The sequence below is a fragment of the Mycolicibacterium madagascariense genome, from assembly GCF_010729665.1.
GTDB lineage: Bacteria > Actinomycetota > Actinomycetes > Mycobacteriales > Mycobacteriaceae > Mycobacterium > Mycobacterium madagascariense.
In genome coordinates this window covers 3997529-4055199 of the sequence record NZ_AP022610.1, presented here as the reverse complement: position 1 = coordinate 4055199, position 57671 = coordinate 3997529, and the positions used below count along the sequence as shown (strand labels likewise).

Annotated in this window: 51 protein-coding genes, 3 tRNA genes and 2 pseudogenes (2 of these 56 running past the window's edge); 26 read left to right on the top strand and 30 right to left on the bottom strand. The window is 68.9% G+C overall.

The window, feature by feature from the left end; genetic code table 11:
- On the bottom strand, window positions 1–99 hold the 5' portion of the coding sequence (locus tag G6N60_RS19120; protein ID WP_163740201.1) for a hypothetical protein. 1029 nt of this gene lie to the left of the window's left edge; the window shows 99 of its 1128 coding nt (coding positions 1–99); the start codon lies at window positions 97–99; the stop codon falls past the left edge of the window.
- Between the two features lie 248 nt (window positions 100–347).
- Here G6N60_RS19120 and G6N60_RS28975 point away from each other — a divergent pair, with 248 nt between their 5' ends.
- From G6N60_RS28975 to G6N60_RS19100, 4 genes are all read left to right on the top strand, one after another.
- Window positions 348–1097, top strand: a complete 750-nt coding sequence (locus G6N60_RS28975) for an HIT family protein (RefSeq protein WP_308206211.1) — start codon at window positions 348–350, stop codon at window positions 1095–1097.
- Window positions 1094–1702 (top strand): hypothetical protein, encoded by a 609-nt coding sequence (locus tag G6N60_RS19110; protein WP_163740197.1) that lies wholly within the window; start codon window positions 1094–1096, stop codon window positions 1700–1702. The genes G6N60_RS28975 and G6N60_RS19110 overlap by 4 nt, the downstream gene beginning before the upstream one ends.
- Before the next feature lie 93 nt (window positions 1703–1795).
- A complete protein-coding gene (locus G6N60_RS29050) occupies window positions 1796–2233 on the top strand; it encodes a TIR domain-containing protein (RefSeq protein ID WP_163740195.1) in 438 nt (145 codons plus the stop codon).
- A 36-nt stretch (window positions 2234–2269) separates the two neighbouring features.
- A complete protein-coding gene (locus G6N60_RS19100; RefSeq protein WP_163740193.1) occupies window positions 2270–2851 on the top strand; it encodes a toll/interleukin-1 receptor domain-containing protein in 582 nt (193 codons plus the stop codon).
- 188 nt (window positions 2852–3039) lie between these two features.
- Here G6N60_RS19100 and G6N60_RS19095 read toward each other — a convergent pair.
- From G6N60_RS19095 to orn, 4 genes are all read right to left on the bottom strand, one after another.
- A tRNA-Lys gene (locus G6N60_RS19095) sits at window positions 3040–3115 on the bottom strand.
- 105 nt (window positions 3116–3220) lie between these two features.
- Window positions 3221–4432, bottom strand: a complete 1212-nt coding sequence (locus G6N60_RS19090) for an FAD-dependent monooxygenase (protein ID WP_163740191.1) — start codon at window positions 4430–4432, stop codon at window positions 3221–3223.
- 156 nt (window positions 4433–4588) lie between these two features.
- A tRNA-His gene (locus G6N60_RS19085) sits at window positions 4589–4661 on the bottom strand.
- Between the two features lie 27 nt (window positions 4662–4688).
- Window positions 4689–5336, bottom strand: coding sequence for an oligoribonuclease (gene orn, locus G6N60_RS19080; protein ID WP_163740188.1), 648 nt, complete (start codon window positions 5334–5336; stop codon window positions 4689–4691).
- Between the two features lie 68 nt (window positions 5337–5404).
- Here orn and G6N60_RS19075 point away from each other — a divergent pair, with 68 nt between their 5' ends.
- The gene (locus G6N60_RS19075) at window positions 5405–6982 is read left to right on the top strand and encodes a helicase HerA-like domain-containing protein (protein WP_163740187.1); all 1578 of its coding nucleotides are present in this window, start codon (window positions 5405–5407) and stop codon (window positions 6980–6982) included.
- Here the strand turns inward: G6N60_RS19075 and cmrA are convergent.
- Window positions 6979–7785, bottom strand: coding sequence for a mycolate reductase (gene cmrA / locus G6N60_RS19070; protein ID WP_163740184.1), 807 nt, complete (start codon window positions 7783–7785; stop codon window positions 6979–6981). The two genes, G6N60_RS19075 and cmrA, sit on opposite strands and share 4 nt — an antisense overlap.
- Window positions 7786–7818: 33 nt before the next feature.
- Here cmrA and G6N60_RS19065 point away from each other — a divergent pair, with 33 nt between their 5' ends.
- Window positions 7819–9138 carry an MFS transporter gene (locus tag G6N60_RS19065; protein WP_163740182.1) on the top strand — a complete coding sequence of 440 codons (1320 nt, stop codon included), beginning with the start codon at window positions 7819–7821 and terminating at the stop codon, window positions 9136–9138.
- Here the strand turns inward: G6N60_RS19065 and G6N60_RS19060 are convergent.
- Entirely contained in the window at window positions 9121–9903 is a 783-nt protein-coding gene (locus G6N60_RS19060) for an MmpS family transport accessory protein (protein ID WP_163740180.1), read from the bottom strand. The two genes, G6N60_RS19065 and G6N60_RS19060, sit on opposite strands and share 18 nt — an antisense overlap.
- A gap of 134 nt (window positions 9904–10037) precedes the next feature.
- Between G6N60_RS19060 and G6N60_RS19055 the strand changes: the two genes are divergently transcribed.
- Window positions 10038–10253 carry a hypothetical protein gene (locus G6N60_RS19055; protein WP_163740179.1) on the top strand — a complete coding sequence of 72 codons (216 nt, stop codon included), beginning with the start codon at window positions 10038–10040 and terminating at the stop codon, window positions 10251–10253.
- 36 nt (window positions 10254–10289) lie between these two features.
- Entirely contained in the window at window positions 10290–10445 is a 156-nt protein-coding gene (locus G6N60_RS28155; protein ID WP_170312571.1) for a DUF6131 family protein, read from the top strand.
- Here the strand turns inward: G6N60_RS28155 and G6N60_RS19050 are convergent.
- The gene (locus G6N60_RS19050; protein WP_163740177.1) at window positions 10442–11056 is read right to left on the bottom strand and encodes an SACE_7040 family transcriptional regulator; all 615 of its coding nucleotides are present in this window, start codon (window positions 11054–11056) and stop codon (window positions 10442–10444) included. The genes G6N60_RS28155 and G6N60_RS19050 overlap by 4 nt on opposite strands.
- Before the next feature lie 86 nt (window positions 11057–11142).
- Here G6N60_RS19050 and G6N60_RS19045 point away from each other — a divergent pair, with 86 nt between their 5' ends.
- The 5 genes from G6N60_RS19045 to G6N60_RS19025 are packed head-to-tail and all read left to right on the top strand — an operon-like array spanning window position 11143 to window position 17171.
- Window positions 11143–12693: a carboxyl transferase domain-containing protein gene (locus G6N60_RS19045; protein WP_163740174.1), complete on the top strand. Its 1551-nt coding sequence runs from the start codon at window positions 11143–11145 to the stop codon at window positions 12691–12693.
- Window positions 12694–12698: 5 nt separating this feature from the next.
- Window positions 12699–14711 (top strand): acetyl-CoA carboxylase biotin carboxylase subunit, encoded by a 2013-nt coding sequence (locus G6N60_RS19040; protein ID WP_163740172.1) that lies wholly within the window; start codon window positions 12699–12701, stop codon window positions 14709–14711.
- On the top strand, window positions 14708–15871 hold the full coding sequence (locus tag G6N60_RS19035; protein ID WP_163740170.1) for an acyl-CoA dehydrogenase family protein: 1164 nt from the start codon (window positions 14708–14710) through the stop codon (window positions 15869–15871). Before G6N60_RS19040 ends, G6N60_RS19035 begins: the two co-directional genes overlap by 4 nt.
- Window positions 15872–15888: 17 nt before the next feature.
- Window positions 15889–16362, top strand: coding sequence for a MaoC family dehydratase (locus G6N60_RS19030; protein WP_246240850.1), 474 nt, complete (start codon window positions 15889–15891; stop codon window positions 16360–16362).
- Window positions 16359–17171 carry an HpcH/HpaI aldolase/citrate lyase family protein gene (locus G6N60_RS19025; protein WP_163740166.1) on the top strand — a complete coding sequence of 271 codons (813 nt, stop codon included), beginning with the start codon at window positions 16359–16361 and terminating at the stop codon, window positions 17169–17171. Before G6N60_RS19030 ends, G6N60_RS19025 begins: the two co-directional genes overlap by 4 nt.
- Here G6N60_RS19025 and G6N60_RS19020 read toward each other — a convergent pair.
- The gene (locus G6N60_RS19020) at window positions 17168–17920 is read right to left on the bottom strand and encodes an enoyl-CoA hydratase (protein ID WP_163740163.1); all 753 of its coding nucleotides are present in this window, start codon (window positions 17918–17920) and stop codon (window positions 17168–17170) included. The two genes, G6N60_RS19025 and G6N60_RS19020, sit on opposite strands and share 4 nt — an antisense overlap.
- Window positions 17921–18126: 206 nt before the next feature.
- Here G6N60_RS19020 and G6N60_RS19015 point away from each other — a divergent pair, with 206 nt between their 5' ends.
- From G6N60_RS19015 to G6N60_RS19005, 3 genes and pseudogenes are all read left to right on the top strand, one after another.
- Window positions 18127–18609 carry a DUF5994 family protein gene (locus G6N60_RS19015; RefSeq protein ID WP_163740161.1) on the top strand — a complete coding sequence of 161 codons (483 nt, stop codon included), beginning with the start codon at window positions 18127–18129 and terminating at the stop codon, window positions 18607–18609.
- A 129-nt stretch (window positions 18610–18738) separates the two neighbouring features.
- Window positions 18739–19737, top strand: a complete 999-nt coding sequence (locus G6N60_RS19010; RefSeq protein ID WP_163740159.1) for a DUF222 domain-containing protein — start codon at window positions 18739–18741, stop codon at window positions 19735–19737.
- A 385-nt stretch (window positions 19738–20122) separates the two neighbouring features.
- A pseudogene (locus tag G6N60_RS19005) lies at window positions 20123–20566 on the top strand (DUF222 domain-containing protein); the annotation flags it as partial.
- On the opposite strand, the gene G6N60_RS19000 reads toward G6N60_RS19005, so the two are convergent.
- Window positions 20559–22193 carry a fatty acyl-AMP ligase gene (locus tag G6N60_RS19000; RefSeq protein WP_163740155.1) on the bottom strand — a complete coding sequence of 545 codons (1635 nt, stop codon included), beginning with the start codon at window positions 22191–22193 and terminating at the stop codon, window positions 20559–20561. The pseudogene G6N60_RS19005 and the gene G6N60_RS19000 sit on opposite strands and share 8 nt — an antisense overlap.
- A 403-nt stretch (window positions 22194–22596) precedes the next feature.
- Between G6N60_RS19000 and G6N60_RS18995 the strand changes: the two genes are divergently transcribed.
- From G6N60_RS18995 to G6N60_RS18980, 4 genes are all read left to right on the top strand, one after another.
- On the top strand, window positions 22597–23466 hold the full coding sequence (locus G6N60_RS18995) for an alpha/beta fold hydrolase (protein ID WP_163740153.1): 870 nt from the start codon (window positions 22597–22599) through the stop codon (window positions 23464–23466).
- Between the two features lie 36 nt (window positions 23467–23502).
- Window positions 23503–24204 (top strand): SDR family oxidoreductase, encoded by a 702-nt coding sequence (locus G6N60_RS18990; RefSeq protein WP_163740151.1) that lies wholly within the window; start codon window positions 23503–23505, stop codon window positions 24202–24204.
- Between the two features lie 175 nt (window positions 24205–24379).
- Window positions 24380–25333 (top strand): haloalkane dehalogenase, encoded by a 954-nt coding sequence (locus G6N60_RS18985; RefSeq protein ID WP_246240847.1) that lies wholly within the window; start codon window positions 24380–24382, stop codon window positions 25331–25333.
- A gap of 82 nt (window positions 25334–25415) precedes the next feature.
- Window positions 25416–26561 carry a hypothetical protein gene (locus tag G6N60_RS18980; protein WP_163740147.1) on the top strand — a complete coding sequence of 382 codons (1146 nt, stop codon included), beginning with the start codon at window positions 25416–25418 and terminating at the stop codon, window positions 26559–26561.
- 3 nt (window positions 26562–26564) lie between these two features.
- On the opposite strand, the gene G6N60_RS18975 is transcribed toward G6N60_RS18980, so the two are convergent.
- From G6N60_RS18975 to G6N60_RS18905, 15 genes and pseudogenes are all read right to left on the bottom strand, one after another.
- Window positions 26565–29063, bottom strand: a complete 2499-nt coding sequence (locus tag G6N60_RS18975) for an ABC transporter permease (RefSeq protein ID WP_246240845.1) — start codon at window positions 29061–29063, stop codon at window positions 26565–26567.
- A gap of 163 nt (window positions 29064–29226) precedes the next feature.
- A pseudogene (locus G6N60_RS18970) lies at window positions 29227–29907 on the bottom strand (ABC transporter ATP-binding protein); the annotation flags it as partial.
- A gap of 7 nt (window positions 29908–29914) precedes the next feature.
- A complete protein-coding gene (locus tag G6N60_RS18965; protein WP_163740145.1) occupies window positions 29915–30691 on the bottom strand; it encodes a hypothetical protein in 777 nt (258 codons plus the stop codon).
- Window positions 30692–30859: 168 nt separating this feature from the next.
- Window positions 30860–31567, bottom strand: coding sequence for a hypothetical protein (locus G6N60_RS18960; RefSeq protein ID WP_163740143.1), 708 nt, complete (start codon window positions 31565–31567; stop codon window positions 30860–30862).
- Window positions 31564–32529: a VWA domain-containing protein gene (locus G6N60_RS18955; protein ID WP_163740141.1), complete on the bottom strand. Its 966-nt coding sequence runs from the start codon at window positions 32527–32529 to the stop codon at window positions 31564–31566. Before G6N60_RS18955 ends, G6N60_RS18960 begins: the two co-directional genes overlap by 4 nt.
- Entirely contained in the window at window positions 32526–33503 is a 978-nt protein-coding gene (locus tag G6N60_RS18950; protein WP_163740139.1) for a hypothetical protein, read from the bottom strand. The genes G6N60_RS18955 and G6N60_RS18950 overlap by 4 nt, the downstream gene beginning before the upstream one ends.
- Entirely contained in the window at window positions 33494–33967 is a 474-nt protein-coding gene (locus G6N60_RS18945; RefSeq protein WP_163740137.1) for a hypothetical protein, read from the bottom strand. Before G6N60_RS18945 ends, G6N60_RS18950 begins: the two co-directional genes overlap by 10 nt.
- A complete protein-coding gene (locus G6N60_RS18940) occupies window positions 33957–34826 on the bottom strand; it encodes a DUF58 domain-containing protein (RefSeq protein ID WP_163740135.1) in 870 nt (289 codons plus the stop codon). The genes G6N60_RS18945 and G6N60_RS18940 overlap by 11 nt, the downstream gene beginning before the upstream one ends.
- A 20-nt stretch (window positions 34827–34846) precedes the next feature.
- Window positions 34847–35848: an AAA family ATPase gene (locus tag G6N60_RS18935; RefSeq protein WP_163740132.1), complete on the bottom strand. Its 1002-nt coding sequence runs from the start codon at window positions 35846–35848 to the stop codon at window positions 34847–34849.
- 62 nt (window positions 35849–35910) lie between these two features.
- Window positions 35911–38370, bottom strand: coding sequence for a GcvT family protein (locus tag G6N60_RS18930; protein WP_163740130.1), 2460 nt, complete (start codon window positions 38368–38370; stop codon window positions 35911–35913).
- Window positions 38371–38394: 24 nt separating this feature from the next.
- Entirely contained in the window at window positions 38395–39321 is a 927-nt protein-coding gene (locus G6N60_RS18925) for a choline kinase family protein (RefSeq protein WP_163740128.1), read from the bottom strand.
- Window positions 39322–39389: 68 nt separating this feature from the next.
- Window positions 39390–39806 carry a pyridoxamine 5'-phosphate oxidase family protein gene (locus tag G6N60_RS18920; protein WP_163740125.1) on the bottom strand — a complete coding sequence of 139 codons (417 nt, stop codon included), beginning with the start codon at window positions 39804–39806 and terminating at the stop codon, window positions 39390–39392.
- 63 nt (window positions 39807–39869) lie between these two features.
- Window positions 39870–41174 (bottom strand): alpha/beta hydrolase, encoded by a 1305-nt coding sequence (locus tag G6N60_RS18915; RefSeq protein ID WP_246240843.1) that lies wholly within the window; start codon window positions 41172–41174, stop codon window positions 39870–39872.
- A gap of 12 nt (window positions 41175–41186) precedes the next feature.
- A complete protein-coding gene (locus G6N60_RS18910) occupies window positions 41187–42098 on the bottom strand; it encodes an SDR family NAD(P)-dependent oxidoreductase (RefSeq protein ID WP_163740123.1) in 912 nt (303 codons plus the stop codon).
- 43 nt (window positions 42099–42141) lie between these two features.
- Window positions 42142–43503, bottom strand: a complete 1362-nt coding sequence (locus G6N60_RS18905) for an NAD-dependent epimerase/dehydratase family protein (RefSeq protein ID WP_163740120.1) — start codon at window positions 43501–43503, stop codon at window positions 42142–42144.
- A gap of 195 nt (window positions 43504–43698) precedes the next feature.
- Between G6N60_RS18905 and G6N60_RS18900 the strand changes: the two genes are divergently transcribed.
- Both G6N60_RS18900 and G6N60_RS18895 read left to right on the top strand, forming a co-directional pair.
- Entirely contained in the window at window positions 43699–45024 is a 1326-nt protein-coding gene (locus G6N60_RS18900) for a glycosyltransferase (protein ID WP_163740118.1), read from the top strand.
- Window positions 45025–45043: 19 nt separating this feature from the next.
- Window positions 45044–45451: a DUF3887 domain-containing protein gene (locus tag G6N60_RS18895; RefSeq protein WP_163740116.1), complete on the top strand. Its 408-nt coding sequence runs from the start codon at window positions 45044–45046 to the stop codon at window positions 45449–45451.
- Window positions 45452–45461: 10 nt separating this feature from the next.
- Here G6N60_RS18895 and G6N60_RS18890 read toward each other — a convergent pair whose 3' ends face one another.
- The 4 genes from G6N60_RS18890 to G6N60_RS18875 all read right to left on the bottom strand — a co-directional run bounded on the left by G6N60_RS18890 (window position 45462) and on the right by G6N60_RS18875 (window position 49345).
- Window positions 45462–46241 carry a sulfite exporter TauE/SafE family protein gene (locus tag G6N60_RS18890; RefSeq protein WP_163740113.1) on the bottom strand — a complete coding sequence of 260 codons (780 nt, stop codon included), beginning with the start codon at window positions 46239–46241 and terminating at the stop codon, window positions 45462–45464.
- A gap of 109 nt (window positions 46242–46350) precedes the next feature.
- Entirely contained in the window at window positions 46351–47037 is a 687-nt protein-coding gene (locus tag G6N60_RS18885) for a GNAT family N-acetyltransferase (protein ID WP_163740111.1), read from the bottom strand.
- Between the two features lie 27 nt (window positions 47038–47064).
- On the bottom strand, window positions 47065–48162 hold the full coding sequence (locus tag G6N60_RS18880; RefSeq protein WP_197746954.1) for a spore photoproduct lyase family protein: 1098 nt from the start codon (window positions 48160–48162) through the stop codon (window positions 47065–47067).
- Window position 48163: 1 nt separating this feature from the next.
- Window positions 48164–49345: an NAD(P)/FAD-dependent oxidoreductase gene (locus tag G6N60_RS18875; protein ID WP_163740109.1), complete on the bottom strand. Its 1182-nt coding sequence runs from the start codon at window positions 49343–49345 to the stop codon at window positions 48164–48166.
- A gap of 646 nt (window positions 49346–49991) precedes the next feature.
- On the opposite strand from G6N60_RS18875, the gene G6N60_RS18870 reads away from it, so the two are divergent.
- The gene (locus G6N60_RS18870) at window positions 49992–54209 is read left to right on the top strand and encodes a hypothetical protein (RefSeq protein WP_163740107.1); all 4218 of its coding nucleotides are present in this window, start codon (window positions 49992–49994) and stop codon (window positions 54207–54209) included.
- 181 nt (window positions 54210–54390) lie between these two features.
- Window positions 54391–54972, top strand: a complete 582-nt coding sequence (locus tag G6N60_RS18865; RefSeq protein WP_163740105.1) for a cadmium resistance transporter — start codon at window positions 54391–54393, stop codon at window positions 54970–54972.
- Between the two features lie 70 nt (window positions 54973–55042).
- On the opposite strand, the gene G6N60_RS18860 is transcribed toward G6N60_RS18865, so the two are convergent.
- Window positions 55043–55119, bottom strand: a tRNA-Arg gene (locus tag G6N60_RS18860).
- 131 nt (window positions 55120–55250) lie between these two features.
- On the opposite strand from G6N60_RS18860, the gene G6N60_RS18855 reads away from it, so the two are divergent.
- Both G6N60_RS18855 and G6N60_RS18850 read left to right on the top strand, forming a co-directional pair.
- Window positions 55251–56744, top strand: a complete 1494-nt coding sequence (locus tag G6N60_RS18855; RefSeq protein ID WP_163740102.1) for a wax ester/triacylglycerol synthase family O-acyltransferase — start codon at window positions 55251–55253, stop codon at window positions 56742–56744.
- On the top strand, window positions 56741–57671 hold the 5' portion of the coding sequence (locus G6N60_RS18850) for an HAD-IB family hydrolase/lysophospholipid acyltransferase family protein (RefSeq protein WP_163740100.1). Its footprint extends 731 nt past the window's final position; 931 of the gene's 1662 nt are visible here — the first part of the coding sequence; the start codon lies at window positions 56741–56743; its stop codon lies off the right edge, out of view. The genes G6N60_RS18855 and G6N60_RS18850 overlap by 4 nt, the downstream gene beginning before the upstream one ends.

The following is a 57671-nucleotide window of genomic DNA, read 5'->3' as shown; positions in this document are numbered from 1 at the left end:
ACCCCCGGTCCGCGTCGAGACCACCCAATCGCCGTTCTGGATTTCCTCGATAAAGACCTGTTCGACCGCGGCGACGGTGGCGGTACGAATCACACTCATGTAATCAACGATAAGACAGTGGTACGACGCGTGGTGCTGAGGAGCGTTTGTTGTGGCGGGGTAGTTCCCGCAGCGTGGAGACAATATGGAGACCTTCGGGTATCACGCGTCACATTTGTCACAGCCAGCAAACGCCCGAGAAACGACAAAAACCCTGCCTGAGCAGTGTTTTTGTGTGGTGCGCCGTCAGGGTTTCGAACCCCGGACCCGCTGATTAAGAGTCATTCGGCTGTCGTTGCCGAGGTGCGATGTTCGCAGGTGGCTGGCGGCGCCGGTTCTCTAGCCGCCCACTGTCTAGCACTCTCTGGACTGCGGTGAGGTACTCACTTTGGGTACACAGCTTTGGGTACACGCCCCCTTTCGATGACGTCACGCATGTCCGCAAGCGCGCGCGATCACGTGCAGTAGACGACAAGCCTCGACGGCGACGAGGTTCGGTCCACCGTGCGTCGGAACGGCCGACGTGGATCGCTAACGACACAGCGGTGTGCTGTTCGTGCCTAGGTTTGTCGGACCCTTGGCGTAGCTTGTGCGCAGTACCAAATATGGGGCGAACGGGGGTTCACAGATTGTCTGCGCGTTGCCCGTTCTGCGCGATCCTCGCTGGCGATGGCGCCGTCCGCATGGTGGTGAAAACCGATCTTGTCGCGGCATTCTTTCCGAAAGAGCCTGCGACCCTAGGGCACACCCTCGTAGTGCCACTCAAGCACATACCAGACATTTGGTCTGTCGACGATGAATACGCTGCAGCATTGATGGCAGTCACCCGCGAAGTCGCTGGAGCAGTTAGGAGCGCGTTTGAACCCGAAGGACTCAACATAATCCAATCTAACGGAGAGGCCGCAACACAAACGGTCGATCATCTACACGTGCATGTAGTGCCTCGGTGGAGCGGCGACGATATTGGTCCTATCTGGCCATCGGGATCATCAATTGATGATGCGTCGCTCGACAGTGCACTGGCTAGACTGCGCGCGACTATGGCCGGTGCACGATGACCGGCTACGACCTGACCGAGCCTGGCGAGCGGGAGGATCGGCGAAAGCATCTCGAACTGGTCGCCTCGGTCGTAGGTCGCATGGCGAGCTCATCCGCCCAGGCAAAAGGCTGGTCGATAACTTTGGCTGGCGCCGCATTCGGTGTGGCAGTCATTCGTGACAACGCGGTAGTTATCCTGCTTGGGATCGTCGGATTATGCGCCTTTGCTGTGATTGATGCGCATTATCTAAACGTCGAACGAACATTCCGTGATTTGCACGATGCAATAGTGGCGAATACTGTAGAACCGCTGTCCATGGAGACAAAAGGTCTCTCGAAGGCTTCGAAAAATGAGTCATACGCGTCATGGTCGATCAAATACTTTTACGGCCCGTTGATTGTCCCCGGATCGCTGCTATTCGTCTACTCGTTGTGCCATGAAAAGGAAAATGATGCTCCAAGAGAACGACCTGTGAAGGTAACCGTGACGGTGACGCCTGCAGAACATCCGTCACCGGCTCCCACAACGCCCGAGACCTCGGCAGTGCCTTCACCTTCGACCGCACAGCCAGTGCCGCCACCCACGACCACGACGGCACTCCCCGAACAGGGGCCGACGAGATAGCCGAAAATCTAATCTGTTGCGCCACTTCATCGCGGACAAGACCCTAGCGCGTCAGCGCCGGTTTGAACCCACGACGGCAAGGAGAAATGCTTAATGGCTCACCGAACGTTCTTTAGCTTCCACTACGAGCGCGACGTCCAGCGAGCATCCGTGGTGAGAAACAGTTCCCAGACAAAGCCGAGCATCACGCCCGAGTGGATAGATGCGTCTTTATGGGAGGCGACTAAACCTAGCGATGCGGCGATTGAACGACTGATTGCAAGGGCGGTACTCAGCACAACCGTGACGGCAGTCTTAATTGGCGCTGAGACCTCTAACAGGCAATGGGTCAATTATGAGATTCGCGAGAGTCTCGCGCGTGGAAATGGATTGCTCGGGATATATATCCACAATATCTTGGATTTTAATCGCAGGCCCGATCGGATGGGCGTCAATCCGCTTCCTACTACGGTTCCAACCTACGACTGGGTCCGTGACAACGGTTATCAGAATCTAGGGACTTGGGTCGATCGCGCCTATGCATCGCGCTAAGACAGTTCGACATATCGAATAAAGAATAGGTTAAGAGTGGTCTACTTCCGCAGAAGCGACTTAGAACTGGCTGGCCGACAGAGGACCGCGTCGCTCGGCTATGCGAACGCCAGAGACGCCTTGAACACCAGAACCGCGAGCGTGTTCCCTGGAGAGAGGTTCGACGTCTTTTTGAGTCATAGCTTCAAAGATGCTCCACTCATTCTTGGCATAGCCAACCATTTTGAGAAGCAAGGTCTCAGCGTGTACATCGACTGGATTGTCGACCGCCAGCTCAACAGGTCTGAAGTTTCCTTAGAAACAGCTTCCCTGCTCCGAGAGCGCATGGGGCAGTGCACTTCGCTGATATACGCGAACTCGACGTCATCGCCTATGTCGAAGTGGATGCCATGGGAGTTGGGTTACTTCGACGGGTCAAAGGGTGGGCCAATAGCAATCATGCCGATCGACGACGACGTGCCTGGACAGCAAGGGCAGGAGTATCTCGGTCTGTATCCGGCGATCGAGAGAGTGCCAGTTGGATCGGGCTTCATCACTGCCGCGGTGGAACCCGGCGGGCTCCACCGAATGCCCGTTGCGGAGTTCGGTCGAGGGCTGGGGCAGCTCTACGGCTTCTAGCACGCCCGGTGCTCTCTCTTAGGGTGCAAGTTTTCCAACTTGTCCGAGTAGGTCGCATGCTCACAGTCAGTAGGTCTTCGACCGGAGATGACCGACCCACCTGATTGGGTACACACCTCTGGGTACTCCCCTGTACCCGAACAGTCGCTATGAAACGACAAAAACCCCGCCTGAGCAGGGTTTTCGTGTGGTGCGCCGTCAGGGTTTCGAACCCCGGACCCGCTGATTAAGAGTCAGCTGCTCTACCAACTGAGCTAACGGCGCGCGTGAGAGACGATAACAGCCGCGCGGCCCGTGGTGAAATCGGCCCTGCTGCACGGTTGCCGGCGGCAAAGCGCTGACACCCGAAGCAGCAGTTTCACCTGCGTCCTAGAGGTTGAGCGTTCCCTCGCTCAGCGTGCGGTTGCGTTCGGCGAGTTCGTCGTCGTCGGAGGGGAACATCATGGACATCCCCAGGGTGGCTGCCCGTTCCTGCACGTCGTCGACGAGGGGGCGCAGCGTGCGCTCGTATTCGTCGAACGCGGCGACGTGGTCACCTGCGTTGCGGCGCAGCGCGTCGGCCATCGTGCCCGCGCCGATGATGGCCATGGAGCCGCCCATGCCGGCGACCGGTGAGACGCAGTAACCGGCATCGCCCACCAGCGCGACCCGCCCCGTCGACCACGTCGGCATTCTGACCTGGTTGAGCATGTCGAAGTAGAAGTCATCGTCGGCGTCGAGGATGTCGAGCATCGCGGGCACCTTCCATCCAAGCCCGTCGAAGGACTCGTGGATCATGCGGCGTTGTGCTGCTCGGTCGCGGTAGTCGTAGTCGATCTCGGCCGTGGTGCGGAAGGCGAGCGCGACGTCGGTCTGGTCGTCGTAGCCATTGAGCAGAGCCGTCCGTCCCGCGACGCTGTAGATCTGGGAGACGTTGGCCGGCAGTAACGCCGTGGTGGGTGCCACCTTGATGAAGAAGTAGCCACCCAGGGGGTAGACGACGTTCTGCGCGGTGCCGTCGAACGCCAGCCGACGGGTGTTGGAGCGATTGCCGTCGCAGCCGAAGACCAGCGCATAGGTGTCTCGGCGGTCGTCGCTGAAGGTGACCGTGACGGCGTCGGGACGATTCTCGAGGTGCGTGATCGACAGTCCGAATCTGATGTCCACGACGTCGTGAATCGCGGCGAACAGAATGTCCAACAGGTCGTCGCGGTGTATCTCGTACTGCTCGTTGCGTGGCTCGTCCGCGCCCTGTTGCGCCGACATCACGGCCAGGGTGGTGTCGTCGTCGTTCTTGAATTCCAGCGAGCGTGGAGGCAGGGCCTTCGCGCGCACGGCATCGATCACGCCCATGCGGGTGAGGACGTCGATGGTCTGGCCCTCGACGTCCACGGGCGTGCCGCCCCTGCGCAGCTCTCGGGCGGTCTCGATCACCGTGACCCGGTAGCCCAGTTCGTTCAGCCAGTAGGCGGTGGCGAGGCCCGCGAAGCTGGCGCCGCTGACCAGTACGGCAGCACCACTCTGGTCGGTTCGCTCGTCGGTCGACACATGTTCAGCCATCACGTCCCGCAACCGCTTCCCCTCGATGGTGCGGTCGACCACGCCGTCGACTCCGAGAGTCCGATTCTAGGTGTCGACGACGTCGGGGCCCTCGTCGTGAAGGCCCGGACTTCTGGCCGGGTGGGCCCCCGGTCCGTAACGCAGGTGGTGTCTACCAAAGCAAAAGGTGGGAGGGCCGAGAGGCCCTCCCACCTGCTGGGTGGCTGACGGGACTCGAACCCGCGACAGCCAGGATCACAACCTGGTGCTCTACCAACTGAACTACAGCCACCATTGCCGCCGAGGCAGCCCGTCGATCTTAGCCGCTCTCGTGGCCCCCGGCCGAATCCGGCTGCCCCGCCGCGTCCGCGGGCGGCCCCAACTCGGCGGCCACCGCGGCGATGTCACTGGTCGAGGGGCCCGGCGGCGGCACGAACGCCGTGCTGCGGTAGTACTTCAGCTCGCGGATCGACTCGTGGATGTCGGCCAGCGCGCGATGGGCGAGGCCCTTCTCGGGTTGCCCGAAGTAGATGCGCGGATACCAGCGACGGCACAGTTCCTTGATCGAGCTGACGTCGATCATCCGGTAGTGCAGGAAGGCGTCCAGCGCGGGCATGTCGCGTGCGATGAAGCCGCGGTCGGTGCCGATGGAGTTACCGGCCAGGGGTGCGGTCTTCGCCTGCTTGACGTGGCCTTTGACGTAGTCGAGCACCATCGCTTCTGCGGTGGGCACGTCGACGGTGGAGGACCGCACCTCCTCGGTCAGGCCCGATTTGCGGTGCATCGTGGCGACCACGTCGACCATGCCGTCGAGCGCCGCGTCGTCCGCGTGGATCACGACGTCGAGACCGTCGCCGAGCAGGTTCAGTTCCCCGTCGGTCACCAGGACGGCAATCTCGATCAGCCGGTCCGACTCGAGATCGAGCCCCGTCATCTCGCAGTCGATCCACACCAGTTCGTCGCGCACAACGCCCCACAGTATTCGCCGCGGCCGACACCGGCCCGGCCTACCCGCGGCAAGTAAGGTCGCTGGCCATGGGCACAGACGCGACGGGCACCCCTGCACAGCAGATCGCCGCTGGTTATGCCGGCGCAGGGCAGGCCGTCGAGCTCGGTTCGGTCGTCGTCGACGGCGCCGTGGACCCCACCGCCACGGTCCGCATTCCGCTGGCCACCCTCAACCGGCACGGGCTGGTCGCCGGAGCGACCGGCACCGGCAAGACCACCTCGCTGCAGGTCATCGCCGAGCAACTGTCCGCCGCGGGCGTGCCGGTGGTGATGGCCGACGTCAAGGGTGACCTGTCCGGGCTGTCGCGGCCGGGCACGCCGGGAGACAAGACCGCCCAGCGCGCCACCGACACCGGCGATGACTGGACGCCCACCGCCTTTCCCGTCGAATTCCTCTCGCTCGGCACCGCGGGAATCGGTGTCCCGGTGCGGGCCACCGTCAGCAGCTTCGGCCCGATTTTGCTGTCGAAGGTGTTGGGGCTCAACGCTACTCAGGAGTCCACCCTCGGCCTCATCTTCCACTGGGCCGATCAGAAGGGGTTGCTGCTCGACGACCTGAAGGACCTGCGCGGCGTCATCCAGGTGTTGACGAGCGACGAGGGCAAGGCCGAACTCAAGGCGCTCGGCGCGGTCTCGCCGGCCACCGCGGGCGTCATCCTGCGCGCGCTGGTCAACCTCGAGGCCGAGGGCGGCGACACCTTCTTCGGTCTTCCGGAGCTGGAGCCCGAGCACCTGATTCGGCTCGACGCGGACGGCCGGGGCGTCGTCACGCTGCTCGAGCTCGGCGCGCAGGCGGCCAGGCCCCAGCTCTTCTCGACGTTCCTGATGTGGGTGCTCGCCGACCTGTTCACGACGCTCCCCGAGATCGGTGACGTCGACAAGCCGAAGCTGGTGTTCATCTTCGACGAGGCGCACCTGCTGTTCGACGACGCCTCCAAGGCGTTCCTGCAACAGGTCGAGCAGACCGTCAAGCTCATTCGTTCCAAGGGCGTCGGGGTGTTCTTCTGCACCCAGCTGCCCACCGACGTGCCGAACGACGTGCTGTCGCAGCTGGGCGCGCGCATCCAGCACGCGCTGCGCGCGTTCACCCCCGACGACCAGAAGGCCCTCGCCAAGACGGTGCGCACCTACCCAAAGACCAGCGTGTACGACCTGGAGGAGGCGTTGACGTCGCTGGGCATCGGCGAGGCAATCGTGACCGTGCTGTCGGAGCGGGGCGCGCCGACGCCGGTCGCATGGACCAGGATGCGGGCGCCGCGGTCGCTGATGGGCACGATCGGCAATGAGGCGATCGCCGCGGCCGCCACGGCCTCGCCGCTGCAGGCCACCTACGGGCAGACCGACGACCGGCCGTCGGCGTTCGAGATGCTGGCCGCCAAGGCCGCGCAGGAGACACCGCCCGAGCCGCCGACGCCGTCGCTGCCCCCGCCGGTGTCTCCCCAGCCGGTGCCCGAACCGCAGGCACCGGAACCCCAGGGCCCCAGCATCATTCAGGAGGTCCTGCAGAGCCCGGCGTTCAAGAGCTTCCTGCGATCGGCGGCCACCACCGCCGGCCGCGAGATCACCCGCAGCGTGTTCGGCACCAGCAGCCGCCGCAGGCGTTAGTCGCCACCGAGTTTCTTGTATACCGCGCCGACGATCGGCGTGACGATCGAGCGGGGGGCGTACCCGCTGGCGACCGACATGGCCTTGGACGTGACACCGGGCACGACGCGCATCTTGTTGCGCTCCAAGCCATCCAGCGACAGCTTGGCGGTGTGCTCGGTGGAGATCCAGAGGAAGTCGGGGATCAGCTTCTCCACCAGTGACTGGTCGTCGGGATCGGGCAGCTCGGTGCGCACCGGTCCCGGCGCCAGCACGGTGACGTGGATGCCGAGGCTCTTCACCTCACCGCGCAGGGACTCGCTGAACGTGTTGACGAAGGCCTTGGACGCCGCGTAGGTCGCGTTGTTGGGGATCGGCGAATTGCCCGCGGCCGAACCGGAGATGAGGATGCCGCCGGCGCGGCGGCGCACCATGCCGGGCAACACGGCCAGCACCAGGTCGTGGACGCCGAGCACGTTGAGCTGAACCTGCGCCTTCTCGCCGTCGACGTCGAGCTTGGCGATGGGGCCGAACGTTGCGGTGCCCGCGTTGGCGCACAGGATGGACACCTCGCGCTCGGCGAGTTCGTCGCAGAGCCCGGCGCGTTGCTCGGGGTCGGCGAGATCGACCGCGCGCACCTCGACGGTGACGCCGTAGCGTTGCGTCAAGCGATCCGCCAGCGCCGCGAGGACGTCCTCGCGCCGGGCGGTGATGATGAGATGGTGCCCTCGGGCAGCAAGCTCGGTGGCCAACGCCTCACCGATGTTCTGCGAGGCGCCGGTGACCACGGCGCGCGCGTCGGGACTGGGAGCGGGTACGGACATGGGGCCAATCGTAGGTACCAATAGAGTGCGGGCATGACCAACCCCGCGGCGACGCGCACCGCGGGACGGCTTCCCGTCGTCGCATGGGCACTGTGGGACTGCGGCGCCACCGGCGTGAACGCGATCGTCGTGACGTTCGTCTACGGGGTCTACCTGACGCAGCAGGTGGGCGCGGGACTGCCGGGACCGACGACGCCGGCGAGTTGGCTGGGCCGCGTGCTGACGATCGCCGGGTTGTGCGTCGCCGTGCTGGCGCCCGCGACCGGCGTGCTGGTCGACCCGCCGCACCGCCGCCGCACTGTGCTGACGGTCCTGACGGGTACGGTCGTCGCGCTGACCTGTGCGATGAGCCTCATCCGCGCCGACTACCACTATCTGTGGCCGGGCCTGGTGCTCCTGGCGTGCACGGCGGCGTTCAGCGACCTGGCCACCGTGCCGTACAACGCCATGCTGCGGCAGCTGTCCACGGCGGAGACCTCGGGCCGGGTCTCTGGATTCGGTTCGGCGGCAGGCTATTTCGGAAGCGTGCTACTGCTGCTCATCGTCTACCTCGGGTTGATCCAGGGTGACGGGGACACCCGCGGGCTGTTCGGTCTGCCGCACGACGACGGCCAGAACGTCCGGGCCGCCATGCTCGTGACGGCGGCCTGGTTCCTGCTGTTCGCCCTACCCCTGCTCGTCACGTCGAAGGTGATCGACGACGGCGAGCGGCCGCCCGCGGTCGGGGTGCTCGGCGCGTACCGGGCGTTGTGGGCCGAGGTCGTGGGGGAGTGGCGCCGCGACCACCACGTCGTGTATTACCTCCTCGCCAGCGCGGTGTTCCGCGACGGGTTGACGGGGGTGTTCACCTTCGGCGCCGTCCTCGGTGTGACGGTGTTCGGGGTGTCGTCGGCTGACGTGCTGCTGTTCGGGGTGTGCGCCTGCGTGATCGCCGCGATCGGCGCGGTCCTCGGCGGCCTCCTCGACGATCGGGTCGGGTCCAAGCCGATCATCGTCGGGTCGCTCGCCGCGATGCTGGTGGTGGGTATGGCGCTGCTGAATTCGTCCGGCCCCGTGGCATTTTGGGTCTGCGGGCTGCTGCTGTGCCTGTTCGTCGGGCCGACGCAGTCCTCGGCGCGCACGATGATGATGCGGATGTCCACGGAGGGCAAGGAGGGCGTGGCGTTCGGCCTCTACACGACCACGGGCCGGGCGGTGTCGTTCCTGGCGCCGCTGATGTTCTCCACGTTCATCGACGTATTCGGTGCCAACCGTGCGGGTCTCGGCGGCCTGCTGACCGTGCTGGCCCTCGGCCTGATCGGCATCGTGGGCGTGCGGGTGCCCGGGTCGCGGGTGTCAGCGCGTTCCGAGTGAGGTGCACAGCGTCAACCCGGTTCCGGAATTCTGCTGGGTGGCGGCGCCGTCGATCGTGATCGAGCAGGTCACCTCGTGCCCCACGTTGACGATGCTGACGCTCGCCATGCTGTTCGCCTGACCGGTGAGCTGCACCTGCTTCGTCCACGGCAACGACACGTTGAACTCCGTCTGCAGCACCCCACCGCTGTCGAGGTAGAGGATGCTGATCGCGCGGCCTTCGCCGCCCACCGAGTACACGACGGTGTGGGTGCCGCTGGGGACGGGCTGTCCCGGTGTGGCGGTGCTGCCCGGCGTCTGGCCGGGCGTGGTCGTCGGCGCCGTCGGGAAGGTCGGCGCGAGGGTCGTGGTGGGCGTGGGCGTCGTGGTCGACGGAGGCGCGGTGAGGGTGGGTTCGATGGGAGTCTGTGGCGGCGCGACGACCGTGTTCTGTTGCGAGCTATTGACGATCACCAGACCGATGACCAGTCCGAGCACGGTGAGCATCGCCGACCCGGCCAGGACCCACAGCCAGCGGCGGGGATTGGGTCCGCCGGGCGGCGGGGGCTCCGGTGGTTCGCCACCGGGCGGGTTCGGCGGCCCGTACTGACCGGTGTACGGGCCATACCCGTAGGGCGAGTAGGCGGGCAACTGTTCGGTCGGCTTGGACCCGACCGGCGCGGTGTACGGCGGCTGTTGGCCGTACGGGGAACCCGGATAGGCCGGGTAGTTGTAGGTGCCGGGATGTTCCTGGCCCCACCCGTCGCGCCGCGATGGATCCGTCATCTCCACCTCATGTTTGCAGGGTACCTGCGCCGCCCGTGGGCTCCGGCGCGCCCGATGACGGGGTTTACGGCAATTGTCGGTCGGGTAAACCGTGCCCACGTCTCAGCGGGGACGACAGACCATGGAGGTCCAGCATGCGTGGTAGCGGAATTCTCGGCACGATCGTGCTCATCTGGTTGCTGATCGGCGTCTTCGCCGCCTACCAGCGCGACTACTTCAAGAGCTCTGAGACCACCTGTGCGACAGCGGGAACCATCGCCCTGACGGTGGTGGCCGGCCCGCTGAACTACGCGGGAGCGAACCCCAAGGTCACGAACTGCAACGTCAAGGTTCCCCAGCCCAGTCAGTAACCGTTTCGCAGGAAACCGTTTCGAAGGAGTAGTGCCATGATCGCCCTCGGAGTCATCCTCGTCATCCTCGGTCTGGTGTTCGGTCTGTCGACGGTCACCTACATCGGCGTGGTCGCCCTCGTCATCGGCGCGGTGTTCTGGGCGCTCGGGGCGGCCGGCCACGCGGTCGGTGGCCGCCGCGTCTGGTACTAGCGCCGGCCCTCATCGCGGCGGGTTGCCAGCGCGCCGATCGTCATCGCGCGCAGCACGGCGCGGGACTCGGCAGCTCCGGTGCCCGGCTTGACGCTGTGCGGGGTCGAGTTCATCAGCCCGAAGGTCGCGTGCGCCATCAACCGCGCGGCGTTCTCGCCCACCGCGGGTGAACGCCGGCGCAGGACGTCGACCCACACCTCGACGTATTGGCGCTGCGCTCGGCGCACCTGACGTTTGGCGGCCGCGGGCAGGTGGGCGAGGTCCCTGTCCTGAATGCGGATCAGATCGGGTTCGGTGAAGACGAAGTCGAGATGGAAGTCGATCAGGCCGTCCAACGCCACCGCGGGGTCGTCGGTGGTGTCGACGACGGCCCGCGCGCCGGCCAGCAGCCGGGTGCTGATCCCCACCAGCAGTTCGACCAGCAGCGCTTCCTTGTTCGGGAAGTGGCGGTAGATCGCGGGTCCCGTCACCCCGGTGGCCGCGCCGATGTCCTCGAGTCGGACCGCGAGGTAGCCGTGTTCGGCCATCAACCGCTCGGCGGCGGCGAGCAGTTGCGAGCGCCGGTCGGACTTCGCCCTGCCCCGGCGGGTGGTCGGCGCAGCGTGCGTCATCGCGCCCCTCGGTCGTGGACAATCGGGTTAATGGTCACTAACATACCACCAGTTAGTCATCATTAACTCAGATGAGATGGGCGGCAATGACGACGTCGGTGTCTCACCGCGATCAGCACCTCGCGCTGGTGGCAGGGTTGCGCGCGAAGTTGGCGAGCGCGGCGTTGGGCGGGTCCGCGCGGGCGCGCGAACGTCACGTCAGTCGCGGCAAGCTGCTGCCGCGGGACCGGGTGGACACGCTGCTCGACCCCGGCAGTCCCTTCCTGGAAGTGGCGCCCCTGGCCGCCGACGGAATGTACGACGACGAGTGTCCCGGTGCGGGCATGATCGCGGGCATCGGTCGGGTGTCGGGGCGGCTGTGCATGATCGTCGCCAACGACGCCACCGTGAAGGGCGGCACGTACTACCCGATCACGGTGAAGAAACACCTTCGCGCACAAGAGATTGCGAGCCAGAACCGGTTGCCGTGCGTGTATCTGGTGGACTCCGGCGGTGCGTTCCTGCCGCGCCAGGACGAGGTGTTCCCCGACCGCGACCACTTCGGGCGCATCTTCTTCAACCAGGCCAACCTGAGCGCTCGCGGCATCGCGCAGATCGCGGCGGTGCTGGGCTCGTGCACCGCCGGCGGAGCCTACGTGCCCGCCATGAGCGACGAGGCCGTCATCGTGCGCAAGCAGGGCACCATCTTCCTCGGTGGGCCACCGCTGGTGAAGGCCGCGACGGGTGAGATCGTCACCGCCGAGGAACTGGGCGGCGGCGATGTGCACTCCAAGGTCAGCGGCGTCACCGATCACCTTGCGCACGACGACCGCGACGCGCTGCAGAAGGTGCGACGCATCGTCGCGACCCTGGGTCCGGTCACCCCCGCGCCGTGGGGGGTGCGCCCGACCGTCGAGCCGATCGCCGACCAGACCGAGCTCTACGACGTGGTGCCCACGGATTCACGGGTGCCCTACGACGTGCACGAGGTGATCACCCGCATCGTCGATGGCGGTGAATTCACCGAGTTCAAGGCCGAATACGGCACCACGCTGGTGACGGGCTTCGCGCACGTGCACGGCCATCCGGTCGGGATCGTCGCCAACAACGGCGTCCTGTTCGGCGAATCGGCGGTCAAGGGTGCGCACTTCATCGAGCTGTGCGACAAGCGTTCGGTGCCGCTGCTGTTCCTGCAGAACATCGCCGGGTTCATGGTGGGCCGTGACTACGAAGCCGGTGGCATCGCCAAGCACGGCGCGAAGATGGTCACCGCCGTGGCGTGTGCCCGGGTGCCCAAGCTGACCGTCGTGATCGGCGGATCCTATGGCGCAGGCAACTATTCGATGTGCGGGCGGGCGTATTCGCCGCGGTTCCTGTGGATGTGGCCCAACGCCCGGATCTCGGTCATGGGTGGCGAGCAGGCCGCATCGGTCCTCGCGACGGTCCGCGGCGACATGAGCCCCGACGAGGAGGAGGCCTTCAAGGCGCCCATCCGCGAGCAGTACGAACGCCAGGGCAACCCCTACTACTCGACCGCGCGGCTCTGGGACGACGGCGTCATCGATCCCGCGGACACCAGAACCATCGTGGGGCTTGCCCTTTCGGTGGCGGCACAGGCTCCGTTGGAGCCGGTGTCCTACGGCGTGTTCAGGATGTGACGCCGGTGTCCACTCGAACCTTTCACACGGTGCTGGTCGCCAACCGCGGCGAGATCGCCGTCCGCGTCATCCGCACGTTGCGCGCCATGGGGATTCGGTCGGTCGCGGTCTACAGTGACGCCGATGCCGGAGCGCGCCACGTCGCCGAGGCGGACGTCGCGGTGCGGATCGGTCCCGCCCCGGCCCGGCAGAGCTACCTGAACATCGAGGCCGTCGTCGCGGCGGCCGTCGCCAGCGGCGTCCAGGCCGTGCACCCGGGGTACGGATTCCTCTCGGAGAACGCCGATTTCGCCGCTGCCCTGGCGCAGGCCGGCATCGTGTTCATCGGGCCGTCGTCGCGTGCCATCGCCACCATGGGCGACAAGATCACCGCCAAGGACACCGTGGCGCGCTTCGGTGTGCCCGTGGTGCCCGGCCTGGCCGAGCCGGGGCTGACCGATGACGCGCTGATCTCGGCCGCCGAGGACGTCGGCTACCCGGTGCTGGTCAAGCCGTCCGCGGGCGGCGGCGGCAAGGGCATGCGGATGGTCGAACGCGCCGCCGACCTGCCGGCCGCGCTGGTCTCCGCGCGCCGCGAGTCGGCCGCCGCCTTCGGTGACGACACGCTGTTCCTCGAACGATTCGTGTTGACGCCGAGGCACATCGAGGTGCAGGTGCTCGCCGACGAGCACGGCAACGTCATCCATCTCGGCGAGCGGGAGTGCAGCCTGCAGCGGCGCCATCAGAAGGTCATCGAGGAGGCGCCGTCCCCGCTGCTGGACGCCACGACCCGCGCCCGCATCGGCGAGGCGGCGTGTGCAACCGCCCGCAGCGTCGACTACGTCGGGGCGGGCACCGTCGAATTCATCGTCGGGGCCGCGCATCCGGACGAGTTCTTCTTCATGGAGATGAACACCCGCCTGCAGGTCGAGCACCCCGTGACCGAGATGGTCACCGGGATCGACCTGGTGGAGTGGCAGGTGCGCATCGCCGCGGGGGAGCGGCTCACGCTGACCCAGGACGACGTGGTGCTGAGCGGACACGCGATCGAAGCCAGGGTGTACGCCGAGGATCCCGCACACGGTTTCCTGCCCACCGGCGGTGACGTGCTGGCGGTGCGCGAGCCGACGGGCGTTGGGGTGCGGGTGGATTCGGGTCTGCGCGCTGGCACGGTGGTGGGCAGCGACTACGACCCGATGCTGGCGAAGGTGATCGCCCACGGTGCGGACCGGGCCGAGGCGCTGCGCCGACTGGACCGCGCCCTGGCCGAGACCGCGGTGCTCGGCGTCGTCACCAACGTGGACTTCCTGCGCTTCCTGCTGGCCGATCCCGACGTCGTCGCGGGCGTCCTTGACACCGGCCTGCTCGACCGGCGCGTCGGTGACTTCGCGGCGCCCGCGGCCGGTGACGACGAGTTCGCCGCCGCGGCCGCGCACCGGTGGCTGCGGCGCTGGCCGAGCGCGACCGGTGACGTCGTCGTCGACCCGTGGTCGGTGCCCTCGGGGTGGCGGATCGGCGAGCGGGCCGCCACGGTGTTGCGGCTGCGGTCGGGAAGCCGGACCGACCACGTCCGCATCGTGGGCACCCCGCAGGCGGCCACAGTGACCATCGAAGACGGCCAAACCCGTTCACTGATGGCCACTTTGGACGACGACGTGCTGTCGGTCGTGCTCGACGGCCTGCGGGTGCGATACCGCGTCGCGGACTCCGGGCAGGCGATCTGGCTGGCCGGTGACACCGGCGTCGCGCAGCTGCAGGACGTGCTCGAGGCGCCGGTGCGCGCCGACGACGTCGACGGTGGGAACGCCGAGCTCGTCAGCCCGATGCCGGGTGCCGTCGTCGCGGTCGGGGCCGACGATGGCGCCGAGGTCGGCAAGGGCGCCATGGTCGTGACCGTCGAGGCCATGAAGATGGAGCACGCCCTCGTCGCTCCCGTCGACGGGGTCGTCGAACTACTCGTCGCCGTCGGCGACCAGGTCAAGGTGGGCCAGCCGTTGGCTCGCATCACCGTTGCAACGGAGGAGACACCGCAGCCATGAGTACCGACTTCTTGTCGACGGGCACCTTGCCCGACCACTACGAGCAGCTCGCCAAGACGGTGCGCGACTTCGCCAGGAGCGTGGTCGCACCGGTGTCGGCCAAACACGATGCGGAGCACTCGTTTCCGTACGAGGTGGTCGACGGGATGGCCGACATGGGGCTGTTCGGCCTGCCGTTCCCCGAGGAGTACGGCGGGATGGGCGGGGACTACTTCGCACTGTGTCTGGCGTTGGAGGAACTCGGCAAGGTCGACCAGAGCGTCGCGATCACGCTGGAGGCCGGGGTGTCCCTCGGGGCCATGCCGGTGTACCGGTTCGGCACCGACGCGCAGAAGCAGGAGTGGCTGCCACTGTTGGCCAGCGGCAAGGCACTCGGGGCGTTCGGGCTGACCGAGGCCGGCGGTGGGACCGATGCGGGCGGCACGAAGACCACCGCCCGGCTCGACGACGGGCACTGGGTGATCAACGGCTCCAAGCAGTTCATCACCAACTCGGGCACCGACATCACCAAGCTGGTGACCGTCACGGCCGTGACCGGGGAAAGCGCTGGGCGCAAACAGATCTCCTCGATCCTGGTACCGGTACCCACTCAAGGCTTCACCGCCGAACCCGCCTACGACAAGGTCGGCTGGAACGCCTCGGATACCCACCCGCTGAGCTTCGACGACGTGCGGGTGCCGCGGGAGAACCTGCTCGGCGAGGAGGGCCGCGGGTATGCGAACTTCCTACGCATCCTCGACGAGGGGCGCATCGCCATCGCGGCATTGTCGGTCGGGGTCGCCCAGGGGTGCGTCGACGAATGCGTGAAGTACGCCAAGGAGCGCGAGGCGTTCGGCGCGGCGATCGGTACCTATCAGGCGATCTCGTTCAAGATCGCCCGCATGGAGGCCCGCGCCTATGCCGCGCGCACTGCGTACTACGACGCCGCCGCACTCATGTTGGCGGGCAAGCCCTTCAAGAAGGCGGCCGCGATTGCGAAGCTGGTCGCCAGCGAGGCTGCGATGGACAACGCCCGCGACGCCACCCAGGTGTTCGGCGGCTACGGGTTCATGAACGAGTACCCGGTGGCGCGGCACTACCGCGACAGCAAAATCCTCGAGATCGGTGAGGGCACAACGGAAGTGCAGCTCATGCTGATCGCGCGGGAGGCGGGACTGTGACCGCAGGGTCGCCGAGGGTGGTGGTCCAACGTGGGCTGTGGTTCGAGGAGTTCGAGCCGGGCGTGCTGTACCAACACCGCCCGGGGCGCACGATCACCGAGGCCGACAACGTCCTGTTCACCACGTTGACGATGAACACCCAGGCGCTACACCTCGATGCGGCGTTCTCCGAGGCACTGCCGCCCTTCCACCAGCGTCTGGTCAACTCGATGTTCACGCTGTCCACGCTCGTCGGACTGTCGGTGGCACAGCTGACCCAGGGCACCATCGTCGGGAACCTCGGATTCAGTGACGTCGCGTTCCCCAAGCCGCTGTTCCACGGCGACACGCTGTATGCCGAGACCGAGGTGACCGACAAGCGCGAGTCGAAGAGCAGGCCGGGGGAGGGCATCGTGACGTTCGCGCACACCGGCCGCAATCAGCACGGCGACGTCGTGGCCACCGCGTCGCGAAAGACCATGGTGCGCAAGCGTCCCGAGGGGGCGGAATGACGGTGACGCCGAAGGGTCCGGGTTGGTTGTTCTGTCCCGCGGACCGTCCCGAGCGGTTCGAGAAGGCCGCCGCAGCAGCCGACGTCGTCATCCTCGACCTGGAGGACGGCGTCGCGGCGAAGGACCGAGCGGCCGCGCGCGAGGCGCTGGTGTCCACGCCACTCGACCCGACACGGACGGTGGTTCGGGTGAATCCCGCCACCACACCCGACCATGCCCTCGACGTGGAGGCGCTCGCGTCGACCGAGTACACGGCGGTCATGCTGGCCAAGACCGAGACCGCCGATCAGATCGCGGCACTCGCGCCGCGCGAGGTGGTGGTGCTGATCGAGACCCCGTTGGGCGCACTGGCCGTCGTCGATCTGGCCCGCGTCGACAACGCATTCGCGGTCATGTGGGGTGCCGAGGACCTGTTCGCCGCCACGGGGGGCACCGCCAATCGGCATGCCGACGGTAGCTACCGCGACGTCGCGAAACACGTTCGCTCTCAGAGCCTTCTGGCCGCCAAGGCCTACGGTCGGCTGGCACTCGACTCGGTCTATCTCGACATCAAGGATCTCGACGGGCTGCGCGCCGAGACCGACGACGCGGTGGCGGTGGGTTTCGACGCGAAGGTCGCGATCCATCCGACCCAGGTCGCGGTGATCCGGGCCGGGTATGCGCCGACGGACGAGCAGGCGCAGTGGGCGCGCAACGTGCTCGAGGCCGCCCGCTCCGAGCGGGGTGTGTTCCAGTTCGAGGGCCAGATGGTGGACATGCCGGTACTGCGCCGGGCGCAGCGGATCGTCGCACTCTCGCCCGACGGCTAGCGGCGCTTGGCTGCGGCCAATCTGGCGGCGAATTCCGGAGATTCGATCGACGCGGCCTGCGGACCGATCTCGACGTCGACGGCGATGCGGTGCTGATCGGTGTCGACGCTGCCGGGGTTGACCGTGGCGCGCATCGACGCCTTCGTGGCGATGACGACCTCGCGAGGAGCCGAGGCCGGCCCCGCGGCGAGCGCTCTGGCCGCCGCGACCGGGTCGTCGGCCACCTCGAGGGCCAGCCCGTGGCGCACCGAAGCCTCGGCGTCGAACCGCATTCCGAACAGTAGGGATGCCCTCGCGACCTGAGGCCCGACCGCCCGCTGCAGCATCCACGTCGCGCCGCCGCCGGGGTGGATGCCGAGCTTCTGGAACCGGGGATCGAAGAGGGCCGAGGGTCCGGCGATGCGGACGTCGGCGGCCAGCGCCAGATTGAGGCCGGCGCCGACGGCCGCCCCGTTGACCGCGGCGATCGTCGGCAGCGTGCAGTTCGCCACGGCCAGGAAGCCGTCGTAGATGACGCGCAGGCCGTCCTCGGCCGCTGCGCCGAGAGCCGTCAGGTCGGCGCCCGCGCAGAACGCCTTGCCCGCTCCGGTGACGATGATCGCGTGGACGCCCTCGTCGGCCTCGGCGGCGTCGACGCTGGCCCGCAATGCCGCGGAGATCTCGGTGGTGACCGCGTTGCGGCGGTCGGGATCGTTGACGGTGATGAGTGCGACGCGGTCCTCGACCTGCGTCAGTACGAGATCGGACACGGCGTCCAGCGTAGTGACCCGTGTTCGCCGTGGGGTGCGTAGGCTGGGTGATGAGCCGCTTCTCGTCGACGATGGTCGTGCGTCCCTCAGCACGACGGCACCGTGGATTCGATCCGACTGCCGTTTCGCGTCGCTCGACGGTTCGCACTCGCGAAGGATTTGCACTTGAGTCGGCCGCACATCTTCTTGCCTCCCACGGTCGCGTCGTGACTGCCCCGCCGTCACGACGTACGGCCAGCCCCGTTCGCCTGACGCTGTGCGGCGAACTCGGGCGCCGCGTCGACGGTGCCTGGTGGCCGCACTCGAACCGACTAGCGGGGGAATTGCCCGAGCTGGTCGGTGTGCTGCACGGTCGGCTGGGCGAGGTCATCGACATCTCGGTGAACTGGTCGCTGTCGGAGAACATGCCGGATCTGAATTCGCGGCACTGGCAGAACAAGCACCAGCATCTGATGGCGGTTACGGGCCGCGACGCCAGCGCCAATCTGCTCGTGGTCCCGAGCCTCACGCCCGGCACGCTGGCGAGCCTGCTGCTGCGGATCGCGGCGGGCATGCCGCTCAGCGCGGAGCATCAGGCGACCCCGCTGTTTCGTACGGCGATCGAAATCGTCGACGCCGCACGGGGAGACGCCGCGCTACGGATGCCGGCGGCCAAGGACGTGGCCCGTCCGCGGGCGAGACGCACCTAGTCAGCGAAGAGCCGTGGCGGTCTTCGGCTGAAGGCAATTGCCCACCTCTGAGCGAATCGTGGTGTGCAACTGCGGCTTTGGGTGCTCGGTGGGCGGGGCGGTGTCGGTGGTCGAAGGTATGTTCGAAGGGTGGATGGGGACGGTGACCGCGCGGTGCTCGAGCGCTATCTCGCGGCCTCCGACGCCGTCGCCGCCTTGAGCCTGGAGTCCTTCGGCGACACCGAACTGCTGGGGGCGCTGGGGGAGTTGGAGGTCGCCGATCGGCGCCGCGCGGCGTTGATCCATCAGATCCTGGCCCGGTTGTCGCGCGAGGCCAACCCCGTCGCCCTGGGTGGCACGTCGTGGAAGGCGCTGCTGGCGGATCGGCTGAAGATCACCGCTGTCGATGCCCAGCGCCGGCTCGATCACGCCCGTGATCTGGGGCCGCGGGTCTCCCTGATCGGTGAGTCCCAGGAGCCGGTGTTGCCGTTGGTGGCCGCCCTGGTCGCCCAAGGGGCGATCGGGGCCGATCACGTGGTCAGGATTCGGGAGTTCTTCGCCAAGGTGCCGTCCTGGGTGTCGGTGGCCGACCGGGAGGGGTGTGAGGCGTCGCTGGCGTTGCAGGCCCCCGGGTTGACGCCGGAGGAGTTGAAGAAGGTCGCCGACAAGTTGTTGACCTATCTCGATCAGGACGGCCCCGAACCCGACGACACCGATCCGGCACCGCCGAGTGGGTCCTTGGCGTTGGGTCCGCAACGCGCTGATGGGATGAGCGTGCTCAGCGGGGAACTCGATCCCGAAGCCCGGGCAGTGTGGGAGGCGATCTACGCCAAGTTGGCCGCCCCGGGGATGTGCAACCGCGACGATCCTCATCCCTGTGTGTCGGGGACCCCGACCCGGGAGCAGATCGAGGGGGATCACCGGTCGCTGGGGCGGCGCCAACTCGATGCGATGGTCGCCGTGGGGCGGATGGTGCTGCAATCCGGCACGTTGGGTCAGCACAACGGGTTGCCGGTGACGGTGATCATCAGCACCACCCTGCAGGACCTGCAAGCCGCCGCGGGGCTGCCGCCGACACCGCCCCCGCCGGCGACGCTGTTCGACGAGGAGGTGGGGCGGGCCTGCCGCCCAGCCCGAGCCGGACGCTGAATCCGAACTCGCGGCGTCGGAGGCCGAGCCCGCGGTCACGCCGCACCGCGACGCCGCCGCCGCCACCCCACCCGCCGACACTCGGCCCGAATCAGACGCCGGGCCCGCCGCGTCGGACGCCGAGCCCGCGGCCAACCCCGCGTCCGAGCCCGAGCCCGTCGTCGACTCACACCCCGAGCCCGCGGCCACCGAGCCCGAGCGCGAGCCCGCGGCCACCGAGCCCGAGCCCGCTGCGGCCGCCTCGATGGGTGAGCCCGCAGCCGAGCAAGAACCGGCCGCCGCGCCGCAGAACGACACAGAGCCCACCGGGGCCGAGCTGGGGTCAGACGCCAACAGCACCCCCGCGCCAACCCCAACCCCGCGCCCACCCACCTCCAGGACCGCGGTCACCGCCGGGGGCACCGTGCTCCCCATGCGTGACGTCATCCGCATGGCATCCCACGCCTACCACTACCTGACCGTCTTCGACCGCCACACCAACGAAGTCCTCTACTGCGGGCGCACCAAGCGCATCGCCCCACCCGCGCACCGCATCGTGCTCTACGCCCGAGACCGCGGCTGCACCAAACCCGGCTGCACCGTCCCGGCCTACGGCACCCAGGTCCACCACGTCAATGGCTGGGCGAAGAACGGCGGCCAGACCAACGTCAACGAAGAAGTCCTGGCCTGCCCACCGGACAACCGCCTCGCCGAATACGGCTGGACGGTCACCATCACACCCCAAGGGGTGCAATGGATCCCACCCCCAGAACTCGACACCGGCCAACCCCGGCTCAACTACTACCACCACCCCGAACGCCTCCTCGGCGGGCGTGATGGACCTAGTTGACGAGGGCCACCGCGTGCGCGCGACGCAGCTTGCCCGAGGGCGTCTTCGGGATGACCCCGGGCTGCAGCACGACGACGTTGCGAGGTCGGACGTCGACGTCGGCGAAGACCTCGTGGGCGACCTGGCGCTCGATCCTGCGCACCTGCGCGGCGTCGGCGTAGTCGTTGGATTCGACTGCGACGGCGAAGGTTTCGCGAGACAGCCCAGCGTCGAGCCGCACCGCGACCGAGCAGCCGGGTCGGACGCCGGTCACCCGGGTCGCAGCACGTTCGATGTCGGTGGGGTAGATGTTCTTGCCCGCCATGATGATGACGTCCTTCACCCGCCCGCAGACGACGATGTCGCCCTTCTCGGTCAGGTAGCCCATGTCGCCGGTGTCATACCAGCCCAACCGGTCCTGGGCGCCGATGAAACCGGCCATGGTGACGTAGCCCTTGGTCACCGGGTTGCCGCGCACCTGAATGACGCCGACGGCGCGCTCGGGCAGCACGTTGTCGTCCTCGTCGACGATGCGCGCCTGCAGTCCATCGATGGGCCGACCCAGGGCCACCAGGCGGCGGGTGTTGCCCTTGGTGGCGGGCACCGCGCGGTGCAGCACGGCGAGCAGGTCGGCGTCGACCTCGTCGACCACCATGCCCGCTCCGCACTCGGTGAAGGACACCGCCACGGTGGTCTCGGCCATGCCGTAGGCGGGCACGATGGCGTCGGGACGCAGCCCGAACGGCGCGCCGGCCTCGCACAGATCCTCGACGTCGGCCGGGTCGACCTGTTCGGCGCCGGACAACGCCCACCGCAGCGACGAGAGGTCGAACTGGCCCTCGGTGGCTTGGCGGCGCAGTCGTCGGGCGAGCAGGTTGTACGCGAAGTTGGGCGCCGCGGTCATGGTGCCCCGATACTTGTCGATGAGCTTGGCCCACAACAGGATGTCGCCCAGGAAGTCCATGGGCGTGACCTTGACCAGCTCCGCGCCGAAGAACATGGGCACCGTCAGGAATCCCGTCATGCCCATGTCGTGGAAGCACGGCAGCCAGCTGACGATGACGTCGGTGTCGGGGTCGAAGCGTGCGCCGACGAACATCGCGTGCGCATTGGCCACGATGTTGGCGTGCGAGATGCACACGGCCTTGGGGAATCCGGTCGAACCGGACGTCAGCTGCATGAGCGCGAGATCGTCGTCATCGGTCTCGACGGGGTCGACCGGGTCGCTGGCCAGCAGCTCCTCGACGGTCAGCACCTGGATGCCATGCTCGGTCAGCACCGGGGCGGCGAGCATGAAGGGGTCGGAGACGATGACCGCCCTGGCCTCGATCATCTTGATGACGTCGGTGGTCTCGCGTGCCCACCGCTGCAGGTCGGTGCGCGGGGTGGGCTGGTGCAGCATGGTCAGGCTGCCGCCGCGCATCCAGATGCCCTGCGCCGTTGGCGCGATCTCCACGGGAGCGCCCGCCAGGACGGCCACCGCATCACCGCGCGAGATGCCCGCGGCCGCCAGGCCCCCCGCGATGCGCCTGGCCCGCTCATAGACCTCTTTCCAGGTGTGCCGAACGGGGTTTCCCGGGTCGCCAGTCGTCATGCCGTTGCGGCTCGAGCTCGCGTTGGCGAACATGGTTTCAGTGAACTGACTCACGAAAGTCCTTCTGGCTCAGGCGCAATAGCGGCGATACGAGTGTGATCGTCGAACATTCGTCCCCCTGTCGAGCACCTTGGTAGAGGTAGCGCGGGGACCGGGCGCCGTTGCCGCGTGAGCAGCTGGAGTGGGCAAGCAACCGACAGTCGTGGCAACGCCGGATGGGGAACAATAACCCCGAACGGATGTTTACCCAAGTGCTGCGGTTCCGTCAATGGCTGGTAGTCGATTGCTTCGGACGTCCCGACTGTACAAGCGCACCTTCGACATTTGAGGCGTGCCGCTCGAATCGCGAGCCGATCGAGGCCGAGTTGTCACCTTTGGCCGAACGACGCCACAGACACGCCACAGAAGTTTGCCCGCAGACGGTGACGCGACCATTCCGTCGCTAACGTGACAGCCCATGCAGACGTCTTCCCCGCACGAAGGTTTCCGGCTGGCGTACGAACGCCACGGCGGCGGGGGTGCTCCGGTCGTGCTGCTGCACGGCTGGCCCGGTGACCACACCGACTTCCGCGACGTCGTCCCGCTGCTCGGCGACGACGTGGACGTCGTGGTTCCGGACCTGCGCGGCTTCGGCCGATCCGATGGCCATCGCGTCGATCCCGCCGAGGGGTATGGCGCCGCGGCGCAGGCCGGCAGCGTCGTCGCGCTCATCGACGAGCTCGGCCTGGAACGTCCCGTGCTCGCCGGGTACGACGTCGGCAGTCGCGTGGCCCAGACCATCGCCAAGGCGCACCCGGGGTTGGCCCGACACCTGGTGCTGTCCCCGCCCATGCCCGGCGTCGGACGACGGGTGCTCGAACCCGACGCGCAAACCGAGTTCTGGTATCAGGCCTTGCACCGGCTGCCGCTGTCGGAGGCCCTGATCGACGGCGACGCCGACGCCGTTCGGTCCTACCTACGGCACTTCTGGGACCACTGGTCTGGCCCGGCGTTCGCCATCGACGAGGCGGCGCTCGACCACCTGGTCGAGGTGTACTCCCCGCCGGGAGCGTTCGTCGCCTCGATCGGCTGGTATCGCGCCGGCGCGGGAACGGTCGTCACCGCGCTCGCCGAGCAGGCGCCCGCCGCCGAGGATCGCATCGCCACGCCGACGTCGGTGCTGTGGCCGGAGCACGACCCGCTCTTTCCCCGCGCGTGGTCGGATCGGCTCGACGAGTTCTTCGCCGACGTGCGCGTGACGCCCGCCGACGGTGCCGGTCACTTCACCCCGGTGGAGAGCCCGGAGCTGTTCGCCGCATTGGTGCGGGACGCCCTCGGCGACGATTGACGCCCGCCGGACCGATCCCGGGGGCAGGATGACGTCATGGACATCTCTCGCTGCACCGCACTCGTCACCGGCGCCAACCGTGGGCTTGGCAAGCAATTCAGTCTTGAGTTGCTGAAACGTGGCGCTCGCGTCTACGGCGGGGCCCGCAACCCGGCGTCGATCGACGTCGACGGCGTGGAGCCGCTCGCCCTGGACGTCACCGACCCTGCGTCGGTCTCGGCCGCCGTGGAGGCCGCGGGCGACGTGACGCTGCTGATCAACAACGCGGGCATCGCGGCGAACGTCAACCTGCTGACCGGCGACCTGGACGGCGCGCGCCGCGAGATGGACACCAACTACTTCGGCACGCTGTCGATGGTGCGGGCCTTCGCGCCCGTCATCGAGCGCAACGGCGGTGGCGGCATCCTGAACGTGCTGTCGGTGCTGTCCTGGATCAGCTATCCCGACATCAGCGGCTACTGCGCGTCGAAGTCGGCGGCCTGGTCGATGACCAACGCGGTGCGCGCGCAGCTCGTCGAGCGCGGCATCGTGGTCACCGCCCTGCACGTCGGCCTGATGGACACCGACATGGGCGCGGGTCTGGACGGACCGAAGGCCGACCCCGCCGACGTGGCTGCGCAGTCGCTCGACGCCGTCGCGGCGGGGGAGTACGAGGTGCTCGCCGACGACACCAGTCGCCATGTGCGGGCCGGTCTCGCGAATGGCGTCGCCGCGCTGTATCCTCAACTCGCCCAGTGACTTTCGCTGGCGAGCAGCCGCAAATGCGTCGCGACACGCCGGGCGTGGCGCACTTTGGCGTCTGCTCGCGGGGAAGGGACGCGCGGGGGAGGGACGCGCGGGGAAGTGGTGCGCGGAGGAGGGGCACGCGCGAGAGGGACGACGCGCGAGAAGAGGGCGAGAGGGACGCGCGGACGTGATCCTCAGGACGCCCGACGAGCGGTTCGAGACGCTGCCCGACTACCCGTTCGCGCCACACTACGTCGAGGTTCAGGCGCGCCGAATCGAGCCCGTGCGAATGCATTTCGTGGACGCCGGACCGCGCGACGGGCCGGTCGTCCTGCTGCTGCACGGCCAACCCACCTGGTCGTACCTGTACCGACGGGTGATCGCCGTGCTCGCCGAGGCGGGGCTGCGGGTCGTGGCGCCGGACAACATCGGCTACGGGCGATCCGACAAGCTCAGCGAGGCAACGGATTACACGTTCGCCCGGCACGTCGACTGGCTGCACGACCTGGTCACCCGGCTCGACCTGCGCGACGTCACGCTCGTCGTGCAGGACTGGGGCGGGCCGCTCGGGCTGAGCGTGCTGGCCCGCGAGCAGGATCGCTTCGCGCGGGTCGTCGCGACGAACACCATCCTGCACACGTGCGACCCCGAACTCGCCGGCGAGCTCACCTGGGCGCACCACGGCGTAGGCGAGAGCCGCATGATGCTGGAGGAGACGCTGCTCGACTACGTCCGGTTCTATCAGCGCGCACCCGACCTCGTGCCGAGCTTCTTCCTCGACGCGGTCGCGGGCCCGCTACCCGCCGACGTCCTCGCCGCCTACGACGCGCCGTTCCCGGATCGGTCCTACACGGCCGGGTTGCGCCACCTCATCGCGCTGATTCCCCTGACGCGCAACGACCCCGGCGCGGTCATCGGGCGCGCCACGATGGCGGTGCTGGAGCAATGGCGCAAACCGTTCCTCACCGCCTACTCCGACGGTGATCCGGCAACCCGGGGGTGGGACGGGGTCTTTCAGCGGCGGGTCCCCGGGGCGAGAGGGCAGGACCACGTGACCATCGCTGGCGCAGGCCACTTCGTGCAGGAGCAGCGCGGGGAGGAGCTGGGCGGGCTCATCGCGCGATTCGTGGCATCCACCTAACGTTCAGCAACCTGCCAGGAACCGCTGGCAACCTCTACACAGGAATCGTCCGCAACGGGTCAGGGGGTGGGTGGTGGTCAGCGTGCTCGAGCGCGACGACCCGTCCGGCAGCCCCTCGATCAGATCCGGGCCACGGCGCTGGCGTCGGATCGTCCTCGTCCTGCTCACCGTCCTCGGGGTGGCCATCGGCTACTGCGTGGTGGACGCGCTGCGGGTCCCGGGCAGCGACAGCGTGGCGGCGAAGCTCGCCGAGTGGGGGCGCGGGCACGGCTTCAACGGCGAGATCACCTGGCTGGAGCGACAGGTCTACCTGCGCAACCAGCCCGTCGTGGGCGGACTGCCGCCCGGCGGCATCCCCGCCGCGGCGGGAGTGGTACCGCACGCGGCCGAGTCGCGCGTCCTGCCGTCGGTGCCGCTGGCGCCGCTCAGTCATTCCACGGCGCTGCCGGGTGAGGGCAGCTGGCAGACGGTCGTCAGCTCGCAGGGCAGGCCCGCCGTGCAGGTGGCCTCGCTGCGTCCCGACGGCCAGCACACCTCGTTCGTGGTCGGGGTGCTGCGGATGGATCCGACGCTGGTGCGCGGCGAGTTGCGGCCCGGCACCATGGATCCCGGTGGGGCATGGCGGTCGGCCACGTCTCTGCTACCGAGTGAGATGCGCGGTGTCGCAGCGGTTTTCAACGGCGGATTCCGGTTGACCGACCCGAGCCACCCCGGCTACTACAGTCAGGGCCGCACCGTGCACCGACTCGTCGACGGCGAGGCCAGCCTGGTGTTGCACGCCAACGGCACCGCCGACGTCGGCAGCTGGAACCGCGAGGTGCGGATGGCCCCCGACGTCGTGAGCGTGCGACAGAACCTGGTTCCGCTGATCGACGGCGGCGAGCTCAACCAGACGTGCGCGACCGGCGGAACGCGGGAGTGGGGCGCCACCATCGGGCAGGCCGCATTCATCAACCGCTCCGGATTCGGCGTCACCGCAAGCGGTGTCGAGGTCTACGTGGCGGGCCCGGCGCTGTCGGTGTGCACGCTGGGGCGCATCCTGCAGGACGCCGGCGTCGTCCGCGGCATGGAGCTCGACATCAATCCGGACTGGGTCAGCGGGGCGTACTTCCACCCGCAGCCCACGGGTCAGCCGCAGAGCTTCAAGCTCTTCCCCGACGAGAAGGTGTCTCCGCGACACTACTTCTCGCCGTCGAGCCGGGACTGGTTCGCCTGGTTCATCCGCTGAGCGTCAGTCGACGCTGACGGCCTCGACGATGTCCAGGCGTGCCGCGCGCACGGCGGGCGGTACCGAGCCCAGCAGGCAAATGGCCAGTGCGCCAAGGCCAATGGCGAGCATCGACGGGCTGGGCGCCCACGTCACGTCGATGCTGAGCACGTCGGTCAGGGCGATCGACGTCAGGTACTGGATGGCCGCGCCGAGGATCATCCCCAGCAGGCCGCCGACGATGCCGATGCCGGCGGCCTCGGCGAGGATGGCCTTGAGCGTGAAGGCCCGGGTCGCGCCGATCGCGCGCAGCACGCCGATCTCGCGCCGCCGGTCGAGGACCGACAGCATGAGCGTGTTCAGCAGCGTGACGGCCGACACCACGACGACGATCCACGCGATGGCGGTGATGACGGCGATCACCTGATCCAGTGCGCTGGCGACCCCGGCCAGCGCGTCGTCGCCGGAGTACACGAAGGCCTCCGGGGCGACGACCTTGCGGATGGCCGCCTGCACCACGGCGGGGACGGCGCCCGGCGCCACGGTGACCTCCAGATCGCTGGCGCCGGGTCTGCCGAACCAGCCCTGCATGGCGTCCAGGCTCATGGCCACGGTGCCGGTCATCCCGGAGAAGTAGGGCACCAGCGCCAGCACCCGCACCGTGTGCGGTCCCGAGGGTGTCTGCAACGTGATCTGTTGTCCGGCAACGACATTCATGGACTTGCCAAGATCGCGCGAGAGGGCGACGCCCTCGCCGGAGAGCAGCTCCCGACGGTCCCCCGGAGACAGGGACGCGTAGATGTCTCGGTGTGAGTCGGCGGCGATGCCCAGCAGCATCACCCGCGTCGCGCCGACGGTCGCGAACGCCATCTGGTCGGGCACGACGCGTTCGACGCCGGGGACGGCGGCCACGGCGTCGGCCGTCCCGGGCGGCAGCAACGCGGACGAATAGTCGGTCGCGGCAGCGGAACTGACCCACACGTCGGCCTTGGCGATCGAGGCGAACGAGGCGACCGTGGAGTCCACGGCATTGCTCGTCGCGCCGGTCACCGCGACGGTGGTGACGACCGCGGTCAGCACGGTCATCATTGCCACCCACATGCGCCTGGGTGCGCGCTCGATGGTGGCCGCGCCCAGCACGCCCGCCGCCCCGAAGCAGCGGGCCACCGCCGCGGCGGCCGCGATGATGGGCCCCGACAGGGCGAAGCACAAAGCACTGAACCCGATGAACGACAACGCGATCGCCACGATCGCCAGCTGTCCGAAGCCGCCGGTGACGACGAGCACGGTGGCAGCCAGCAGCGCCACGCCCGCGACGCCCGCGACGACCCGCAGCCGCGCGGAACCCGCCTCCGTGACCGCCGACCCGCTGGGCGCCATGGCCTCGATCGGGGCCACCGCGTGCACCTGCCGGGCCGCCAGTGCCGACGCCGCGACGCTCGCGACGACGCAGGCCGTCACGGCGACCGGTACCACCCACGGTGCGAGGACGTATTCGAGGCGGGCGTCGAGGGTCTGCACCATCGTCGAGGGCAGCCGGCCGATCGCCAGCCGCCCAATGACCACGCCTGCCGCCGATCCGACGAGCCCGCCGAGCAGGCCCACCACCGCGGCCTCGCCGAGCATGTCGGACATGATGGTGCGCCGGCGCCCGCCCAGGGCGCGCATGGTGGAGATGATGGGCCGCCGCTGCGCGATCGCGATGCTCATGGCGTTGTAGCTGAGGAACGCGGCCACCACGAGCGACACCGACGCCGCCAACAGCGTCATGGCCTGCAGGATGGCGAACGAGCTACTGGCCTGTGCGGCACGGAAACTGGGCGTCGACACCACGGCGCGGCCGCCGAGCGCCGCCGTCACCGCCTCGCGCACCCGACCGACGTCCGCCCGCGGGTCGGTGAAGACGAGGATCGAGTCGAGGCGGTGGTCGCGGCCCGAGATCCGTTGCGCCAGAGCCAGTGGCGCGATGACGAAGTGTGCGTCGTTGAGACGCCGGGCCGCGGGACCGTCGACGACCGCGGCGGCGGTCACCGTCGTCCCGGCGATCTGCAGCTGCCGCCCCTTGGTGACTCCGAGGCCGCCGCCCACGATGACGCCGTTGGGCGCGGAGGTGACCGGCGCGCCGGACTGCAGCTGGTCCTGGATCGCGGTCTGCAGATCCGAGTGCAGCTCGGCGGCGTTCTGGCCGAGGCCGATCAGCAGCGCCGGCCGCGAGTCGGCGGTGACGCGGGTCCGCACCAACGGCACTGCGGCGCGGACGTTCTCGACCCTGGCGACCGTGTCGAGCATGCCGTCGTCGATGCCGTCGCCGGTGATTCCGGAGACCTCGAGGTTGGCGTCGCCGCCGATGCTGGTGGCGAGCCGGTCGATGGACCCGGTGATGGAGCCCGAGACGCCGAGGACGGCGACGAGCAGCGCGGCCGACACCGCGACGACCGCGATCGAGGCGAGCGCGCGCCCCCAGTGGGTGCGCAGCTCGCGAACGTTGAGGACCGCGACGCGGCTGAGGACGGCGAGGGGCACTGCGTCAGGACCGGCGCGCCGAATGTCTGCCCCGACGCGCGGGAGGTCCCGACACCATCGCCTTGGACAGGAACGTGCCGTGGTGCACGGTCGGGATGATCTCCGTCTGCTGCTCCCGCATGCCCGCGGCGTGCCGCCCGCCGAGCGGGGTGAGCGGCTGCGGCACGACGTCGGAGTGCAGCTTGCCGTCCTGGACGGTGATGACGCGATCGGTGCGCGACGCCGACTCCAGGTTGTGCGTGACCATCACGACCGCCCGTTCGGCGCCGTCGTCGTGGGCGACGTGGCACAGCAGGTCCATGATCGCCGCGCCGGTCGACGAGTCGAGGTTGCCCGTCGGCTCGTCGGCGAGGATCAGCGGCGGGTTCATCATCAGGGCGCGGGCGACGGCGACCCGCTGCATCTGACCGCCGGACAGTTCGGCCGGTCGGTGGCCGAGGCGATTGCCGAGCCCGACGCGGTCGAGCAGCCGGACGGCGTCACGGCGCACGTGACGCAGCTTCTTCCCGTCCAGCAGCATCGGCAGGGCCACGTTCTCCCACGCCGTCAGGGTCGGCAGGAGGTTGAAGAACTGGAAGACGAACCCGACCTGGTGGCGGCGGAACGTCGACTGCTGTTCGTCGGTCATGGTCGAGATCTCGGTGCCGTTGAATTGGATGGATCCCGAATCGGGGGTGTCCAGCGCGCCGAGCAGCTGCAGGAGCGTGCTCTTGCCCGCGCCCGACGGTCCGACGATGGAGGTGAACTCGCCGCCGCCGAGGTGCATCGTCACGCCGTCGAGAGCGCGGACGGTATGACCGCCGGTGCGGTACTCGCGCACGACGTTCGTCAGTTCGACCGTCAGCACGGCGTCACCTGGCGGCGAGCTCTTCCAGGCTGGGCAGGGTCTTCTCGGCGAAGCAGTCGCGGATCTTCTGCTTGACCTTGCGGTTGCGTCGCTGACCGATCCGCAGCAACGTCGGCACGTGGGCGTAGACGGCCTGGTTGTTCGGGGCGTCCATGTGCGTGAACGGCGGCGTGCCCGCCAGCGGCTCCAGCGGCAGCCCGAGGACGTCGCGGGCGGCCTTGACGACGGGTTCGTCCAGGACGGCGACGAAGTGTTCGATGTTCTCGCGCATCGCGGCGAGGGCGACGATGCGCATGATTTGCACGTGGGTGGCCGCCAGCCGGCGACGGTAGACGCGCGGTATGGCCGCGGTGGCACCGTCCCAGCAGCGATCGAGATCGTCGATCCCGTGGTGGCGCATGACGTGATCGACGGAGATGACCGCCGGCGCGATGGGCGACTTGGCGCTGTCGTCGAGGTCCACGATCGTCTTGAGGCCCCGCGGCGAATTGCGGATCATCCGCAGGACGCCGGCCGGGACGCCCGCGTGGGTGTCGACCGCCATGAAGAAGACACTGGCGTCGTCGTAGGGGCCGTACTCCTGTGCCATCGTCTCCGCGTCGTTGCCCCAGGAGTCCTCGAACACCTCGCGCTCGACCTGCCGCGCGATGTTCGCGAACGGATCGTCACCCTCGATGGCGAAGCACGCGAAGCGATTGCACCCGAGCTTCTTGGTGCTGAGGAATCGTGCGGTGAGCGCGTCGCGCTCGTGGTCCGACATGTCGTAGACGTAGTCCGGCACTCGTCGGTGCTCCCACCTATCGCTTGCGGTCCGGGCCCGTCGGTGTGTCGCAGCGTGAAACAACCGGTCGCGGGTTGCGACCGACCATGCCATCCGTTGCCACCAGACGCAAACCCATCGCCAGGGTTGGCAGCCGCTTCACGAGCAGGAGGCCGTGCGGGCGCCCTCTCAGCCGCTGCTCGGCGCCGCGCCGGCCGCGTCGCGCAGGATCTGCTGCAGCCGGTCGAGCGGGTCCCCGGCGCCGGGGTCGAGGCGCCGAGGTTGGTCGGGTGCGGCCGTCGTCCCCGCCGACGTCGACGCCGGGGGAGGTGGCGGCGGGGCGGCCCCCCGCGGGGGCGGTGGTGGTGGAAGGGCAGGAGGCGCAAGGGCATTGATCTTGTTCACGAGTCGGCCGCCGGCGGCGTCGAGCACGGCGCGGCGGGCGGCGTCGGGGTCGGCGCTGCCCGCGAAGCAACCCCCCGGGGCCTCGGTGACGACCTTCAGCGCGCCCCGGTAGTGGACGAGCGCGCCAGCCGGGTCCGCGGCGGCCACGGCCCGGTCGCCGAGGGTCTCGTCGACGAGTTCGAGGTTGACGCGCACGGGACACGACCGGGCGGGTTCGGTGCCCGCGAGCGCCGCGGAGAAGTGTGCTCGTGCGTCGGTGAGGCGGTCGTCGAGGACCGCCAGGGTGCCCGCCGCGAACGACGTCGTCGCCGGCTCGACGACGTCGACGACGCTGAGGGCGGCGACGTCACCGCGCAGGGCGGCGGTGTCGCCCCTGGCGAAGTCGGAGGGGGCCGCGCCGCCGGCGATCACGACCGACCACAGCTTGATGACCGCCAGGAGCACGACGACCGCGACGGGCGCCGAGAACAGCAGCAGTCGCCGGCGCGTCACACGATCACGTCCCGCTGCACCAGCCTGGTCCTGCGGAATTCGCGCAGCACCAGGTACAGCTCGACGAGGACGAGGACCGCCGACAGGCTCGCCGGGATCCAGTAGAGCTCGGTGCGTTCGCGGCCCGTCGAGCGCGCGATGGCGGGCCGGGGCTCGGTGGGCCCCGGGGGCACCGCGTCGGCCAGGGGTGCATCGCCGACCCGGCTCACGTAGGGCACGCCGATCTGGGCGGCGATGCCCCGCAGGACCGGCTCGTCGATCGCCGACCGCGCGACGTCCGTTCCGGGGATGGGACCGCCCGCGGTCGTGCCGTAGCCGAGGACCGCACCGCCGTCGACCGCATGCTCGGGCAGGTTGAAGTCGCGGGCGGGCTCGTTGGCCTCGGCCGCACCGGCGCCCAGGTAGTAGACCAGGTTCTTGGCGGCCGGGTACTGCTGTCGGGCGCCAATCAGGAGGTAGCGCAACATGTTTCCGGCCGCCCCCGCGTTGGTCTGGTCGATGGCGTCGGGGGCCGACGCGTACGGCTCGAAGGTCGCCAGCGACGGCCGCAGGCTCCAGGTGTCGGCCGAGAGCGGCCACTGCAGCGTCGAGCGGGCCCCGAACGAGATCACCGCGACCCTGGCCTCGGGGAACCGGTCGACGAGCGCGACAAGGTCGGCACGGGCGCGCGCCATCCGGGTCTGACCGCCGGGTTGGTCGGCCACCGCCATGTCCGGCGACCGGTCGACGACGAGGAACACGTTGGGCGCCAACCGGTTCGCGACGCGGGTGGCGGTGTCGTCGTTGGAGCTCGGCACCGGGCGGGCGGCGGCCAGGCACAGCAGCAGCATCGCCAGCGTCAGCCCGACCCAGCGCCAGGTCGGGGCCCGGCCGGTCTGGCGCAGCGCGACGACGCGGGCGATCACGATGGCCGCGGTCACGCCGAGCAGCACCCATGTCGGCAGCACCGGCTCGAAGGTCATCGGCGCCACACCACCGGGGCGGCGGCCAGGGCGAGGGCGGCCAGCAGGGCGAGCGCCAGTGGCACGTCGGGGGATTCGGTCGACGCCCGCCGCTCGGCGTCGGTGGCGTCGAACGACACCGCGGGCGGATGGGCGCGGATCTCGGTGAGCCCGGCGTCGACGGCGGCGGCGGTGTCGGCGCTCAGCGACCGGCCGCCGGTGGTCGTGGCGAGCGCGGCCAGCGACGGCGACCCCGCATCGGTGAACACCGCGTTGACCTGCGCACCCGCGGCCGTCGCCATGGCGTCGACCCGGTCGGCGGTGAACAGCGCGGGACGGGTCTCGCCGGGGGCCCGCAGCTCGCCGGGTCCGACGTAGATCAGCGAGCGGCGCTGGGACGCCTTGGCGTCGAAGTCGGGAAATCCGGTCAGGCACAACGCCACGACGTCCTCCACGCTCGCGGCGTAGTCGACGTAGGACACCTCCGCGTCGAGCGGTCCCGCCGCACTGTGCCCGGCGGCGTAGCCGGAGAAGACGTCCCTGGCGTACTGGTAGTCGCGGGTGAGGGGGATGACGCGGCGGTTGGGCGAGGTCAACCCGATGCGCTGGGTGCCGAAACCCCCGACGTGGTCGGCGAAGTACCCCAGCGCGGCGCCGACGGCCGGGTCGGTGGGCGGTCCACCGACGCACACCATGACGTCCTCGGGGTCACCGCCGTCGAGTTGGCGTGCGGCGGTGGGCAATCCGGTCGGACGCGACGTCACGACGACCGCGCAGGCGAACAGCGCCGCCAGCAGCGCGATGGTGAGGACCGCCCGTCGGGTGCGACTGCGCTTGGCGCGGACGTACTCCGGCAGGCCGGTGAGACGGTGAGCGTTCGCGATGGGCCGCAGCCGACGCCGCTCGTCCTCCATGGGGCGCAGCAGCGCCGCCGCGATGCACAGCGCCAGCGCGACGCACCCCGCGATCGCGGCGCCCATCCAGATCAGGTCCACGACAGGATCAGCTCCTCGGCGTCCCGCAGGACTCGGGCGACGTCCGCCTCGGACGCGGAATTGAACTGGATGTCGACGAACTGCTCCAACACCGGTGCCGCTGACGCGATCTCGCTGTCGGCGAGATCGCTCACCTGCAGGTACTCCGCCGGCACGCCGGTGGCGAGGTGCAGGAACCGGCGCAGCTCGTGGCTGGCGGCCGTCCCCGCGGGCGCCGCCGCGAGTTCGCCCGCGCGGTATCGCTCACCGATGCGTCGCACGGCCCTGGCCGACCGCTGCCGCAGCCTGCGCTCGCGGGCCGCGCCGAGCAGCGGCAGCTCCCGCCCGCCGCGACCGGGTCCGGTCAGCAGGAACACCGCGGCGTAGAAGGCCACCAGGGCGACCGTCAGCGCGATCGCCAGCCACAGCCACCACGACGCATACGGCTGCGGGCCCACGACGTGGCGGAGCAGATCATCGGGCACGGGCGTGGACCTCGGTCATGGCGCTCAGCGCGGTGCGGATGGACGCGCTGCCGCGCACCACCGCGTGGGGTATGCCGTTGGCGGTCAGGAACGCCGAAAGACGTTGTCGCCGTTCGCGTTCGGCCTTCTGGTAGGCCTCGATCACTCGCGGACCGAGATCGCGACCGATGACGAAGGCGCCGTCGCGCACGTCGTAACCGTCGGATTCGTCCCCGGCGCCGCCGACCGCGGGTGCATCGGCGACCATGGCCCACAGCACGTCGTGGCGTCCGGTGAGCCGGCCCACCACGTCGGTCAGCCGGTCGTCGACGTCGGGCTCGTCGGACACCACGAAGAGCAGACGCGGATGCCGGTGGTGACGGCTGACCCACTCGAGCTGGGTGACGACGTCGCTGGCGGCGGGCCGGCCGCTGGCGTGCTCGACGAATCGGTGCAGCAGGTACTCGACGTGGGTCTCACCGCGGCGCAGCCGGATCTCGCGGCAGCCGCGCACGTCGCCGAACACCATCCCGATCTCGTCGGACCGCCGCATGGTGATCAGACCCATCGCCCCGATCAGGTTGGCGGCCACCTCGCCCTTGGGTTCACCGGAGGGCGCGGGCGCCGCGGCGTTGCGACCCGCGTCGGCGACGACGACGATCTTGTGGTGCTTCTCGGTGACGAAGCGCTTGACCAGGGTGTGCCCGGACCGCGCGGTGGCCTTCCAGTCGATGTCGCGGACGTCGTCGCCGCGCACGTAGGGCCGCAGGTCGTCGAACTCCAGGCTGCGGGTGTGGATCAGCGCATACCGGCCGCCTTCGAGCATGCCGCTGGTGTCGCGGCCGAAGTGCGCCTTGGCCCGGTCGAGGTGGGTGCCCACGATGCGGTTACCCCACGGCCTCAGGGCACCGGCACCGCGCGCAGCACCGCGTCGACGACGACGTCGGGGGTGACGCGGGCGGTGGCCGCCTCGAAGCCGAGCACCAACCGGTGCCGCAGCACGCGGTGAGCGAGGCGGGCGACGTCGTCGGGGACGACGTGACCGCGGCCGTTGAGCACGGCCAGCGCCCGCGCGGTCCGGCAGAACGCGATCGTGGCCCTCGGGCTCGCGCCGTACTCGATCAACCGGGCGGTGCTCGCGGGCAGGTAGCGATCGGGTTCGCGGGTCACGCCCACCAGGTGGCTGGCGTACTGGATCAGGGCGCGGTCCATGTGGACGACGCCTACCATCGCCTGCACGCGGCGAATGTCCTCGACGCCGACGACCGGGGCGGTGTGGTGACCCCTGTCGTAGAGTCCGGCGTCCATCCTGGCGATGACCTCCACCTCCTCCTCGGCGGTGGGATAGTGCACGATCTCCTTGATCATGAAGCGGTCGGTCTGAGCCTCCGACAGGGGATAGGTGCCCTCCTGGTCGACCGGGTTCTGGGTGGCGATCACCAGGAACGGCTCGGGAATCGGGTACTCCACGCCCGCGATCGTGGTTTGCCGCTCCTCCATCGCCTCGAGCATCGCGCTCTGCGTCTTGGCGCTGGACCGGTTGATCTCGTCGAGCAGGACGATGTTGCTGTGCACCGGCCCGAGCTGAGTGACGAAGGAGTTGGTGGCCGCCTCGTAGATCTGGGTGCCGACGATGTCGCTGGGCAGCAGGTCGGGGGTGCACTGGATGCGCCGGAAGCCACCGCGGATGGACTCTGCGACGACCCGGGCCGCGGTGGTCTTCGCCAGCCCGGGAACGCTCTCCAACAGGATGTGGCCGCCGGCGAGCAGGCCGATGAGCAGGGATTCGCGGAGGTGCTGCTGTCCGACGACCTTCGCGGAGAACGCGCTGGCCACGGCATCCACGATCCGCCGAACCTCCGTCAGGTCGCGCTGGTTCAGACGTGGGGGTGCTTCGGTCATGGGTCCTTTCGGTAGGCGTCCCGACTCTACGTACTACCCGCCTCGGGGCGGCGAAACCCGCCTCAGGCGCGGATGCGCGCGTTCGCCGGATCGTGCAATGCCGCGAGCGACACGGTGATCGGATACCGGCGGCCCGCGACCTCAACCTCGTAGCTGCCGGCGCCGACCCACTCGGCGGTGATCGTCGCCCGATCGGTCGCCCGCACGTAGGCCAGCCCGACGCACGCCCCGGTCGTCTCGCCCCACGCGCCCGAGGTGACCTGTCCGGCCACGGCGCCGTCGCGCAGGATCAGCTCACCGCCCCACAGCATCGGTTCGGCGGACTCCACGGCGAAGCTCACCAGTTTCTTGCGGGGTCCCTCGGCCCTGGCCTTCTCGACCGCCTCGCGGCCCAGGAACGCGACGTCGGTATCGAGCTTGCAGGTGAACAGCAGCCCGGCCTCGACGGGGTTCTCACTCGGCGTCAACTCCCTGCCGAACGCGCGGTAGCCCTTCTCCAGCCGCAGCGCCTCGATCGCGTAGTAGCCGCCCCGCGCGAGGCCGAACCGCGCGCCGGCCGCCACGAGGTCCTCGTACACGCCCACCGCGAACTCGGTCGGCACGTACAGTTCCCAGCCGAGCTCGCCGACGTAGGTGATCCTGGTGGCGCGGACCGTGGCGTAGCCCAGCGAGATCATCCGACTGGTGCCGAACGGGAACGCGGCCGTCGTCAGGTCGGCGTCGGAGAGCTCCGCCAGCAGCTCGCGCGAGCGCGGGCCCATCACCCCGAACACCGCGTATGCCGACGTCACGTCGACCAGGGTGGCGGTCGCGCCCTCGGGCAGGTTCCTGCGAATGTGGTCCTTGTCGCGCTCGGTCGTGGCCGCACTGCTGACGACGAGGAATTCCTCGGCGCCCGTGCGGGTGACGGTGACGTCGGACTGGTAGCACCCCCGCTCGTCGAGCAGTCCGGTGTAGACGGTGCGGCCGACCGGTACGGCGACGTCCGCCGTGCAGAGCCACTGCAGTGCGGCCTCGGCGCCCGACCCGACGACGAGGTACTTCGAGAACGACGTCTGGTCGAACACCGTGACCCCGGTGCGGGTGCTGGTCTGCTCGGCGGCTGACCACGCGAGCCAATTCGGCGTGCCCCAACCATATTCGAGGACGGGAGCCACGCCCGCCGGGGCGAAGAAGTTGGCCCGCTCCCAGCCCATCCTGCTGCCGAAGTGGGCGCCGGCCGACTCGAGCAGGTGGTGCACCGGCGACCGGCGGAACGGCCGGGCCGTGGTCGATTCGCGGTTGGGCCAGGGGATTTCGTAGTGCGCGCCAAGGATTTCCGCGACGCGGTCGTGCAGCCAGCGATGGTTGCCGTGGAACGGCGCGAAGCGACGGATGTCCACGCCGGTCAGGTCACCGACCGGAGCCCCTTCGACGATCCATTCGGCCAGTGCCCGTCCCGCACCCCCCGCCGTCGCGATGCCGACCGAGTTGAAGCCCGCGCCCACGAAGAAGTTTGCGACCTCCGGTGCCTCGCCGAGGATGAACTGGTTGTCCGGGGTGAAGCTCTCGGGGCCGTTGTAGAACTTCTTGATGCCGGTGCGTTCGAGCTCCGGGATGCGCAGCAGCGCGTTGTCCATCAGGATCGCGAAGTGCTCCCAATCCTCTTCCAGGAGTTGAAATTCGAACGGGTAGGGGATCGCATCGGGGGACACCCACGGCTTGGCCTGCGGCTCGAAGCCGCCGATGACCAGACCGCCGACCTCCTCCTTGAAGTAGGTGTACCCGTCGGGATCGCGCAGGATGGGCAGGTCGGGATGCACCCCGAAGAGGGTCTCGCTCACCACGTAGAAGTGCTCGGCGGAGTGCAGCGGCACGTTGACCCCCGCCATCGCGCCGACCTGCTTGGCCCACTGCCCGGCACAGTTGACGACGATCTCGGCCTCGACGTCGCCCGCGTCGGTGCGTACGCCGGTGACGCGACCCGCGTGGGTCAGCACGTCGAGCACCCTGACCCTCTCGATCACCACCGCGCCGCGGTTGCGGGCGCCCTTGGCCAGCGCGAACGTCAGGTCGGTGGGGTTGGCCTTGCCGTCGTTGGGCAACCAGATGGCGCCGACGAGGTCGTCGATGCGGATGATCGGGTAGTGGTCGAGCGCCTGCCGCGGCGTGAGCAGCTCGCACTCCAGACCGAAGGCGGCGGCGCTGGTGGCGGTGCGGCGCAGGTGGGTCATGCGGTCCTCGGTGCGCGCGACCGTCACGCCCCCGCACTGCTTGTATCCAGCCGACAGCCCGGTCTCGGCCTCGAGTTCGGCATACAGCGCGGTGGAGTACTGCACCAGCCTGGTCAGGGTCTCCGAGGCCCGCAGCTGTCCGACCAGACCCGCGGCGTGCCACGTCGTGCCCGAGGAGAGCTGGCCCTGCTCGAGCAACACCACGTCGGTGATGCCGAGCTTGGTCAGGTGATAGGCGACGCTGGTGCCGATGACGCCGCCACCGATCACGACGACGCGCGCGCGATCCGGCAGGGGTTTGGTGGCCATGGTGCTCCGATCGGGTGGGTGGGCTCAGTCGGGTGTGGCCGCGTCGGCGAGGAGGCGGTCGAAGTCGGGTCCCCGGAACTCGGCGACGGCGCCGTCGTAGCGCTCCATCGCCCAACCCCAGAAGTCGAAGTCCAGTGCGCACGAGGCGCTTTGGATGCATCCCCACAGGGTCCAGCCGTACTTGGCGACGATGCCCTGCAGGCGGGCCCGCGCGATCGCGCGGCGGCTCCGGCGGCCGTGGTAGGCGGTCACCAATTCGTCGAGCTGGTCCAGGGTCAGCCCGCATTCGCTCCACACGTTGCCGAGTTCGAAGTGCGGATCGTTGTTGCCGGAGTACTCGTAGTCGATGAGCCGTACGGTGTCACCGTCCTCGATGAAGTTGCCCGCGAGCAGATCGTTGTGACAGGGCACCGTCGTCCGGTCGCCGGTGCCGAGAACCTCCCGGATCCTGGCGAACCCCTCCGCGTGGTCGAGGTAGTCGCTGGGCATGCGAAACCCGTTGCGCTGCACGGTGTCGAGGTAACTCGGCTGCCGTTCGAACATGTCGAAGTCGCCGTGAAAGCGCGGCCCCCGGTGCAGCGCCAGGATCGCCGCGGCCGCCTTGGCGATGACGCCCTCGCGTCCGAAGTCACTGTCCGACAGGGTCTTTCCCTCCAGGTAACCCAGCAGGAGGATGCCGAGTTCGGGTGCGTAGTCGATGACCGGCGCGCCGACCCCGGCCCGTTCGGCGGCCTTGGTGTTGAGATATTCCCGCTCGCGGTCGATGCCCAACAGGTTCGACGTCGTGTCACAGCACCTGGCGACGAAGACGCCCTTCGGCGTGGTCACCTTGACGTTGCGATTGGTCAGGCCGCCGGGGAGGTCCTCGAGCCGTCGGGGCAGGCCCGCCAGCGTCGGCAACCGCCCCAGGAGCTCGTCGAGCCCGGCGACGTCGAGGGAGAGCGGGTGCACGCGTCGACCCTACCGGGCCGGGCCAGGGGTGGGCGGAGAGATCCGAATCATGGTGCGGCCGTTCAGGTTCAGTCCACGAAGCGGGAGGAATGTCCGGGGGTGTCGAGATTCCACGCGTCGACGCGGATCGGGCGGACGCGGACGATGTCGGTGCCGTACCCGCGCTCGGCGGGCCAGGCGGCTTCGGCGAGCTCCGCGACGCCGTGTATCTCGACGACCTGGCCCCGCTCGCGGTCGGGCCCGAGCGGCGGGGACGAACCGTCGTCGACGACCAGCGTCACCCGGGGGTCCCGCCTCAGGTTCCGGTACTTCTGCGTATCGCGCAGGTGCCGGCCGAAGACCTCGACGCAGGCCGACGCCGAGGCGACGACGAAGGTGACCGGATGGATCTGCGGGGTGTCGCCGGGCCCGATGCTCGTCAGCCTGCCCCGCCCGCGGGCGTGCAGGTGCCGGTATTCACGTTCGGTGAACATCGGCGCGGCCACCCTGCCACCGTAGTGAGCGCCACGGCCGGGTGAGCGGCATCGGTGCGAAACGTGTTCCGCGCGTCACGGGACGGGGGCGGGCGGTACCCCCGGCGTTCGGATCGTGGCGGCCAACCAGGGCAACGTCGTTGCGAACGCGGTACTTCCGAACGGCCAGACGTGGCGACCCGGACGCGCGACCACCGCGCAGGTGATGCCCTGGGCGGTGCCCGCATCGCAGAGGGTGCGGGCGATCCGCGCGCTCTTCTCGTCGGGCTCGGGGACGACGAACAGCCCGGCGACACCGGTGTACCGTCCGTGTCTCGCCATCGCCGTGACGGGGTCGAACCGCGACCACGCCTGCGCGTCGCCGCCGAAGAGGCGGTCGATCGTCTGCTCCCGGTCACCCGCGTTCGGGCCGAGATCGCCCGCGACGTCGACGAAGGCGCTGAAGAGCTCCGGATGCATCACGGTGAGGTCGACCGCGCACGTCCCGCCACTGGAGAAGCCGACGACGCCCCAGTCCGACCGGCGCGGGCTGGTGCCGAATGCCGCGATCACGTGCGGCACGACGTCCTTGGTGAGGTGGTCGGCCGCGTTGCCGCGGGAGCCGTTGACGCACTCGGTGTCGTTGGCGAACGAGCCGTTGGGATCGACGAACACCGCGACCGGAGCGTTGCCGCCGTGTTGCGTCGCGAAGGCGTCCAACGTCGCTACGGCGTCACCGGCGCGCAGCCAGTCACCCGGGGTGTTGAACTGACCGCCGATCATCATGACCGTCGGCAGCGGTGGCGGCGGGGTCGTGCGAAACCAGGCGGGCGGAAGGTAGACGTATTCGGTGCGATGCGTGAAACCCGATGCGGCGGAACCGGTGTCGATCTTCAGCACCGCGCCGGGACCCGACCCGTCGGCCACCCGCTGACGCTCCCGTACCGCGGCCCAGTCCGTCTCGTCGGGCAGCGGGCCCGACGTCAGCTGATTCCACGCGGTGTAGACCGTCGGGAAGTACCCGATCCAGCCGTTGATGGTCAGGCCGGTGCTCAACAGGCACAGCGAGGTGGCCAGTGCGCAGAGGTTGCGCCGCGCCCACCCGTCACCGCGCCATCCCGCCACCAGGTTGCCCAGCGCCAGCGCCGTCAGCGCCACCCAGACCCACAACGCGAGCGGCGCCGGTTCGCTCGCCAGCCCGAGGGTCGTGAACACCGAGTGCGCGACGAGCGCCGCCGCGACCCCGAGGGCCACCAGCGCGGGCATGCCCACCACCAGCCAGCGCCGCGACCGGTAGCCGACCGCTGCGAACAGGAGCACCGCGGTCACCACCTGGGCGGTGACCGGCAGCCAACCGTCCATCAGCGACGGGGATGCGGCGGCGAACCCCAGTGCCGTCATGGGCGAGGGCGGTCAGCCCGCGGGGCGGGCGGCGCCGTCGCTCGCGCGGCCGCCCGGGGTAGGCGGTGGGTCGAACACGTTGCCCGACGTCGACTCGACGGGTCCGGACGTGAAGGCCACCACCCGCAGGAACGGCCCGATGACCGCATCGAAGAGAGCGGGCAGTACGGCGTAGGTGAAGATCGCCGGCCGGTTCATCCAGCCGACCTGGCGCTCGCTGGAGCGGCGGCCGTCGGTGGCGCGGACGATGGCGCCGACGATCGTGCCGGGCGACACCGCGGTGGGTGGGACTCTCGGCGCGCGGCCGAAGTAGTTGCCCGCCGTGCTGTACACCGGGGTGTCCACCGGACCAGGGTAGATGCCGTGCACCCGGATTCCGGGGAAGCGGCGGTTCTCCTGTCGCAGGACGCGGACCAACCCGCGCAGCGCGAACTTGCTCACCACGTAGGCGGATTGGAACGGCACGGCCGTGCGGCCCAGCAGCGAGCCCACCAGCACGAGGTGCCCGGACCCCTCCGACTGGAAGTGCGCCAGCGCCGCCCTCGCGACGTTCGCGGCGCCGAGGAGGTTCGTCCGCACGATGCCGTCGAACACCTCGACGGGGACGTCCTCGAACCGGCCGAACGCCGTGATCGCCGCGCATTGCGCCGCGACGTCGATCCGGCCGAACTCGGTGATGGCCGCGTCGAAGAGACTCTGCACCTGCTGGGCGTCGGCGATGTCGGTGGGATGCACCAGCACTCCGGCGGCGCCGGCCGCCCGGCATTCCTCGGCGACCTCCTCGAGCGTCTCCTCCGAGCGGGCGGCCAGCGCGAGGCGCGCGTGCCTGCCCGCGAAGCGAATGGCGGTCTCCCTGCCAATTCCCGAGGAGGCGCCGGTGACCACTACTACCTGCGAAACCTCAACTGGCTCAATCTGATTCATGTCCTCGTCACCTCATTGCACATCCCTCGCGGGAGGAAGCCGATCATGTCACCGCGGCGCGACGCCGTTCGCTCGCATTGAGCAGCTGCAGGACGGCGGTCGCGGCGACCGGCGCCCAACCGCCGCGCAAGCTGGTGCCCACGGCCGCCATGACGGCCACGGGGGCGATCAGCGCGACGGGGTCGCGACGCCGCTCGCGCACCCGCTCCAGCGCCATCGGCGTGCCGGCGGCGAGGTTCGTCGCCGCGGCCACGGCCTGCGGTGCCCACGCGTGCCTGACCCCGAGCGCGCGGGCGAACGCCGTCGCGCCCCAGAGCAGCAGGCTGACGTCGTGGGCGCGCTGTACCCGCTCGCGAATCACGGTGGCGGACTTGTCGTCTCGTCCCGTCGCGGCGCTCAATCCGGTGGCGCCCTCGGCCAGGCCGTCGAGCAGTTCCAGCGCGCTGCTCGTCGAGGACCGCGTCGGCTCCCAACCCAACTCGTCGCGCGCCTTCGAGGTGTCCATCAGCGGGGTGTTGGTGGCGACGTCGTACCAGCCGGGAGTCACCGCCACGACGCGGGCGCCGCTGAGCGCCGAGACCATGCGCCGCACCAAGCCCGGGTTCAGCTCGACGGGGCGCGCGCCGACGAGGGCCGCGACCTCACGGGTGTCCAACGCGTCGGCGGCCACGTTGAAGGAGCCCTCGGCCCGCTGCGTCAGCAGTCGGATCACGGCGTCGCCCACGTCGTCGGCATGCACGAACTGCAGGCCGAGACCCGCGGGCAGCGGCAGGACGGGCAGCCGGCGATCGCGCATCAGCTCCAGCAGCGTCCTGGGGATGAAGGGCCCGAGGTAGAGCGAGCGGATCAGCCACGCCGCCTCGCGCTGCACGACGACGGTCGGACGGAAGCGGGCCACCGCGATCTCGGGATGCTCGAGCTCGAACTGGTCGAGGATGCGCTCGACGACGACCTTGTGGCGGCTGTAGATCGACGTCGCCTGCCCGGTGTCGGGCCAGTCCTCGCGCACCGGCGCCGTCGCCCCCGCGGCGTAGATGCCGAGGCTCGACGCGTAGACCAGCTGGTCGATCCCGGCCGACGCCATGGCCGTCAGAACCGCTTGCGAGCCAAGGACATTGGCGCGGTAGAGGTATTCCTCGTCACGGACCGGGCGGACGGCGAGCGCGAGGTGGATGACGGCGTCCGCGCCCTGCATCGCCGGAGCCAGACGCGCGGCGGCATCGGGGGCGGACAGGTCGACCGCATGCCACCGAACGCGCTCGTAGATCGCGCCCTCGGTGGGCGGCCGCCGGCAGACGCCGACGACCTCGACGTCGGGCAGCTGGGCGGCGAGTGCGCGCAGGACACCCGACCCGACGTTGCCCGAGGCGCCGGTCACCACCACCCGCGTTGGCGCGGCCGTCATGACGGCAGGGGCCGCGCGACGGGGACCGATCGTGAAGTGTTCATGTGCTGGCGACATACCCGCCGTCGGTCCCGGCAAACTGAGCTTCGCGTGGTGTCGACGGCCGTGGCAGCGGGCATTCGCTCCATGGCGGCGGTATGGCTCCCAGCTATCGTGGCAGTCGAGGTCGATCCGAGAGTGGCGAAGGAGTGTGACGTGGCGCGCTATCTGGTGGCCGCCAGTCCGCTCGCCGGACACGTGATGCCGATGCTGGGCATCGCCGCCGACCTCCACCGTCGCGGCCACGACGTCACCTTCCTCAGCGGAGCCCAGTTCGACGGCGCGATCAGTCGGTTCGGCATCACGGCGGCGGCGCTGCCCGCCGACGCCCAGCCGCAGCCGCCGCGGTATCACTCGACGCTGCTGAAGTCGCCGCCGATGGTGGATCTGTGGTTGTCAGGACGGACCGACATGCGGGCCATGTTCATCGAGCCGCTGGCCGCGCAGTACCGCGGACTGCGGGCTCAGCTGGACGCCGCGCCCGTCGACGCGGTGCTGGTCGACATGGCCTTCACCGGAGCGCTTCCGCTGCTGCTGATCGAGGGCAGTCGTCCGCCGCTGGTGGTGTGCGGCGTCGGACCGCTCATGCTCTCCAGCGTCGACACCCCGTCCTTCGGCATCGGCTGGCATCCCCGGTCGTGGCTCGGTTACGGGTCCATGAACTGGTTCGTCCAGAACGTGTTGTTCGCCGACGTGCAGTCGCGCCTGAACGCCGCGCTGCGCAGCGTCGGCGCCGCGCCGTCACCGGTGTTCCTGACCGACTGGCCCAAGCTGGCCGACCGCATGCTGCAGCTCACCGTGCCCGGCACGGAGTACCCGCGGCGGGATCTGCCGTCGTCGGTGACGTTCACCGGTCCGGTGATCGCCGAGCACCTCGTCGACGTGGATCCCGCAGGCGTGGCCCCCGCCGGGGAGGTGGACGGTCTCCCGTCGTGGCGGTCCGGCGCGGCGTGCGACAGGACGGTCGTGCACGTCACCCAGGGCACCTGGGACAACCGCGACCATGGTCAGCTGCTGCAGCCGACGCTCGATGCGCTGGCCGACCGCGACGACGTCCTGGTGATCGCCACCTCGGGGCTACCCGATCAGCCGTCGTTCGCCGGATCCGTCCCAGCGAATGCCGTGATGACCGACTACGTGCCCTACGGTGCCCTGCTGCCGCACGTCGACATCATGATCACCAACGGGGGCTACGGCGGCGTGCAGCACGCGTTGCTGCACGGCATCCCCCTGATCGTGGCGGGTCGCACGGCGGACAAGCCCGAGATCGCCGCCAGGATCGAGTTCATCGGCGCGGGCATCGACCTCAAGACCGACCGGCCGACGCCCGACGCGATCGCCGACGCCGTGCAGCGCATCATGTCGACGGATCGCTACCACGCGGCGGCCGGGCGCATCAGCCGCGACATGGCGGGGACGACGCCCTTTGACACCATCGACGACGTGTTGGCCGGACTCGACACGGCCGACTCGTCGGTATAGCGGGCCTAGCATGTCGGTCATGTCGTCCCGTCCCCTGCGCACCCTCGTCGTCGGCGTCGCGGCCGCCCTCCTCGGAGCCGGCGCGCTGGCACCGCCCGCGGCCGCCGCGACCCCCGACGAGCTGGCGCTGGCCACCCTGGACCACATCGTGGCCGGCGACTTCGTGGCGGCGGCCGCCCCGTTCGACCCGACGCTGCAGAAGCGCTTGCCCCCGAACATGCTCGGCCAGGCCTGGAGTGCCTATCAGCAATTGCAGGGTGGTTACCAGTCCCACGGCGACCCGCAGGACACGCCGCGCGATGACCTCACCGTCGTGAACGTGCCCCTGCAGATGGCGAATCGGCCCGGGCAGTTCCGGCTGTCCGTCCACGGCGACGGCACCGTCTCGGGCCTGTACTTCCTCAAGGAGGGCGTCCCCGTTCCGTGAGGCCGGCGGTCTAGAAGAGCAGACGCCACAGACCGACGAGGCCGACGACGACGATGACCGCGCGCAGGGCCGTGGGGGAGAGCAGGCGCCCCCACCGTGCGCCCGCGAGGCCCCCGATGAACGAGCCCGCCGCGATGATGATCGCCGCCGGCCAGTCGACCCGGCCGGCGGCCAGCGCGACGTAGGCGATGGCCGAGACGACGTTGGCGACGAGGGTGAGGACGTTCTTGGTCGCGTTCATCCGCTGCATCGACTCGGGAAGCAGCGCGCCCATGAGCGCGATCTGCATGATGCCCTGGGCGGCGGTGAAGTAGCCGCCGTAGATGCCGACCAGGAAGTTGCCACCGGTCAGGGTCGCCATCCGGTTGCGCGACAGTTCCTCGGCCGACTCGCCCTTCTCCTCGGCATGCCTGCGCGCCCACCGCTGAATGCGCGGACCCGTCACGACGAGGATCAGCGACAGCACCAGCAGCACCGGCACCACCGCGAGGAACGTGCTGACCGGCAGGAGCAGCAGCAGGAACGACCCGATCACCGCGCCGACCCCGACCGCCGGAATCTGCCAGCGCAGCCGCGGCCACTGGCCGCTGAGCTCCCGCCGGTAGCCCCACACCCCCGAGACGTTGCCGAGCACCAGGCCGATGCCGTTGGAGATGGTGGCGACCACCGGGTCGAAGCCGAACGCGACGAGCGTGGGAAAGGTGATCAGCGTGCCCGAACCGGCGACGACGTTGATCGCACCTGCCCCGAATGCGGCGAGTGCGATGAAGACGATCTCGTGCACGGGCATCGCGACAGCGTACGGGCGTCGGCTGGGGCAACCTGGACGCCGGGTCCGTGCGCCGAGTGTGCGGGTAGCCGTCGAGATCGGTTGACCTGAGCGACGACACGCCGCACGGTCAGCGCGTCGGTGGCACGCGGACGGCGAGGAACGTCGGCGTTCGAACCAACCGGAACCCCAGCGACCGGTAGAGCCGGATGGCGTTCTCGTTGGACGCCGAGGCGTGCAGGAACGGCGTCTCGCCCCTGGCGTGGATCTGGTGGGCGACGGCATGCACCAGCCGCGTGGACAGTCCCTGGCCGCGGTGCTCGGGGGCAGTGCACACCGCGCTGATCTCGGTGTGTCCCGGCGGGTGCATCCGTTCGCCCGCCATCGCGACGAGCCTGCCGCCGCGGCGCACGCCGAGGTACGTGCCGAGTTCGATCGTGCGCGCGAAGAACGGCCCCGGCCGGGTCCTCTCGACCAGCGCCATCATCTCGGGCACGTCGTCGGGACCCAGCCGCACGGCGTCGGCGTCCGCAGCCGCGACCACGCCGTCGTCGACCAGTTGGACACCGGGGATGCGGTCGACGACCTGCCAGTCGGGAGGCGGGTCGCCCGTGACGCCGGTCAGTAGGAGAACGCTTGCAGGCCTTGATATCTCGGCCATGTCGGCCCAGTCGTCGGCCGACGGCGGTCCGGCGAATCCGGCGAAGGCCGCGACCTCGGTGGGATAGCGCGCGGAGTGCTCGAGCCGGCGGGCGAAGTGTGCGTGCGGACCGGTCAGCGAGGCGTAGACGGGGTTGTCCAGTGGGTCGTCAGACATCGCACGGGACGCTACCAACCCCGGCGATCACGTCCAGTACAGGAGCCGGGCCTGCGGCAGGGTCTGCTCGAGTTCGGCCGTGAACCACGACCGCAGCTCGGACATCGTGTCCTTGGGGTAGACGTACTTCGCGGCGCCGAACTTGCCGAACTTGCGCGTGCGACTGGGCTCGTCCATCTCGAGCTTGGTCCTCGGGTACCAGCCGGTCAGCACGTCCTTGCTGATGGCGGTGAAGCGGTGGGTGATGCATTCGACCGTCAGGTCCAGATCGGGGACGTCGGCGACGGCCTCGGCGACGTCGGCGAGCAGGGCGCCGTAGCCCTCCCGCCAATCCGGAACGGGCATGATCGGCGCGATGGTCAGACCGATGCGGTAGCCCGCCAGGCCCAGACGCCTCAGCGCGTGAATGCGCTTGGGCAGCCGCGCCGTACCGCCTTCGAAGCGGCCGGCGATCTCGTCGGCGTTGACCGACACGCGAACGCGGGTCCGGCGACCGTGCGGGAGGTCGAGCAGCGGCGCGACGTTGTCGTACTTCGTGGTGAAGCGCAGCCCGACGGGCCCGGCCCAGGAGTGCTCGCCGACGTGTCTGATCGTCGTCGACAGAGAACCCGAGAGATGCTCCAGCGCAAGGGGATCGGTGTAGCACGACACCTCGAAGGTCGTTCCTTCGTCGGCGCGGTCGATCGAGGCCGACGTGACGGTGCCCTGCCCCACGTAATCGTCCATCTGCGACAGGAGTTCGGGCAGATTCGCATACACCCGCGTGATCGGCGGCCCGGACAGCGAGCCGGCGAGGTAGCAGTACTGGCAATGGCCCGGGCATCCGGTGGCGAGGTCGATGCGCCAGTCGGCGCTGGGCGGAATGGGTTGGGGCCGAAGCTTCGACGGTGGTGCGACCACCACCGCCAGCGTGCGCTTGGCCATGGCGTAGGTCGACCGCTCGTCCTCACCCTTCAACGACGGAAGACGATCGCCCGAGAGCAGCTCAATGTCGTTGACACCGGCGGCTTCACAGCGCGCGACGATGTCGGCGCCGTGGGGGAGTTCGGCGGCCGAGCGGGTGACGAGCACCCGCGACGGTACCCACAGCACGGGTGCGTCGGCGGTCGACGCGGGCATGGTCATCTCAGATACGACCCTTCAGAATCAGGTGCCAATAGCTCTGCGGCAGGGCGTAGCGATCGAACGCCCACGCGCTACGCCGTGGCTTCAGAGGGTCGAGGACCGACGGCAGCGACGACGTCACCGTCCCCGTGCGGTCGAACTCGGCGGCGATCAGTCGGTGGGCGTCGGTGGCGATCGGCGCCACGGTGTACCCGTCGTACTCCTCGAAACCGTCGCCGGCGCGTGCGGCGAGCAGGTTGCCGACGAGGATCTTGACCTGCCGGCGCAACGCTCCGCCGGACGGGTCGGTGTCCACCGTCGCGCCGTCGCCGGCGGCCCAGACGTCGGGGTGGGCGCGATGACGGAACGTGCGCGGGTCGACGTCGACCAGCCCGAGGCCGTCGGCGGCCAGACCGGAATCACACACCCAATCCGGTCCGCGGAAGGGCGGGACGAGATGCAGCATGTCGTAGCCGACGTCGGTGGTGCCCGTCGGTCCGCTCACCGTCACCGCGTTCCGCTCGGGGTGCAGCGCCGTGACCGCGGTGCCGTGCAGCACCCGAACGCCGTGGTCGTCGAGCGCCCGCTGCAGCCTGCGATCCAGGTCGGGCACACCGAGCAGATGGGGTCGGTCGATGACCAGGGTGATGTCGACGCCGAGCCCCCTCCAGCGGGCGGCGGCGAGGAACAGCGGCTTGATCGTCGTGCCCGTGCAGCTCACCGGGGGGCGCGGCACGGTGAACACGGCATGCTGGCCGCGTCGCATGGACCGCACCAGCTGCCACGTCTTCTCAGCGCGATCGAGGTAGTTGCTGGAAACCGCAGGCGAGGCGGCTGCGGAGCAGCTGCCCGGCAGTGCCTCGTCGTCGGGCACCAGGCCGGTGCCGAGCACGAGGTCGCGGTAGCCGTAGACCGCGCCGCTGGCACAGCGCACCGTGTGCTCGGTCGCGTCCACGGCGACCGCGGCATCGCGAATCCACCTGCACCCCTTGGGCGTCACTGAGCGCTGCGTGCGTTCGGCGCGGTCGAGCGACGCCTCACCGGCGCCGACGTAGGACAGTAGCGGGCGGTAGGTGTGGACGAGTTGGGGTTCGATGACGGCGACGTTGGTGATGCCGCGTCGGAGGAGAAGCGCGGCAGCGCTGATTCCGGCATTGCCGCCGCCGACGATGAGAACGTCGAAGAAGGTGCTGGCGGGCTGCATGTGTAGCCCTTACCCGCATCGACGCTCCTGAATCCCCAGCACGGGGTGCCGCCGCTGCGGCCGGGCTCGTGGGCTCGCTTGCTCGGCGGGGTGTGCAAATGCCGCGGACGCCGCGGGTGGGGAGACGGACACGGTTGACGTGTGATGGGGTTCTTCGCCCGTGGTGACGCCAGGGCGCTCCCTGCATTCTTACGTCGTGACCGGATCGCGTTCTTCGGCAACCAAATTCACTTTGGGCCGCAGGCCGATCGCCGGCCCAGGGCTCGGATGATCCCGACCGGTCGAGCGGCCACTCGGCCATCCTGGTCGCCCGCCCGCGTCGTATCGCTGTTCAATTGCGCCTCAGACGATTCGTGTTGCCGCTGTTACCTTTTCGCGTTGATGCAGGTCTGCATCAGTCGTATTCATACTGAAGAAGAGAAGGTCGATGGCCAAGCACCGGGCTGGAAGCAAGCGAGCCATTCGCACATTGGCGCTGATCTCGGGGGCCGTGACCACCAGTACGTTGGTGGGTACCGCAGTGGGCGCCGCCCCGGAAGCAGCGGCCACGTGCGTTTCGTTCTCCGGTTTCAATCTCGGGTATGGCTGCAAGAGTGCGCCCCTGAGTCTGGCGATCGGCCTGGGGCCAAACGCGAAGGCGCACAGCGTGTACCCGTTCAGTCTGGCAATCAACAACGGTTGGCTGAAGGCACCTCCCGGGTTCAAGGATCCGTTCAAGGAAATCGGCGATGCACTCGCCCAAGCGGTGAAACACCTTCTGCCGCCTACGGGCTCTGATGCGGGCAAGGCCAATAAGCAGGCAGCGGACGAGAAGAAGGCGGCTGACGAGAAGAAGGCGGCTGACGAGAAGAAGGCGGCTGCCGCCAAGAAGTCTGCGGATGACAAGAAGGCGGCCGCTGAGAAGGCTGCGGCCGACAAGAAGGCTGCTGACGACAAGGCTGCCGCGGACAAGGCTGCTGCAGATAAGGACGCGGCGGACAAGGCGGCGGCGGACAAAGCGGCAGCTGAGAAGAAGGCTGCAGATGATAAGGCGGCCGCGGACAAGAAGGCTGCTGACGAGAAAGCTGCGGCTGAGAAGAAGGCTGCTGACGAGAAGGCTGCGGCGGACAAGAAGGCTGCCGACGAGAAGGCTGCGGCGGACAAGGCTGCTGCAGATAAGGACGCGGCGGACAAGGCGGCGGCGGACAAGGCGGCAGCTGAGAAGAAGGCTGCAGATGAAAAGGCGGCCGCGGACAAGAAGGCTGCTGACGAGAAAGCTGCGGCCGACCAGGCCGCCGCGGACAAGGCCGCAGCCGAGAAGAAGGCCGCTGATGAAAAAGCCGCCGCCGATAAGAAAGCCGCCGACGAGAAGGCTGCGGCGGACAAGAAGGCTGCAGATGAGAAGGCGGCCGACGAGAAGAAGGCAGCCGATGAGAAGAAGGCAGCCGATGAGAAGAAGGCTGCTGACGAAAAGGCCGCCGCCGATAAGAAAGCCGCTGACGAGAAGGCTGCAGCGGATCAGGCTGCTGCGGACAAGGCCGCAGCGGACAAGAAGGCTGCTGATGAAAAAGCCGCCGCCGATAAGAAGGCTGCTGACGAGAAGGCTGCGGCGGACCAGGCTGCCGCGGACAAGGCCGCGGCGGACAAGAAGGCTGCAGATGAGAAGGCGGCCGACGAGAAGAAGGCTGCTGACGAGAAAAAGGCTGCTGACGAGAAGAAGGCTGCTGACGATAAGAAGGCTGCTGACGAGAAGGCTGCGGCGGACCAGGCTGCCGCGGACAAGGCCGCAGCTGAGAAGAAGGCTGCAGATGAGAAGGCGGCCGACGAGAAGAAGGCTGCCGACGAGAAGGCTGCGGCGGACCAGGCTGCCGCGGACAAGGCCGCAGCGGACAAGAAGGCTGCAGATGAGAAGGCGGCCGACGAGAAGAAGGCTGCCGACGAGAAGAAGGCTGCCGACGAGAAGGCCGCGGCGGACCAGGCTGCCGCGGACAAGGCTGCAGCTGAGAAGAAGGCTGCTGACGAGAAAGCTGCCGCCGACAAGAAGGCCGCCGACGAGAAGGCCGCGGCCGACCAGGCTGCCGCGGACAAGGCCGCAGCCGAGAAGAAGGCCGCTGATGAAAAAGCCGCCGCCGATAAGAAAGCCGCCGACGAGAAGGCTGCGGCGGACCAGGCTGCCGCGGACAAAGCCGCGGCGGACAAGAAGGCTGCTGATGAGAAGGCGGCCGACGAGAAGAAGGCTGCTGACGAGAAGAAGGCTGCTGACGAGAAGAAGGCTGCTGACGAGAAGGCCGCGGCTGACCAGGCCGCCGCGGACAAGGCTGCAGCTGAGAAGAAGGCTGCTGATGAAAAAGCCGCCGCGGACAAGAAGGCTGCTGATGAGAAGGCCGCCGCCGATAAGAAAGCTGCTGACGAGAAGGCTGCGGCGGACCAGGCTGCCGCGGACAAGGCCGCCGCGGACAAGAAGGCCGCTGATGAGAAAGCTGCCGCCGATAAGAAGGCTGCTGATGAGAAAGCGGCCGACGAGAAGAAGGCGGCCGACGAGAAGAAGGCTGCTGACGAGAAGGCTGCGGCGGACCAGGCTGCCGCGGACAAGGCCGCAGCCGATAAGAAGGCCGCTGATGAAAAGGCTGCCGCGGACAAGAAGGCTGCTGACGAAAAAGCCGCTGACGAGAAGAAGGCTGCTGACGAGAAGAAGGCGGCCGACGAGAAGGCCGCGGCTGACCAGGCCGCCGCGGACAAGGCTGCAGCTGAGAAGAAGGCCGCTGATGAGAAAGCTGCCGCCGATAAGAAGGCTGCTGATGAGAAGGCCGCCGCCGATAAGAAAGCTGCCGACGAGAAGGCTGCGGCGGACCAGGCTGCCGCGGACAAGGCCGCCGCGGACAAGAAGGCCGCTGATGAAAAGGCTGCCGCGGACAAGAAGGCTGCTGACGAGAAGGCTGCGGCGGACCAGGCTGCCGCGGACAAGGCCGCGGCGGACAAGAAGGCTGCCGACGAGAAGGCCGCTGATGAGAAAGCTGCCGCGGACAAGAAGGCTGCTGACGAGAAGGCCGCCGCCGACCAGGCCGCCGCGGACAAGAAGGCTGCCGATGAAAAAGCCGCCGCCGACAAGAAGGCTGCCGACGAGAAGGCCGCCGCGGACAAGGCCGCCGCGGACAAGGCCGCCGCGGACAAGAAGGCTGCAGATGAGAAGGCGGCCGACGAGAAGAAGGCTGCTGACGAGAAGGCTGCGGCGGACCAGGCTGCCGCGGACAAGGCCGCAGCGGACAAGAAGGCCGCTGATGAGAAAGCTGCCGCGGACAAGAAGGCTGCCGACGAGAAGGCCGCGGCGGACCAGGCTGCCGCGGACAAGGCCGCAGCGGACAAGAAGGCCGCTGATGAGAAAGCTGCCGCCGACAAGAAGGCTGCTGATGAAAAGGCGGCCGCCGACAAGAAGGCTGCCGACGAGAAGGCTGCGGCGGACCAGGCTGCCGCGGACAAGGCCGCGGCGGAGAAGAAGGCTGCTGATGAAAAGGCTGCCGCGGACAAGAAGGCGGCTGACGAGAAGGCTGCGGCGGACCAGGCTGCCGCGGACAAGGCTGCAGCTGAGAAGAAGGCCGCTGATGAAAAGGCTGCCGCGGACAAGAAGGCGGCTGACGAGAAGGCCGCCGCCGACCAGGCCGCCGCGGACAAGGCTGCAGCTGAGAAGAAAGCTGCTGATGAAAAAGCTGCCGCTGACAAGAAGGCTGCTGACGAGAAGGCTGCGGCGGACCAGGCCGCCGCGGACAAGGCTGCAGCTGAGAAGAAGGCCGCTGACGAGAAAGCCGCCGCTGATAAGAAAGCCGCCGACGAGAAGGCTGCGGCCGACCAGGCTGCCGCGGACAAGGCTGCAGCTGAGAAGAAGGCTGCTGACGAGAAAGCTGCCGCTGATAAGAAAGCCGCCGACGAGAAGGCTGCGGCAGACAAGAAGGCTGCAGATGAGAATGCGGCCGACGAGAAGAAGGCTGCTGACGAAAAGGCCGCGGCAGACAAGAAGGCTGCAGATGAGAAGGCTGCGGATGAGAAGAAGGCGGCTGATGAGAAGGCCACCGCGGACAAGAAAGCGGCCGACGATAAAGCGGCAGCGGACAAGAACGCCGCCTCGGACAAGGTCGAAGAAGCTCGGAAGGCCTCTGAGGCAGCGGACAAGGCCCTCGCGGATGCTCAGGCGAGATACGACAAGGCCCTGCGAGATTACGAAGACCCCTCCGTCACAGGCCGTCAGACCAACCAGACGAACGACGAGTACCTGGCCAGGTTGGTGCCATATCAGAACGAACTGACCGACGCCTCGAACGCCAGAAACAAGGCGATAGATGGAGCTAGACGTGCAAAGGATCTCTACGAGTTGGCCAAGAGTCAGGCGGCTGCCAAGAACGCAGCTGAGACGTCGACGGCTCCCGAGGCACGCACGGCTCGAGACTTCGTGGAGGTTCCTCGAGTCAAGGATGCCGACGCGGTCGCCGCTCCCGGTAGCCGGAGTGCGGATGGCTCCGATGATGGCGACGTCAGCGATGCTTCGAAGGCCGCTGCTTCTGACACGCCGCTGCGCGGCAGCGGAGCCTCACACGACGATGGCTCGCTCGATGCCGCCAGTAGCGACGCACACTCGAGCAAGGAAGAGGTCGACGCTCTCAAGCAACAGGACCGCGTCGGGAAACACGGCCGACTCGCCGACGTCGACGAGCGAGAGGGCGATGGGGACGGCGACGCATCAGACGCCAAGGCCGTCGACGACGCTCCGAGCGCGGCGTCGCACAGCGGAGGCGCAGCGCGACCCAGCGCAGCCGCGGGTAAGGCGGCCGATTCCGATGAACCCACGTCAGTGCCGGCTGAAGACCGACCGACGACTCCCAAAAGTGGCTCCTGACAACGGTTTTGCGCCTGCCATGACGATCGGTTCGACTGCCCGTCTGAACCGCCCATTGGTCAGTCAGACACGCGTCGCGGAGTAGGTAGCGGTACAGATCGGACGGGATCACCAAGCGGGAACCTCCGGGGGCGTCCACGGCCGTAGAGTCTGGCCCGGGACAGCCGACGGATTGGACGGGATGACGACTCTGGGTCTAGCCCTACAGGCGGCAATCCTGTTCGCGGTCACCAATGTCGACGATCTGGTGATGTTGGCCCTGTTCTTCGCGCAGGGCGCAGGCAGGGACGGAGCAACGGCACGCATCGCGGTCGGCCAGTACCTGGGGTTCGTCGGCATCCTTGCCATCGCCGTGGCCGCCGCCTACGGCGCGACGTTCTTGCCGGAGTCCTCGATCCACTACCTCGGCCTCATTCCGCTGACCCTCGGTCTGAACGCCGCCTGGCAGACGTGGCGCCACCGTCGGAGCGCGGATGACGGCGTGCGCCGCGGCGGCGGACCGACGACGTGGTCGGTCGCGGCTGTCACGTTTGCCAACGGCGGTGACAACGTCGGCGTCTACGTGCCGGTGTTCGCGACGTCCGGGGCCACCCGTACCGCCCTGTACGTGGTGGTGTTCCTCGTTCTGCTCGCCGGGTTGCTCGTCGCCGGCAGGTACCTGGCCACCCGGCCGGCCATCGCCAGCCTCCTGAGCCGCTGGGGCCACGTCCTACTGCCGGTCGTCCTCATCGTGGTGGGGGTCGCGATCCTGCTCGGGGGATGAGGGGTGCGACGGTGTCCACCCTCGGCACGACCGACACAGGCCTCACGACGAAACGTCTGCCATCGCACGCTGGCGCCCCCGGCAGGAATCGAACCTGCGACCTAGGGATTAGAAGGCCCTTGCTCTATCCGACTGAGCTACGGAGGCAACGCGCAGGAGAGTCTATCTCCATCCCACCTGCCGACAGCCTTGCAACACCGGTAATGCGACCCGCACAGACAAGCCGCCGACTAGCGTGGGCTCCGCACTCAGTGGTGACGAAAGGGGATCGGCAAACGATGACCGACGTGCCGGAGATGGACGCGGCCGAACTGCCCGAGGAACTGAGTGCCGTCGATCAGTTGCTGCACCGTGGTGAGGCAAATCCGCGCACCCGCTCGGGAATCATGGGCGTCGAGCTGCTCGACGCTGCGCCGGACTGGGAGCGCTACCGGTCCCGCTTCGAGAACGCGTCGCGCAAGGTTCTGCGCCTGCGGCAGAAGGTCGTCATGCCGACGCTGCCGACGGCGGCCCCACGCTGGGTCATCGACCCCGACTTCAACATCGACTTCCACGTCCGGCGGGTGCGGGTGCCCGCGCCGGGGACACTGCGTGAGGTGCTCGACCTGGCCGAGGTTGCCGTGCAATCGCCCATGGACATCTCCCGGCCGCTCTGGACGGCAACGCTCGTCGAGGGCCTGGCCGACGGCACCGCGGCGTCGATGCTGCACCTCAGCCATGCCGTCACCGACGGCGTCGGCGCCATCGAGATGTTTGCCAACATCTACGACCTCGAACGCGACCCACCACCGGCCGACGTCGCGCCGCTCCCCATCCCCGAGGACCTCTCGCCCAATGACCTCATGCGGGAGGGCTTGAGCCGGCTCCCCGGTTCACTCGCGGGTGGCCTGCGCGGAGCGGTCGGTGGCGCGGCCTCGGTACTCGGACGGGTCGTCCGCGATCCGGTGTCCGCGGTCGGCGGCGTGGTCAACTACGCGCGGTCGAGCGCCCGCGTGATGGGCCCGGTCGCCGACCCGTCGCCGTTGCTGCGCCGGCGCAGCCTGGCATCGCGCACCGAGGCGATCGACATCGTGTTCGGCGATCTGCACCGGGCGTCGAAGGCGGCGGGCGGGTCCATCAACGATGCCTACCTCGCCGGCCTGTGCGGGGCCCTGCGGCTCTACCACGAAGCCAAGGGCATTCCCGTGGCCACCCTGCCCATGGCCGTCCCGGTCAACTTGCGTTCCGACGACGACCCCGCGGGGGGCAACCGTTTCGCCGGGGTCAACCTCGCCGCGCCGGTCGGCGTCGTCGATCCGGCCAAGCGCGTCCAGAAGGTGCGCAAGCAGATGATGGTCAAGCGCGAGGAACGCGCCATCGACATGGTCGGTGCCATGGCGCCGTTGATCAGCCTGCTGCCCGACGCCATCCTCGAGTCGGTGGCCGGGTCGGTGGTCAATTCCGACGTCCAGGCGAGCAACGTGCCCATCTACCCGGGCGATACGTTCATCGCGGGTGCGAAGATCCTGCGCCACTACGGGATTGGGCCGCTGCCGGGGGTGGCCATGATGGTCGTCCTGGTGTCGCGCGCCGGCTACTGCACGATCACCACCCGTTACGACCGCGCGGCGATCGCCGACGAAGCGCTGTGGGCGCGATGCCTCCAAGCCGGCTTCGACGAGGTCCTCGCGCTCGGCGGCGACGGACGGTCGACGCCTGCCTCGTTCACCTCCGATGCGGCAATCGCGCCGACGTCGGTGTCCATCTCGACCAATGAGGGTGCCGCGCAATGAGTTCGCAGAACGGGCAGAACAGCCGCCACGGCGACAACGTCGTCCTCCGCTTGCCGGGATCGGTCGCGGAGGTCGAGGCGAGCCCGCAGGGCCCCGAGGTGGGGGCGTTCTTCGACCTCGACGGCACCCTCGTCGCCGGATACACCGGCGTCCTGATGACGCAGGATCGGTTGCGCCGCGGGCAGATGAGCGTCGGCGAGTTCATCGGCATGGTCCAGGCGGGGCTCAACCATCAGCTCGGACGGTCGGAGTTCGAGGATCTCATCGGCAAGGGCGCTCGCATGCTGCACGGCAACTCGATCAGCGACCTCGACGAACTGGGGGAGCGGCTGTTCGTCCAGCACGTCCAGAAGCGGATCTATCCCGAGATGCGGGCGTTGGTGCGCGCCCATCAGGCGCGCGGCCACACCGTCGTGCTGAGCTCATCGGCGTTGACCGTCCAGGTGGACCCGGTCGCCAGATTCCTCGGCATCGACAACGTGCTGAGCAACGTCTTCGAGACCGACGACGACGGCCGCATCACCGGTGAGGTCAAGACGCCGATCATCTGGGGGCCGGGCAAAGCGCGTGCGGTGCAGACGTTTTCGGCCGACCACGGTATCGACCTCGCCAAGAGTTACTTCTATGCCGACGGCGACGAGGACGTCGCGCTGATGTACCTCGTCGGCAATCCGCGTCCGACGAACCCGGCGGGCAAGTTGGCGGCCGTCGCCGCCAAGCGTGGATGGCCGGTGCTGAAGGTCAACAGCCGCAGCGGCAGTAGCCCGGTGGCGCAGCTGCGCACGGTGGCCGGCATCGCCTCGCTGGTCCCCGCCGCGGCGGGAGCCCTCGGGGTCGGCCTGCTGACGCGCAATCGTCGCACGGGGGTGAACTTCTTCACCTCGGCGTGGACTCGGCTGTTGATGGCGGCCGTCGGAATCGACCTGA

Bases quoted from the DNA above. Each gene is read 5' to 3' on its own strand.
- G6N60_RS28975 (WP_308206211.1), top strand. From the start codon at position 348: ATGTTCGCAGGTGGCTGGCGGCGCCGGTTCTCTAGCCGCCCACTGTCT.
- G6N60_RS19110 (WP_163740197.1), top strand. From the start codon at position 1,094: ATGACCGGCTACGACCTGACCGAGCCTGGCGAGCGGGAGGATCGGCGA.
- G6N60_RS29050 (WP_163740195.1), top strand. From the start codon at position 1,796: ATGGCTCACCGAACGTTCTTTAGCTTCCACTACGAGCGCGACGTCCAG.
- G6N60_RS19075 (WP_163740187.1), top strand. From the start codon at position 5,405: ATGGGCACAGACGCGACGGGCACCCCTGCACAGCAGATCGCCGCTGGT.
- cmrA (WP_163740184.1), bottom strand. From the start codon at position 7,785: ATGTCCGTACCCGCTCCCAGTCCCGACGCGCGCGCCGTGGTCACCGGC.
- G6N60_RS19065 (WP_163740182.1), top strand. From the start codon at position 7,819: ATGACCAACCCCGCGGCGACGCGCACCGCGGGACGGCTTCCCGTCGTC.
- G6N60_RS19060 (WP_163740180.1), bottom strand. From the start codon at position 9,903: ATGACGGATCCATCGCGGCGCGACGGGTGGGGCCAGGAACATCCCGGC.
- G6N60_RS19055 (WP_163740179.1), top strand. From the start codon at position 10,038: ATGCGTGGTAGCGGAATTCTCGGCACGATCGTGCTCATCTGGTTGCTG.
- G6N60_RS28155 (WP_170312571.1), top strand. From the start codon at position 10,290: ATGATCGCCCTCGGAGTCATCCTCGTCATCCTCGGTCTGGTGTTCGGT.
- G6N60_RS19050 (WP_163740177.1), bottom strand. From the start codon at position 11,056: ATGACGCACGCTGCGCCGACCACCCGCCGGGGCAGGGCGAAGTCCGAC.
- G6N60_RS19045 (WP_163740174.1), top strand. From the start codon at position 11,143: ATGACGACGTCGGTGTCTCACCGCGATCAGCACCTCGCGCTGGTGGCA.
- G6N60_RS19035 (WP_163740170.1), top strand. From the start codon at position 14,708: ATGAGTACCGACTTCTTGTCGACGGGCACCTTGCCCGACCACTACGAG.
- G6N60_RS19025 (WP_163740166.1), top strand. From the start codon at position 16,359: ATGACGGTGACGCCGAAGGGTCCGGGTTGGTTGTTCTGTCCCGCGGAC.
- G6N60_RS18995 (WP_163740153.1), top strand. From the start codon at position 22,597: ATGCAGACGTCTTCCCCGCACGAAGGTTTCCGGCTGGCGTACGAACGC.
- G6N60_RS18990 (WP_163740151.1), top strand. From the start codon at position 23,503: ATGGACATCTCTCGCTGCACCGCACTCGTCACCGGCGCCAACCGTGGG.
- G6N60_RS18955 (WP_163740141.1), bottom strand. From the start codon at position 32,529: ATGACCTTCGAGCCGGTGCTGCCGACATGGGTGCTGCTCGGCGTGACC.
- G6N60_RS18935 (WP_163740132.1), bottom strand. From the start codon at position 35,848: ATGACCGAAGCACCCCCACGTCTGAACCAGCGCGACCTGACGGAGGTT.
- G6N60_RS18930 (WP_163740130.1), bottom strand. From the start codon at position 38,370: ATGGCCACCAAACCCCTGCCGGATCGCGCGCGCGTCGTCGTGATCGGT.
- G6N60_RS18915 (WP_246240843.1), bottom strand. From the start codon at position 41,174: ATGACGGCACTGGGGTTCGCCGCCGCATCCCCGTCGCTGATGGACGGT.
- G6N60_RS18910 (WP_163740123.1), bottom strand. From the start codon at position 42,098: ATGAATCAGATTGAGCCAGTTGAGGTTTCGCAGGTAGTAGTGGTCACC.
- G6N60_RS18905 (WP_163740120.1), bottom strand. From the start codon at position 43,503: ATGACGGCCGCGCCAACGCGGGTGGTGGTGACCGGCGCCTCGGGCAAC.
- G6N60_RS18895 (WP_163740116.1), top strand. From the start codon at position 45,044: ATGTCGTCCCGTCCCCTGCGCACCCTCGTCGTCGGCGTCGCGGCCGCC.
- G6N60_RS18890 (WP_163740113.1), bottom strand. From the start codon at position 46,241: ATGCCCGTGCACGAGATCGTCTTCATCGCACTCGCCGCATTCGGGGCA.
- G6N60_RS18885 (WP_163740111.1), bottom strand. From the start codon at position 47,037: ATGTCTGACGACCCACTGGACAACCCCGTCTACGCCTCGCTGACCGGT.
- G6N60_RS18880 (WP_197746954.1), bottom strand. From the start codon at position 48,162: ATGACCATGCCCGCGTCGACCGCCGACGCACCCGTGCTGTGGGTACCG.
- G6N60_RS18875 (WP_163740109.1), bottom strand. From the start codon at position 49,345: ATGCAGCCCGCCAGCACCTTCTTCGACGTTCTCATCGTCGGCGGCGGC.
- G6N60_RS18865 (WP_163740105.1), top strand. From the start codon at position 54,391: ATGACGACTCTGGGTCTAGCCCTACAGGCGGCAATCCTGTTCGCGGTC.
- G6N60_RS18855 (WP_163740102.1), top strand. From the start codon at position 55,251: ATGACCGACGTGCCGGAGATGGACGCGGCCGAACTGCCCGAGGAACTG.